The organism is Novosphingobium flavum, assembly GCF_014230315.1.
Classification (GTDB): domain Bacteria; phylum Pseudomonadota; class Alphaproteobacteria; order Sphingomonadales; family Sphingomonadaceae; genus Novosphingobium; species Novosphingobium flavum.
In genome coordinates this window covers 1-57,671 of the sequence record NZ_JACLAW010000005.1, presented here as the reverse complement: position 1 = coordinate 57,671, position 57,671 = coordinate 1, and the positions used below count along the sequence as shown (strand labels likewise).

At 65.1% G+C, this 57,671-nt stretch carries 40 protein-coding genes and 1 pseudogene (1 of these 41 running past the window's edge); 16 read left to right on the top strand and 25 right to left on the bottom strand.

The window, feature by feature from the left end:
* Both H7F51_RS07440 and H7F51_RS07435 read right to left on the bottom strand, forming a co-directional pair.
* Window positions 1-1,168 carry the 5' portion of a response regulator gene (locus H7F51_RS07440; RefSeq protein ID WP_185663801.1) on the bottom strand. 866 nt of this gene lie to the left of the window's left edge, so only the first 1,168 of its 2,034 coding nucleotides appear in the window; it begins with the start codon at window positions 1,166-1,168; the stop codon falls past the left edge of the window.
* A complete protein-coding gene (locus H7F51_RS07435) occupies window positions 1,168-6,474 on the bottom strand; it encodes a HAMP domain-containing protein (protein WP_343061243.1) in 5,307 nt (1,768 codons plus the stop codon). The genes H7F51_RS07440 and H7F51_RS07435 overlap by 1 nt, the downstream gene beginning before the upstream one ends.
* Before the next feature lie 572 nt (window positions 6,475-7,046).
* On the opposite strand from H7F51_RS07435, the gene H7F51_RS07430 reads away from it, so the two are divergent.
* Window positions 7,047-10,511 carry an autotransporter outer membrane beta-barrel domain-containing protein gene (locus tag H7F51_RS07430; protein ID WP_185663615.1) on the top strand — a complete coding sequence of 1,155 codons (3,465 nt, stop codon included), beginning with the start codon at window positions 7,047-7,049 and terminating at the stop codon, window positions 10,509-10,511.
* Window positions 10,512-10,741: 230 nt separating this feature from the next.
* Here H7F51_RS07430 and H7F51_RS07425 read toward each other — a convergent pair whose 3' ends face one another.
* On the bottom strand, window positions 10,742-13,594 hold the full coding sequence (locus H7F51_RS07425) for a TonB-dependent receptor (RefSeq protein ID WP_221774051.1): 2,853 nt from the start codon (window positions 13,592-13,594) through the stop codon (window positions 10,742-10,744).
* A 284-nt stretch (window positions 13,595-13,878) separates the two neighbouring features.
* Between H7F51_RS07425 and H7F51_RS07420 the strand changes: the two genes are divergently transcribed.
* Both H7F51_RS07420 and H7F51_RS07415 read left to right on the top strand, forming a co-directional pair.
* Window positions 13,879-15,207, top strand: a complete 1,329-nt coding sequence (locus H7F51_RS07420) for an MFS transporter (protein WP_281384427.1) — start codon at window positions 13,879-13,881, stop codon at window positions 15,205-15,207.
* The gene (locus H7F51_RS07415; RefSeq protein WP_185663614.1) at window positions 15,204-17,030 is read left to right on the top strand and encodes a DUF8034 domain-containing protein; all 1,827 of its coding nucleotides are present in this window, start codon (window positions 15,204-15,206) and stop codon (window positions 17,028-17,030) included. The genes H7F51_RS07420 and H7F51_RS07415 overlap by 4 nt, the downstream gene beginning before the upstream one ends.
* Before the next feature lie 4 nt (window positions 17,031-17,034).
* On the opposite strand, the gene H7F51_RS07410 is transcribed toward H7F51_RS07415, so the two are convergent.
* The 4 genes from H7F51_RS07410 to H7F51_RS07395 form a co-directional block, all read right to left on the bottom strand.
* Window positions 17,035-18,588, bottom strand: coding sequence for a carboxylesterase/lipase family protein (locus H7F51_RS07410; protein ID WP_343061242.1), 1,554 nt, complete (start codon window positions 18,586-18,588; stop codon window positions 17,035-17,037).
* Window positions 18,585-19,475 (bottom strand): LysR family transcriptional regulator, encoded by an 891-nt coding sequence (locus tag H7F51_RS07405; protein ID WP_185663613.1) that lies wholly within the window; start codon window positions 19,473-19,475, stop codon window positions 18,585-18,587. Before H7F51_RS07405 ends, H7F51_RS07410 begins: the two co-directional genes overlap by 4 nt.
* Window positions 19,476-19,492: 17 nt before the next feature.
* A complete protein-coding gene (gene kdgD, locus H7F51_RS07400) occupies window positions 19,493-20,422 on the bottom strand; it encodes a 5-dehydro-4-deoxyglucarate dehydratase (protein ID WP_185663612.1) in 930 nt (309 codons plus the stop codon).
* A 378-nt stretch (window positions 20,423-20,800) separates the two neighbouring features.
* Window positions 20,801-21,547 carry an SDR family NAD(P)-dependent oxidoreductase gene (locus H7F51_RS07395; protein WP_185663611.1) on the bottom strand — a complete coding sequence of 249 codons (747 nt, stop codon included), beginning with the start codon at window positions 21,545-21,547 and terminating at the stop codon, window positions 20,801-20,803.
* A gap of 122 nt (window positions 21,548-21,669) precedes the next feature.
* On the opposite strand from H7F51_RS07395, the gene H7F51_RS07390 reads away from it, so the two are divergent.
* On the top strand, window positions 21,670-22,563 hold the full coding sequence (locus H7F51_RS07390) for a LysR substrate-binding domain-containing protein (protein ID WP_185663610.1): 894 nt from the start codon (window positions 21,670-21,672) through the stop codon (window positions 22,561-22,563).
* A gap of 38 nt (window positions 22,564-22,601) precedes the next feature.
* Here H7F51_RS07390 and H7F51_RS07385 read toward each other — a convergent pair whose 3' ends face one another.
* From H7F51_RS07385 to H7F51_RS07345, 9 genes are all read right to left on the bottom strand, one after another.
* Window positions 22,602-23,114, bottom strand: coding sequence for a DUF1993 domain-containing protein (locus H7F51_RS07385; protein WP_185663609.1), 513 nt, complete (start codon window positions 23,112-23,114; stop codon window positions 22,602-22,604).
* 137 nt (window positions 23,115-23,251) lie between these two features.
* On the bottom strand, window positions 23,252-26,350 hold the full coding sequence (locus tag H7F51_RS07380) for an efflux RND transporter permease subunit (RefSeq protein WP_185663608.1): 3,099 nt from the start codon (window positions 26,348-26,350) through the stop codon (window positions 23,252-23,254).
* A gap of 3 nt (window positions 26,351-26,353) precedes the next feature.
* On the bottom strand, window positions 26,354-27,340 hold the full coding sequence (locus H7F51_RS07375; RefSeq protein ID WP_185663607.1) for an efflux RND transporter periplasmic adaptor subunit: 987 nt from the start codon (window positions 27,338-27,340) through the stop codon (window positions 26,354-26,356).
* Window positions 27,337-28,749 (bottom strand): TolC family protein, encoded by a 1,413-nt coding sequence (locus H7F51_RS07370; RefSeq protein WP_343061241.1) that lies wholly within the window; start codon window positions 28,747-28,749, stop codon window positions 27,337-27,339. The genes H7F51_RS07375 and H7F51_RS07370 overlap by 4 nt, the downstream gene beginning before the upstream one ends.
* A 76-nt stretch (window positions 28,750-28,825) precedes the next feature.
* On the bottom strand, window positions 28,826-29,557 hold the full coding sequence (locus H7F51_RS07365; RefSeq protein ID WP_185663606.1) for a COG4705 family protein: 732 nt from the start codon (window positions 29,555-29,557) through the stop codon (window positions 28,826-28,828).
* 142 nt (window positions 29,558-29,699) lie between these two features.
* Complete coding sequence (locus H7F51_RS07360) at window positions 29,700-32,105, bottom strand: TonB-dependent receptor (protein WP_185663605.1); 2,406 nt, start codon at window positions 32,103-32,105, stop codon at window positions 29,700-29,702.
* Between the two features lie 41 nt (window positions 32,106-32,146).
* Window positions 32,147-32,869 (bottom strand): phosphatase PAP2 family protein, encoded by a 723-nt coding sequence (locus tag H7F51_RS07355; protein WP_185663604.1) that lies wholly within the window; start codon window positions 32,867-32,869, stop codon window positions 32,147-32,149.
* 159 nt (window positions 32,870-33,028) lie between these two features.
* Complete coding sequence (locus tag H7F51_RS07350; RefSeq protein WP_185663603.1) at window positions 33,029-34,417, bottom strand: HAMP domain-containing sensor histidine kinase; 1,389 nt, start codon at window positions 34,415-34,417, stop codon at window positions 33,029-33,031.
* Complete coding sequence (locus H7F51_RS07345) at window positions 34,414-35,127, bottom strand: response regulator transcription factor (protein ID WP_246447981.1); 714 nt, start codon at window positions 35,125-35,127, stop codon at window positions 34,414-34,416. The genes H7F51_RS07350 and H7F51_RS07345 overlap by 4 nt, the downstream gene beginning before the upstream one ends.
* 217 nt (window positions 35,128-35,344) lie before the next feature.
* Here H7F51_RS07345 and H7F51_RS07340 point away from each other — a divergent pair, with 217 nt between their 5' ends.
* Window positions 35,345-35,587, top strand: a complete 243-nt coding sequence (locus tag H7F51_RS07340; protein WP_185663602.1) for a hypothetical protein — start codon at window positions 35,345-35,347, stop codon at window positions 35,585-35,587.
* A 59-nt stretch (window positions 35,588-35,646) separates the two neighbouring features.
* Here H7F51_RS07340 and H7F51_RS07335 read toward each other — a convergent pair whose 3' ends face one another.
* Window positions 35,647-37,251, bottom strand: coding sequence for a hypothetical protein (locus H7F51_RS07335; protein ID WP_185663601.1), 1,605 nt, complete (start codon window positions 37,249-37,251; stop codon window positions 35,647-35,649).
* A gap of 500 nt (window positions 37,252-37,751) precedes the next feature.
* On the opposite strand from H7F51_RS07335, the gene H7F51_RS07330 reads away from it, so the two are divergent.
* Together H7F51_RS07330 and H7F51_RS07325 are read left to right on the top strand one after the other, a co-directional pair.
* Window positions 37,752-37,928, top strand: a complete 177-nt coding sequence (locus H7F51_RS07330; RefSeq protein ID WP_185663600.1) for a hypothetical protein — start codon at window positions 37,752-37,754, stop codon at window positions 37,926-37,928.
* Window positions 37,929-38,098: 170 nt separating this feature from the next.
* Entirely contained in the window at window positions 38,099-38,677 is a 579-nt protein-coding gene (locus tag H7F51_RS07325; RefSeq protein WP_185663599.1) for a PilZ domain-containing protein, read from the top strand.
* A 296-nt stretch (window positions 38,678-38,973) separates the two neighbouring features.
* Here H7F51_RS07325 and bla read toward each other — a convergent pair whose 3' ends face one another.
* Genes bla through H7F51_RS07305 form a run of 4 tightly spaced genes read right to left on the bottom strand, consistent with a single transcriptional unit; the run spans window position 38,974 to window position 44,768 of the window.
* Window positions 38,974-39,849, bottom strand: coding sequence for a subclass B3 metallo-beta-lactamase (gene bla / locus H7F51_RS07320; RefSeq protein ID WP_221774050.1), 876 nt, complete (start codon window positions 39,847-39,849; stop codon window positions 38,974-38,976).
* 21 nt (window positions 39,850-39,870) lie between these two features.
* On the bottom strand, window positions 39,871-40,860 hold the full coding sequence (locus H7F51_RS07315) for a dienelactone hydrolase family protein (RefSeq protein ID WP_185663598.1): 990 nt from the start codon (window positions 40,858-40,860) through the stop codon (window positions 39,871-39,873).
* Between the two features lie 43 nt (window positions 40,861-40,903).
* Window positions 40,904-41,737 (bottom strand): SUMF1/EgtB/PvdO family nonheme iron enzyme, encoded by an 834-nt coding sequence (locus H7F51_RS07310; RefSeq protein ID WP_185663597.1) that lies wholly within the window; start codon window positions 41,735-41,737, stop codon window positions 40,904-40,906.
* A gap of 22 nt (window positions 41,738-41,759) precedes the next feature.
* Complete coding sequence (locus H7F51_RS07305; RefSeq protein WP_185663596.1) at window positions 41,760-44,768, bottom strand: TonB-dependent receptor plug domain-containing protein; 3,009 nt, start codon at window positions 44,766-44,768, stop codon at window positions 41,760-41,762.
* A gap of 670 nt (window positions 44,769-45,438) precedes the next feature.
* Between H7F51_RS07305 and H7F51_RS07300 the strand changes: the two genes are divergently transcribed.
* The 6 genes from H7F51_RS07300 to H7F51_RS07275 all read left to right on the top strand — a co-directional run bounded on the left by H7F51_RS07300 (window position 45,439) and on the right by H7F51_RS07275 (window position 52,376).
* Window positions 45,439-46,155, top strand: a complete 717-nt coding sequence (locus tag H7F51_RS07300; RefSeq protein WP_185663595.1) for a response regulator transcription factor — start codon at window positions 45,439-45,441, stop codon at window positions 46,153-46,155.
* Entirely contained in the window at window positions 46,152-47,531 is a 1,380-nt protein-coding gene (locus tag H7F51_RS07295; protein ID WP_185663594.1) for a sensor histidine kinase, read from the top strand. The genes H7F51_RS07300 and H7F51_RS07295 overlap by 4 nt, the downstream gene beginning before the upstream one ends.
* A gap of 191 nt (window positions 47,532-47,722) precedes the next feature.
* A complete protein-coding gene (locus tag H7F51_RS07290; protein ID WP_185663593.1) occupies window positions 47,723-49,027 on the top strand; it encodes a family 1 glycosylhydrolase in 1,305 nt (434 codons plus the stop codon).
* A 24-nt stretch (window positions 49,028-49,051) separates the two neighbouring features.
* The gene (locus tag H7F51_RS07285; RefSeq protein WP_185663592.1) at window positions 49,052-50,704 is read left to right on the top strand and encodes a tannase/feruloyl esterase family alpha/beta hydrolase; all 1,653 of its coding nucleotides are present in this window, start codon (window positions 49,052-49,054) and stop codon (window positions 50,702-50,704) included.
* Window positions 50,701-51,882, top strand: coding sequence for a family 43 glycosylhydrolase (locus H7F51_RS07280; RefSeq protein WP_221774048.1), 1,182 nt, complete (start codon window positions 50,701-50,703; stop codon window positions 51,880-51,882). Before H7F51_RS07285 ends, H7F51_RS07280 begins: the two co-directional genes overlap by 4 nt.
* Before the next feature lie 155 nt (window positions 51,883-52,037).
* Entirely contained in the window at window positions 52,038-52,376 is a 339-nt protein-coding gene (locus tag H7F51_RS07275) for a hypothetical protein (RefSeq protein ID WP_185663591.1), read from the top strand.
* Window positions 52,377-52,482: 106 nt separating this feature from the next.
* Here H7F51_RS07275 and H7F51_RS07270 read toward each other — a convergent pair whose 3' ends face one another.
* The gene (locus H7F51_RS07270; protein WP_246447978.1) at window positions 52,483-54,246 is read right to left on the bottom strand and encodes a chloride channel protein; all 1,764 of its coding nucleotides are present in this window, start codon (window positions 54,244-54,246) and stop codon (window positions 52,483-52,485) included.
* A 96-nt stretch (window positions 54,247-54,342) separates the two neighbouring features.
* On the opposite strand from H7F51_RS07270, the gene H7F51_RS07265 reads away from it, so the two are divergent.
* Window positions 54,343-54,753, top strand: coding sequence for a MarR family winged helix-turn-helix transcriptional regulator (locus tag H7F51_RS07265; protein ID WP_185663590.1), 411 nt, complete (start codon window positions 54,343-54,345; stop codon window positions 54,751-54,753).
* Window positions 54,754-54,941: 188 nt separating this feature from the next.
* Here the strand turns inward: H7F51_RS07265 and H7F51_RS07260 are convergent, their stop codons facing one another.
* Window positions 54,942-55,613 (bottom strand): spermidine synthase, encoded by a 672-nt coding sequence (locus H7F51_RS07260; RefSeq protein ID WP_185663792.1) that lies wholly within the window; start codon window positions 55,611-55,613, stop codon window positions 54,942-54,944.
* A 25-nt stretch (window positions 55,614-55,638) separates the two neighbouring features.
* Window positions 55,639-55,965, bottom strand: coding sequence for a DUF6481 family protein (locus H7F51_RS07255; RefSeq protein ID WP_185663589.1), 327 nt, complete (start codon window positions 55,963-55,965; stop codon window positions 55,639-55,641).
* A 346-nt stretch (window positions 55,966-56,311) separates the two neighbouring features.
* Between H7F51_RS07255 and H7F51_RS07250 the strand changes: the two genes are divergently transcribed.
* Entirely contained in the window at window positions 56,312-56,632 is a 321-nt protein-coding gene (locus tag H7F51_RS07250) for a hypothetical protein (RefSeq protein WP_185663588.1), read from the top strand.
* Window positions 56,633-56,687: 55 nt separating this feature from the next.
* Window positions 56,688-57,047, top strand: coding sequence for a hypothetical protein (locus H7F51_RS07245; protein WP_185663587.1), 360 nt, complete (start codon window positions 56,688-56,690; stop codon window positions 57,045-57,047).
* A 129-nt stretch (window positions 57,048-57,176) separates the two neighbouring features.
* Here H7F51_RS07245 and H7F51_RS18950 read toward each other — a convergent pair.
* A pseudogene (locus tag H7F51_RS18950) lies at window positions 57,177-57,352 on the bottom strand (IS6 family transposase); the annotation flags it as partial.
* Between the last annotated feature and the right edge of the window lie 319 nt (window positions 57,353-57,671).

Here is a 57,671-nt window from a genome sequence, read left to right as displayed (position 1 = left end):
GTTCGGCCGGAGAAACCCGGACCGGCACAAGGTCCTGCTTGCGGGCGAAGGCCATCATGCGCCTGACAAGGTCGGCGCCCTTTTCGGCTGCAATCCGCATTTGCGCTATGAGACGCTGCCCGTTCTCGTCGAGGCCTACCTTGCGCTCGAGTAGCCGCACACCGCCCAGCACGGCAGCGAGAACGTTGTTGAAGTCATGAGCAATGCCTCCCGTCAGCTGGCCGAGCACTTCCATCTTTCCGGCCTGGACCAACTGCGCTTCGAGCTTCTTGCGGTCGGTAATGTCGAACATCGTGCCCGCCCACCGCACGCCGCCGTCGTCCTGGCAGGCAATCGGCACGCAATGTTCGATGAAATGCCGCAAGCTGTCGTCGCTGCCAATCCAGCGGTATTCATTCGAAATGACCTCGTCGGCATAAGCCTCGGCAGCGCTGCTCAGAGCCAGCAGATCATCGACGCAAATGCGATCTTCCCAACGAAGCGTCCCGGCTTCGAGCGCCGGCGCATCAACCCCTGCCAGCCGCGCCAGGTCCCCCGCGATGAACTCGCGCACCAGCATCCCGTTTTCGCCGGGAACCGCTTCGAACAAGGCAAGCGGCAATGCGGCCACGATCGCTGCCTGCCGGGCGCGGGACGCGCTCAACTCGCTTTCGATCTGGAGCCGCTCCAGTTGGGCGCGGAAGCTCTCCTCACGCAGGGCCTGCTCCGCTCGGCTTTTCGCCTCGATGCGCTGGCGCATGTTATAAAGGTCCACGAACACGCTGACCTTCGAGGCGAGGACGACCGGGTCGACCGGCTTGAACACATAGTCCACCGCGCCCATCGCATAGCCGCGCATCATGTGCTCGGTTTCCTTGTTCACGGCCGACAGGAAGATGATGGGGATGCGGGCGGTTTGCTTGCGCTCGCGGATCAACTGCGCGACCTCATAGCCGTCCATGCCCGGCATGAACACGTCGAGCAGGACCACCGCGAATTCGCCGAGCAGGAGGTGCCGCAAGGCCTCCCGCCCCGAGGCCGCCGTCACAACCTCCGCGATGTCCTTCACCACATGCGACAGGGCGAGCAGGTTACGCTCGTCGTCATCGACCAACAGGATCCGCGCGGGAACGACCGGGAATTCGGCCGAACTCTCGGCGGAAGACCGAGCGAAATCCTTCGCTCCCATCACGCGGCCCGCTTGCCGCGGGACGAGGAGCCGGCCGTTGACGGGCTCCGGCTCCGGCCAATCCAGACCCGCAAGAGCGCAAGCAGCAGATCGATATCGACCGGCTTGGATATGTAGTCCGACGCCCCGGCATCGAGGCATTTCTGCCGGTCGCCCTTCATTGCCTTGGCCGTCACCGCTACCAGCGGAACGTCCGCGATGGCCGGTGAGCGACGGATTTGGCGCATGGTCTCGTAGCCATCCATCTCCGGCATCATGATGTCGATCAGGGCGACATCGATCCCGGACATGGTTTCCAGCAAGCGGATGCCTTCGGCGCCGCGCTCGGCGTGGACTACCTCGACATCGTGGGATTCCAGCACGCTGGTCAGCGAGTAGATGTTCCGAATGTCATCATCGACAATGAGAATACGGCTGCCGACGAGGCCGGTCTTGCCGCCAACTTTGCTCCGGCCGGACTTCTTCTGTGGCTTGCGCCGCGGCGGCGCGTTGGCCGGGTCCTTGGCGATGGATTCAAACACATTGCAAAGCTCGTCGCGCCCGGCCGGCTTTTCCAGCACGGCGGCCGCGCCCAGCGTCAGCGCGTGGGCGGCCTGCTCCGCCCCCGAAATGACATAGACCGGAATGTCGCAGGTATCAGGTTCGTGCCGCAGAAGGTCGAGCAGCACAAAGCCATCGATGTCGGATAGACCAAGATCAAGGGTAATCGCGCTGGGCCGTAGCTTGCGCACCATGGCAACGGTCCCCGAACCGGCAGACGAAATGACCCCCTTCAGGCCCGACTGATGCGCCAGTTCGAGCAGGATGCTGGCGAATGCCGGGTCATCCTCGACAATCAAGACGAACGGCGTGTCGTTCAGGTCGTCGCGATCGTCCACGGGGGCGTAACTGGCTGGCGGGTCGGCGCTGGCGGCAATGCTGCCCATGAGGCTGGCCGGTGCTATCAGCGGCTTCATCGGCACATAAAGGGTAAACACCGACCCCTCACCGGACACTGACCGGACTTGCAGTTCTCCGCCGAGCAGCCGGGCGATCTCGCGGCTGATCGAGAGGCCGAGGCCGGTCCCGCCATACTTGCGGCTGGTCGTGCCATCGGCTTGCTGGAATGCCTCGAAGATGAGCTTCTGCTTGTCTTCCGGAATGCCAATGCCGGTATCGCTGACCGAGATCTCGAGTGCCGTATCGAGATCGCCCAGCACCGGATGGGCAGCGCTCCACCCCTGCGTTGCCGGACGCATCCGGAGGGTGACGCCCCCCATCGACGTGAACTTGAAGGCATTGGACAGCAGGTTGAGGACAATCTGCTGGAGCCGCTTCTCGTCGGTCGGGATTGACTTGGGCAGCGTGTCGGCGAAGTCCACCTCGAAAGCCAGGCCCTTTTCCGAGGCAAGCTGCCTGAACGTGCGCTCCATGTGCTGCTTCATCGCCGCGAACGACATGTCGCCGATCTCGATCGACACCGTGCCGGACTCGATCTTGGAAAGGTCGAGGATGTCGTTGATCAGGTTGAGCAGGTCGGTCCCCGCACTGTGGATCGTGCGGGCGAACTCGGTCTGCTTCTCGTTGAGGTTGCCCTGCTGGTTGTCGGCCAGCAGCTTCGAGAGGATCAGCAGCGAATTGAGCGGCGTGCGCAGTTCGTGGCTCATGTTGGCCAGGAATTCCGACTTGTACTTGGAGGTCAGGGCCAGCTGCTCGGCCTTTTCCTCGATCGCCCGGCGGGCCATGTCGATCTCGAAGTTCTTGGCTTCCACCTGCCGCTTCTCGTTCTCCAGCAGTTGGGCCTTTTCCTGAAGCTGGTCATTCGTGGTGTGCAGTTCTTCCTGCTTGCGGGTCAGCTCGGTCTGCCGCGCCTGCAGTTCCTGGGTCAGCAACTGCGACTGCGCGAGCAGCCCTTCGGTGCGCATGGTGGCCGCAATCGTGTTGAGCACGATGCCAACCGTTTCCATCAGCTGGTTGAGGAAGCTGTGGTGCGTCTCGTTGAACTCTTCGAACGAGGCGAGTTCGATCACGGCCTTGACCTCGTCCTCGAACAGGGCGGGCAGGATGTTGATATTGGCCGGCGCGGCATGGCCAAGCCCAGAGCCGATGCGGATGAAGTCGCCCGGAACCTGGCTCAGCCGGATCGGGCGCTTGTCGGCCGCGGCCTGGCCGATCAGGCCCTCTCGCAGAGCGAACTGCTGCTTCAATTCCTCATGGTTGTCCGCGCCGTAGCTCGCCACCAGGTCGAGCCGGGTGTCGTCGTCCTCACGGCTGGTAACGTAAAACACGCCGTACTGCGCGTTCACCAGCGGGGCGAGTTCCGACATGATCAGGTTTGAGATGGTCGCCAGGTCGCGCTCGCCCTGCAACATGCGGCTGAAGCGGGCGAGGTTGGTCTTGAGCCAGTCCTGCTGGGCGTTCTTGAGGGTCTGATCCTTCAGGTTGAGGATCATCTCGTTGATGTTGTCCTTGAGCGCCGCCATCTCGCCCGACGCTTCCACCGCGATCGAGCGCGTAAGATCGCCCTTGGTCACCGCTGTCGACACTTCGGCGATCGAGCGCACCTGGTTGGTCAGGTTTGCCGCCATCGCGTTCACGTTGTCGGTGAGGTCGCGCCACAGCCCGGCCGCCCCCGGAACGCGGGCCTGCCCACCAAGCCGCCCTTCCACGCCCACTTCGCGGGCCATGTTGGTCACTTGGTCGCCGAAAGTGGAGAGCGTCTCGATCATGCCGTTGATCGTCTCGGCCAGCGCCGCGATTTCCCCCTTGGCGTCGAAGATCAACTTGCGCTTGAGATTGCCCTGCGCCACCGCGGTCACGACATCGGCGATGCCGCGCACCTGGTTGGTCAGGTTGGTGGCCATCAGGTTGACGTTGTCGGTCAGGTCCTTCCACGTACCGCCAACGCCCGGCACCTGCGCCTGACCGCCCAGCTTGCCCTCGGTGCCGACCTCGCGCGCCACGCGCGTCACTTCCGAGGCAAAGCCGTTAAGTTGGTCGACCATGGTGTTGATCGTGTTCTTGAGGGCAAGGATCTCGCCCTTCACGTCGACGGTGATCTTCTTCGACAGGTCTCCGCGCGCCACGGCCGTGGTCACGTCGGCAATGTTGCGGACTTGCCCGGTGAGGTTGTCGGCCATGAGGTTGACGTTGTCGGTCAGGTCCTTCCACGTGCCTGCGACCCCGCGGACATGCGCCTGGCCGCCCAGCTTGCCCTCTGTGCCCACCTCGCGCGCCACCCGGGTCACTTCCGAGGCGAAGGAATTGAGCTGGTCGACCATCGTGTTGATCGTGTTCTTCAGTTCGAGAATCTCGCCCTTCACGTCCACCGTGATCTTCTTGGACAAGTCGCCCTGGGCCACTGCCGTGGTCACCTCCGCGATGTTGCGCACCTGCCCCGTCAGGTTGGCCGCCATGGCGTTGACGTTCTCGGTGAGGTCCTTCCACGTACCGCCCACGCCCTCGACCTGGGCCTGTCCGCCGAGCCGCCCTTCGGTGCCGACCTCGCGCGCCACGCGGGTCACTTCCGAGGCGAAGGAATTGAGCTGGTCGACCATCGTGTTGATCGTGTTCTTCAGTTCGAGAATCTCGCCCTTCACATCGACCGTGATCTTTTTCGACAGGTCGCCGCGCGCCACGGCCGTGGTCACCTCGGCGATGTTGCGCACCTGCCCCGTCAGGTTGCCGGCCATGGCGTTGACGTTGTCGGTCAGGTCCTTCCACGTGCCGCCCACGCCCGGAACCTGCGCCTGCCCGCCGAGCCGCCCTTCGGTGCCGACCTCGCGCGCCACGCGGGTCACTTCCGAGGCGAAGGAATTGAGCTGGTCGACCATCACATTGATCGTGTTCTTCAGTTCGAGAATCTCGCCGCGCACCTCCACCGTGATCTTCTTGGACAGGTCGCCGCGCGCCACTGCCGTGGTCACCTCCGCGATGTTGCGCACCTGCCCCGTCAGGTTGTCGGCCATCAGGTTGACGTTGTCGGTCAGGTCCTTCCACGTCCCGGCGACGCCCGGAACCTGCGCCTGCCCGCCAAGCCGCCCTTCGGTGCCAACCTCGCGCGCCACGCGGGTCACTTCCGAGGCGAAGCCGTTGAGCTGGTCGACCATCACGTTGATGGTGTTCTTGAGCTCGAGAATCTCGCCCTTCACGTCCACCGTGATCTTCTTGGAAAGGTCGCCGGAAGCCACGGCGGTGGTCACTTCGGCAATGTTGCGGACCTGCCCGGTGAGATTGCCGGCCATGGCGTTGACGTTGTCGGTCAGGTCCTTCCACGTGCCGCCCACGCCCGGCACACGCGCCTGTCCGCCGAGCCGCCCTTCGGTGCCGACCTCGCGCGCCACGCGCGTCACTTCCGAGGCGAAGCCGTTGAGCTGGTCGACCATCACGTTGATGGTGTTCTTGAGCTCGAGAATCTCGCCCTTCACGTCCACCGTGATCTTCTTGGAAAGGTCGCCGGAAGCCACGGCAGTGGTCACTTCGGCAATGTTGCGGACCTGCCCGGTGAGGTTCGCGGCCATGAGGTTGACGTTGTCGGTCAAGTCCTTCCACGTCCCGGCGACCCCCGGAACCTGCGCCTGCCCGCCCAGCTTGCCCTCAGTGCCGACTTCGCGCGCCACGCGGGTCACTTCCGAGGCGAAGCCGTTGAGCTGGTCGACCATGGTGTTGATCGTATTCTTGAGCTCGAGAATCTCGCCCTTCACGTCAACCGTGATCTTCTTCGAAAGATTGCCCAAGGCGACCGCGGTGGTCACCTCGGCGATGTTGCGGACCTGTCCGGTGAGGTTCGCGGCCATCAGGTTGACGTTGTCGGTCAGGTCCTTCCAGGTCCCGGCGACGCCCCTGACCCGGGCCTGCCCGCCCAGCTTGCCCTCAGTGCCGACCTCGCGCGCCACGCGCGTCACTTCCGAGGCGAAGCTGGCCAACTGCTCGACCATCGTGTTCACGACTTTGCCGATCCGCAGGAACTCGCCCTTGAGTGCGCGCCCCTCGATCTCGACCACCATGCTTTGCGACAGATCGCCCTTGGCGACCGCACCGATGACGCGGGCGACCTCCGTGGTGGGCTGGACCATGTCGTCGATCAGTTCGTTGATCGCGCACAGCGTCAGGTCCCAGTCGCCGACCGCATCGCGAACGCTCGCGCGGTGGCCGATCTTGCCTTCCTTGCCTACGACGCGGGAAAGACGCTGGAACTCCTCGGTCATCCGGCGATTGAGCCCGACGACGTCATTGAAGAGGGCCGCGATCTCCTGGTCCGACCCGTCGCCACTTTCGGGCAGACTGACGGTGAAATCACCGCTGCGCAGCTTGCGCAAGGCGTTCACAAGATCTCGCCGTCCAATCTCGACAACACACGTCGCAGGCTCTTTGCTCACCCGACCCTCCCAGATGCAGCGGAGGGCAATAATCCCCCGGCCTCGCAACTGCCCGAATGGAGTTCAGTTCCGTTTGGCGGAAAATTTCTACTGCCTCGGAACGACAGCAAGTCTTCGATAAGTCGACGTAATTTTTAATTAACCAGCGCCCATTGCCCAAAACTGCGAAAGAACGGAAAAATTGGCAGAGCGCCACTTCAGACGAATGGTCGGAGATCAAGGGCAAGCAATCCTCGCGATCCCAGCCAGTCAAAAGACCAAGAATCCATCAGGTCTGCCGACCAACTCAATCAGTTGATGGTGAGCCCGCCTCTGACGCGACCAATATCGGTTCGAAACCGTCAAGTGCATGAACCTCAAGTGAATTTTTTTGGATCCGGAATGGAACCGGTCCGCCCGTCGCCGGTTGGGACGAAACGGGCGACATGGTCGACCGCACGCACGCAACCACTTCACTGCAAACAACAATTTGATGCCGGTTAACGGCAGGATGCCGCGCATCTCATGAGGGAGAAACTCTGATGAACAGCGTATTTTCCACGCGCCGTAATGGCGCTATTCTTGCTGCTGCCACCTCTATATTCGCGCTTTGCGCCCCTGCCCATGGTCAGAGCGTCTGCACGCAGGGCGGCACGGCGGTGACTTGCACCAACGGCGGCGCCACCGGCACGATCGACGCGACCGCTGCCGTCGGAACGGTGGTCGGCCAGGGCCTGCAATTGAGCGATACGGCGGACCTCAACGCGACACTCGGCGGGGCCATCACCACCAGCCTGGCGGCGCCCAGCCTGATTGCCGTGCCTGTCGGCAACCTGACCATCGCCGCGGGCAGCGGCGGCGGCCTCAACCTGGCCAACACCGGCATCGGCGCAGGGGCGCTACTGGTTGCCGGTACCGGAGCGGTCAACGCCACGCTGGGTTCGATTGCGACGGTGAACGACTATGGCCTGCTCGCCGTCGGCACCGGCGTTACGGCGACGACCGGCGCGATTACCGCGACCAACGTCACCGCCACAGATGTCGTCCTGCCGGTGAGCATCGTCTTCCCGGCTGGCGCCTCGGTCGGCGCGGGCGCGGCGGGCATCGCCACGACCGGCAATTCGACCCTCACCGTCAACGGCAATCTCGGCGTGGCCGGCACCACCAACCCGCTGGTCGGCCTGGTCGCCTATGCCCCGGCGGGCGCGGCGAGCGCCACGGTCAACGGCGGGGTCAATGTGACCACGGCCAATTCGCCGATCGGCGTGGCCGCGATCGGCTCGACCGGCGCGACCGTGCGGGTGACCGGGGCCACCGGCATCACCGGCATCAGCGGCACTGCGCTTGCGGCGATCACTGACACCGGCACGGCGAGCGTGACCTGCGGCGGCGCCGTGACCGCGACGGGCAACGATTCCTCCGGGGTCTATGCCCGCGGGCCGGTCGTCAACGTTTCCTGCGGCAACATCACCGCGACCGGAACCGGCACGACCGGGCTGGAAGCGGCGGGCGGCACTTCGCTCACCGCGACGGTCGGCGCGGTCTCGGCCAATGGCGCGGGATCGACCGCAATCCTGCTCAACGAGACCGGCGTGCTTCCGACCATCGGCACGGTCGACCTGACCGGCGGCAATGTCGCCGCCACCGGCACCGGCTCGGTCGGGGTCAATATCAACGGCTCCTCGATCATCGCGCGCCTCGGCACGGTCAACACGGCCGGTGCCGGCGTGATCCTGAATTCGCCCGGGGCCATTACCCTGACATCCGGCAACATCGCCACAACGGGCGCAACCGCACCGGGCGTGCTGGTCATCGGCGGCGCGGGTGCCGTTTCGTTGACGACCGGGACCGTAACCACCATCGGGACCACCTCCGCCGGGATCAATGCCTCGACCACCAGCGGAAACCTTACGGTCAATTCCGGTCTGATCACCTCGACCGGGCCGGGCCTGATCGCGACCACGGGCAGCGGCAACCAGCTCCTGACCGTGAACGGCGTCCAGTCCGCGGCGACGGGCATTTCCGCGGTCGCCACCGGCACCGGTGCGATCACGGTGACCGGCACGGCGCCCGTCAGCGGCACGGCCGGCTATGGCATTTTCGCGCGCGGTACCACCGGCACCCTCACGGTGAATGCGGCGGGCGCGACCGGCGCCCTGGGGGCGATCAACCTCGCCGACAGCGGCGCCGGGACGATCAACGTCACCCTGACCGGCGGCACGACGACCTCGGCCGGGGCCGACGCGGTCCATCTGGTGACGCTGGGCGCGGACACGGTGACGGTCAATTCGGGCGCGACCGTGACCGGGCAAGGCGCCAATGACGCAATCGATCTGGCCGGTACGCTGGGCAACACGGTCACCATCAACGGCACGGCGAACATGGCCACTGGCGCAACCGGCTATCTCGTCAACGCCGCCGGCGGGGCCACGACCGTTGCGATCGGCGCAACCGGCAATGCTGCGGGCGCCTTCAACCTGACCGGCAATAACGACAGCCTGACCAACGGCGGCACCCTGACCCTCGCCGGGACCAGCAATTTCGGCCTCGGCACGGATGGGTTGAACAACAACGCCGTGCTCAACCTGACCACCGGGGCAACGGTGAACGGGCTCGAGACCCTGAACAACAATGCCTCGGGCACGGTCAACGCTGTCGGCACGACGACCCTGACCGGCACCACCGTCAACAATGCCGGGCAGCTCGTCGCGGTCGGCGGGACGGCCAGCCTCGCCGGCCTTGCCGCCTTCAACAACACCGGCCTGATCACCATGGTCGACGGGGCCGCCAACGACACGCTGACCATCAACGGGCCTTTCGCGGGTTCGGGCGCCTCGCGGCTGGCGGTCGACGTCGATGGCGGGCTCAACACGGCGGACAAGCTGATAGTGAACGGCAACGTCACCGGCTCGACGGTGATCGACGTCAACCTGGTCGGCTCGCCGCTCTACAATCCGACCGGGGTGATCGTGGTCGACAGCACCGGAACGGTCAGCGCTGGGGCCTTCACGCTGGCCCCGGCCGATGCCCAGATCGGCTTCCTCAACTACGGGCTGCGGCAGGTCGGCAACGACACGTTCATCGCGTCCACCCTCGACCCCTCGTTCACCGCCTTGGCGGCCGTGGGCTCGATGGGACAGGACCTGTGGTACCAGTCATTCGACGCTTACCACGACGCGATCATGGGCCGTCATGCCGGATCTCTGGTGACCGGCAGCAATGTCGGCATCTGGGGCCAGCTCTATGAGTCCAAGGATCGCTACGGCGACGATAACCGCACCGCCGTGGTGAACGGCACCACGATCACCTATTCCGACAAGCTGCGCACCCATCGGCGCGGGGCACAGGTCGGTCTGGAATTCCGCGGCACCGGTTTCGTGATCGGGGCCACCGGCGGCTACGAATGGGCGCGCAGCGAAGAGCAACCGGTGACCGCGCGGATCAAGGCGGAGGGCTACAACTACGGCGCCTATGCCCATTTCGGCATGGCCTCGGGGCTTTACGCCGGGGTGCTGCTCAAGCGTGACGACTACCACATCGACTTCGCCAACGATGCGCGGGCTGTCGGCTTCCGCAGCGATGCGCACTCGACCGGTGTCGACGGCGAGATCGGGCTGAAGACCGGTTCCACAGGTTCGATCGCCTTCGATCTCAATGCCGGCCTGTCCTACGTCAAGACGAGCATCGATGCCTGGAACCAGTATGGCCTGAATTTCGACTGGCAGCATGACGAGTCCATGCGCGGCCGCCTCGGCGCCCGGGTGCTCTTCCCCTCGGCTTGGGGCGCGTTCCTTGGCGCCAAGGTCATGCACGAGTTCAAGGATGACGGTTACCTCCATGTCGCCAACACGGCGACCGTGGCGGACATCGACATGGCACAGCGCGGCACCTGGGTGCGGCTGGAAGGCGGCCTGATGGGCATTGCCCGGAAGGGCGTCGAGCTGACGGTCTGGGGCGACCTGGGATCGACCAAGTCGTTCGGCGGCCGGATCGGCTTCGCCTTCTGAAAGGCGGAGAAGTTGGCGGACAGGAAGGGACGGGCCGCAAGGCTCGTCCCTTCCTGGACGATCGATCTTGTCCGGCGATGGTCCACCGGGTTAGCGAATGCCCCGCCCGGCCGGATCTGACCGCACCGGCTCGTGACACCGAACAATGCCACGCTCGAACAACAGGTCCTGGGCGTTCCGCAAGCTCGGCGGAAACCGCACATGCATCATGACCACGGGCCGGATCATGTTCAGAAGGTGTACTTGGCCCCGAAATTGATCTGCCGCCCGCTGTGCGTCAGCACGTTCAGGCGGTTGGTCTCGTCCACGAACTGGTCGTTCTTCGTGTCCGTCAGGTTGATCCCTTCCAGGCTCAGCTTGAGGTGATCGTTGATGGTGTAGGAAACCTGGGCGTCGAAATTCACCGTCTTGTTGGTGCCGTTCCAGGCATTGCCTTCCGTGCCGGGCACGGCGGTCAGGTACTTCGAGCGATAGGCCATCGAGCCACGGACGGAGAACTTGCTGTCTTCGTAGTACAGCGTGGCGTTCGCGGCATACTTCGACAGGCCAACCAGCGGCGCGGTAACGAAAGTGCTGCCATTGGCAGAGGTCAGATACTGGATGTTCGAGCCCACGTAGGTGAAATTCGCCAGCATGCCAAAGTGCGACAGCACGCCGGGCAGGAAGCTGAAGGGCTGCTGGACGTTGACCTCGAAGCCCTTGAGCTTGCCCCCGCTCGAATTGACCGGCTGGCTCACGATGAAGGTATCGGTCGGCAGTACACCGGTGCCGGTCAGCAGCGATTCCGGCAGGCCGAGCGAGGAAAACGGCAAGCCCACGCTCAGGGTCTGGACGAAGGTCCCGATGTTCTTCTGGAACAGCGCCAGCGAATAGATCGCCCCCTTGGCCGGGTAGAACTCGATCGCGACATCGAAGTTGGTGGATTCGGTCGGCTTCAGGTCCGGATTGCCCGAACTGAAAGTGCGGTTTCCGCCCGAGATGCTGAGATTGCCGCCCGGCGTGAGCGAAGCGATGCCGGCACGCGCCAAGGTCTTGGCCGCCGCGAGACGGAGCATCAGCTTGTCGTTGAGGTCGATCACGAGGTTCGCCGAAGGGAGCCAGCGGGTGTATGACCGATCGGCCCCGACCAGGCTGATCGTGCTGCCCTGGCTCGCATAGCCGGTCGAGAACTGCTTGGTCTTCACATAGCGCACACCCGCGTCGCCCCGCACCGGCAGGCCCGAATCCGCAAGATTGAACTCGGCCATGCCCCAGGCCCCGACGTCCTCTTCCTTGACGGTGATGAACGAGCCGCGCGCCGTGGCGTTCTCGATACCGCCGATCGCATAGAGCGGGTTGCCCTGGACGTAGAGGCCGAGGAACTTGTCGAGATCGGGAACGATCCACGCGCTCGGCGTTCCGCCCGGCAGGTTGAGCCCGCGGCCGAAGCCCGAGAACAGCGTGGTCGCGGCCGCGATCTGGTCGGCGGTCAGGGTCTGGACAACCGTTTCAGCCTGCAGGCGGCGCTGCTCGGTGGAATCGTAGGTGAACCGGCGCCAGTCCACCCCGGCCTTGACCTTGAACTGGTCGGTCGCGGTCCACTCCAGCGCGCCCTTCGCGGTGGTGAAGGCATTGTCCACCGTCTGCGGGCGGATGCGGACTTCCGAGGTGCCGTTGGTGAACGTGAAGGTTGCCGGGTTGGAGATATCGACCCCCGGCTTGATCGTCGGGAAGCGGGTCGAGAAGTCGTAGTAGAAGTTGTTCGTATTGGCCGCGTCCAGCGTGACCGTCGTCTGGATGGGATTGCGGAAGGCGGACTTGGAATAGCCGACAAGGCCAGTGAACTTCAGGCGGTCGCCGAACTTCTGTTCGAGGTTGCCGGTCACTTCGTAGAAATCGGTGACAAGCTTGTCGAAGCGCGACTGGACGCGCAGATCAACCGCGTCGAAGGTTCCGCTGATGATGTTGTTGTTCGCATCGACCGTACCGCTGCGGATGATCGTCTGCGGCTTGCCTGCGCCCGAACGACTGAAGCTGATCGCCTGGAACTGCGCTTCCGAACGGGTGCCATCAAGGCGCGAGTAAAGGCCGTCGATGGAAATCAGCGTACTGTCGGCCGGGCGAAACTGGAGAGAGAGCGCCCCGCCGAGACGCTTCTGGTTGATATCGTAGGACACGAGACCCGGAATGCGCGGGTGGAACAGCCCGGTATTGGCGTCGGTGTTGTTGATCTGGGCGATGGTGTAGCCCGGCAGGGTCGAGGCGGCGTTGAACCCGCCCGAACTGGCGATGGGGTTGCCGGCTGTGTCCTTGGTGATTCCGAACCCGCCATAGGTCCACCGCGTGATGTTCGCGCCCTCTTCCTTGAGGCTGCGCTCCTCATAGGCAAGCGACATAAGGACGCCGAAGGTGCCGGCATCGTTCGTTGTCGTAAGCAGGCCGGACAGGCGCGGCTTCACCTTCCTTGAAAGGTCGTTGTAGCTGCCTTGCACCGAGAACGTGGCGGTCGACTTCTTGTAGTCGAACGGGCGCGCGATGGTGAGGTCGACGGTCGCGCCCAGCGAGCCTTCCTCGACGTCCGCCGTGGCGGTCTTGCGCACGGCGAGGCTGTTGAACAGGTCCGACGAGAAGATGTTGAAATCGAACCCGCGACCACGGTTCACACCGCCCGAATTGTCGGTACCGCCAGTGGTGCCGATGGCCTCCATGCCGTTGATGCGGACCCGGGTATATTCCGGGCCGAGGCCGCGAACCGAGATGTTCCGCCCCTCGCCGTTCACCCGGCTGATCGCCACGCCGGGAATGCGCTGGAGCGATTCAGCGAGGTTGAGATCGGGGAATTCCGCGATATCCTCTGCCTTGATCGCGTCGATCGAGGCGATTTCACGGCGCTTCATGCCGATCGCGCTGCTCAGGCTTTCGCGAAAGCCGGTGACGACGATGGCCGGCTCGTCCGCTTCGGACGGCACCTGGGCCGCCTCGCCCGCAGCCTGCCCATCGGCGGCCGGTGCCTGCTGTGCGCGGGCGACTGAGGCGGTCATCGCCGCTGCGGCAACGCCTGCCACCAGCGCGAACTTGAAACCGCGGAATGCGGAATTGGCCATCGGTAATCCCCTCAAGATCGGTATTGCTTCCGTGAACCGGATCGTTGACTGTCCGGACCGATCGTTTGACTAGCGCGCAAGAGCGGCCAGATGCCAACCTCAATCCGGCATGAATCATTGCGCAACTTGCACTGATCCTACCCAGGCGGCGCTCAGGACCTGTCGATCATGCCACCCCTTGGCTTGATCGTGCTGCTATTCGGCTTGGACCGCGCGATCTGCCTTCGGTACCCTGCGACATGCAAGCCGGCGCACCATCGATGACGCCGGACGAGGAGAGTAGGATGCATATGACTGCCGATCGGCACGTCGCTAGTCGCCCGACGCGGGTGCGCTACAAGATCATCGCGCTGATCTTCATCATCACCTCGCTGAACTATGCGGATCGGGCCACCTTCTCCATCGCCGGGTCCGCCGCATCAACCGAACTGGGCCTGTCGCCGATACAGACCGGCTTCATCCTCAGCGCGTTCGCCTGGGCCTATGCGCTGGCACAGATCCCCGGCGGCGCGCTGCTCGACCGGTTCGGGACCAAGCGCATCTACGCGGGGGCCATCGCGATCTGGTCGCTGTTCACCGCGGCTCAGGCTATGATCGGACTGGTCCCCGGCCTCACGGCCGTAACGACCCTGTTCACGCTGAGATTCCTTGTCGGGCTGGCGGAAGCCCCATCGTTTCCCGGCAACGCGCGGCTCGTCGCGGCATGGTTCCCCGGCCCCGAGCGCGGCACGGCCTCGGCGATCTTCAACAGCGCCCAATATTTCTCGCTGGTTGCCTTCGCCCCGCTGATGGGCTGGCTGGTCCACAGCCACGGCTGGCGCTCGGTCTTCTGGACGATGGGCGGCCTCGGCGTGATCGCCGCGCTGGTGTTCGTGCGCTTCATCCACGGACCGGATCGCCATCCGGCGATCAATGCGGCCGAACTGGACCTCATCCGCGAGGGCGGCGGCCAGATCGGCATGGAGCAGCGTGGCAATGGCTCGGCAACCTTCACCTGGCCCAACGTCCGCGTGCTGCTGACCAACCGGATGATGATCGGCATCTATCTCGGCCAATATTGTATCAATGTGCTGACCTATTTCTTTGTCACCTGGTTTCCGATCTACCTCGTCAAGGAGCGCGGGATGAACATCCTCGAGGCCGGGTTCGCCGCGGCACTCCCGGCGCTCTGCGGGTTCGCGGGCGGCCTTGCCGGTGGCATCTGTTCCGACCGCATCCTCAAGCGCACCGGCAACCTTGATCGCGCGCGCAAGGTGCCGCTGGTCGCCGGAATGCTGCTGGCGACGTTGATCCTCGCCTGCGTCTGGGTCGATACGGGCTGGCTGGTAATCGTGCTGATGAGCCTTGCCTTCTTCGGCAAGGGCATCGCCTCGCTCGGGTGGGCGGTGATGGCCGACGTTGCCCCGCGCAAGCTGGCAGGGCTTTCGGGCGGCGTGTTCAACATGTTCGGGAACATGGCCGGGATCGTGACCCCGGTGGTCGTGGGCTATATCGTCGCGGTGACCGGATCGTTCGATCTCGCGCTGGCATTCGTCGCCGCTCACTGCCTGCTCACCATCGTGGCCTACACCATGGTTGTCGGCCCGATCCGGCGGCTGGAACTGGGCGAATGAGCCTTACCCGGCGTGCAGTCCTGGTCGGCGGCGGTGCCCTTGCCGCGGCCCCTGCCCTTGCCCGCGGCAGTCCGGCTCCCTTCCTGATCGCAAGCGCGATGGCCGCGCCGCGCTGGGCCCGGTTGCAGCGCGACTTGCTTGCCGCGAATGCCGCGGCTTGCGAAGACCACTTTGCGAAGTATGTCAGCACTGACGACGAGTTGCTCTGCTTCCCCCGCTGGGGCGCGAACGACGGGCCGGACGACGCGGCGGAGTTCACCAACGATTGGGTCCTCCTTCACGCACTCGGCGGGTCGGACCGGCTGCTCACGCTGTCGCAGCGCTTCTGGGAAGGGCACCTGCGGCAATATTCCCGGGCGCGGACCAAGGACGTGCCGATTGCGCGGCAGGGCATGTATTTCCGCGAGTTCCCGGTGCAGATGGACTGGCAGCACAATGCCGAAGGGCTGACGACGTTCAACGTCATGGGCTTGTCCGCGCCGACCGATCCGCGATTGGTCATGCGGACCCGGCGCTATGCCGATTTCTACACCGGTGCCGACCCCACGGTTCGCAACTACGACCGCCGGCATCGCATTATCCGCAGCGTGCTCAACGGCAGCCGCGGGCCGTTGTTGCGCAAGCCCACCCCTCTCGACTGGGCAGGCGATCCGTTCGACGCCCGCCCGTTCCACCTGGAACACGGCGAGGAGGGATATGCGCAGTTTCTCCGGCACTACGTCGAATATACCGATGTCATCGGCGACAATCCGCTGAACCTGCAATCCACCACGCTCGGGCTCAACGCCTATGCCCTTGGCGCGGGCGAGCGGTTCCGGCGCTGGGCGGTCGATTACTTCGATGCATGGATGGACCGGGCACGGGCCAATGGCGACATCCTGCCGAGCAAGGTCGGGCTCGACGGCAAGACCGCGCCCGACTGGTGGGGCGGCACTTACGGCTGGAATTTTGCTCCCATCGTGCCGCAGACCGGAGAACGGGAGGGCCGCAACCGCGTGCCGCGCGCGATCACCGCGTTCTACAATGCGCTGCTGCTGACCGGCGACATGGAATACCTGCGCCTCTGGCGCCGCCAGACCGCGCGGATCAACAACGCGGCACGGCAGATCGACGGCAAGCTCCAGACCCCCACTCTTTTCGGCCCCGATGGCTGGCACGGTTGGCAAACCGGCCCCTATCGCACCAGCACGTTCGAGATCTGGTACGCCACCCAGCAAGCCGAGGACCGCGTTGCCGCAGGCGATCATCCGTGGATCGCGTTCCTCGAAGGGCGTAACCCGGGCTACGCCGAGAAGGCGCTGGAAGCCGATCTGGCGCATGTCGCCGCACGGGTCGAAGCGCGCAAGGCCGACACGACCACACCGGCCACCCGGCTCGCTGACTGGACGCTGGACTACAACCCCGCCAGCGCCTCCGCGCTGGTCCAGACGATGACCGGCGGCCTGCACATTGCCCGCCCGTCCTGGTCCGCGACGTCTCCGCCGCAAGGCGGCGTGCCGCTTCATTGCCGCCTGCGCTATTTTGACCCGGCAAAGCGCCGCGCCGGTGTGCCCGACGATGTCGCCGCACTGGTCCATTCGCTCGGCGACAGGCAAACGGAGGTTACCTTGATCAACCTCGGCCCGTCCTCGCGCGAGGTGATCGTGCAAGGCGGCGCCTATGCCGAGCACCGGATCGACAGCGTGCGGATCGGCAGCGAACAGCGCGCCGTGGGCGGCCGCCATTTCCCCGTGCGGCTGGAACCGGGCTGCGGGGCGCGCCTGACGCTCGCCATGACCCGCTATGCCAACCGGCCAACGCTGGCCTTCCCGTGGAATCGGTAAGCCGTCAGCCGCCCGGTTTGTTATAGGGCGCGACCGCCAGCAGCCTGCGCTCTGCGGAACGCGGATCGTTTTCCACCCGCACGTCCCGGTCGAAGATCATGGTCGCACGGGTGGAAAGGTCGAAAATCGGCCAGCGCGGCAGGTCGCCGCCGCCCGGATCTCCGGTGCGGGCGAGGCGCACGAAAGCATCGGCCATGCAATCCGCCAGCAGCCGAGCCTCAGGGCTGTTGCCGGTGCGGGCAGCGGCCAGATGCGTGTTCGCAAAGACCAGCCCGATGTCGAGCGTATGAAAGGCCCCCAGAGCGCCGCCTGCCTCCGGCGCCGCAAAATCAAGCTGGTACATCCATGTCGGCGCCCCGATCCGGGCGCGCTCCTCCGCCTGGATCAGATGCCCCGGCCATGAACGCGCGGCAGTGGACGCGGCAAGCAGGATCTGTCCCGGTGAGCGGCCGGGATAAAGATCGCGGTAACGCGCGATCAACCACACGGGATCGACGTCCTTCACGATCTCGCGCGCCAGCCGCGCGGGAAGGTTGTCCCAGGTCGTATCCCCGGCAATCAGGGTCTTCTGCAGCCAATAGCCGGTTTCGTCATGCGTGTTGCCGATGATCAGCGGAATATGCGCCGCCTCGCGCGGGGCGTCCGGGTAGAACGGGTGACGCGGGAGAACGTGATGATCGAGCGTCGAGGTAAAGCTGATTTCGCCCTTCCCCTCCAGCGGGTCGGTCATGCCCATCGCATCGACCAGGCGTTCGACCGGCAGTGACGCAAGTTCCGCGAAATTCGCCGCTCCGGCCTTGGTCATCCAGGCTTTCGCGCGCTCGGTCGCATGATTGGGACCGGCAGCGGTAACGTGCTGCCCGCTCATCGTCGCGGCGGCATGAAACAGCGGCCGCGCTTCGGGCATGGCCATCAATGTCACGACCTTCGCCCCGCCGCCGGACTGGCCGAAGATCATCACCCGGCCCGGATCGCCCCCGAACCCGGCAATATTGTCCCGCACCCAGCGCAGCGCGAGCACGATGTCGAGATTGCCGACGTTGCCCGATTCAGCCGGGCCGCCAAGGCGCGCCAGATAGGCATAGCCCAATGCGGCGAGCCGGTGATTGAGCGTCACCACGACGACGTCGCCCCGCCGCGCAAGGTTCGCGCCATCGGTCACCGGGTCGGACCCGGACCCGTGGCTGTGCGCCCCGCCATGGAGATAGACCATCACCGGACGGCGCCCGGCATCAAGGCCCGGCGTCCAGACGTTGAGGAACAGGCAATCCTCGCTGGTCGGCTCGCCCGCGCCGGTCTGCGGAGCGGCGGCGCCATGGCGCGTGGCATCGGCCACATCGCGCCACGGCATCGGGGGCGCGGCAACGGCAAATCGGTTCAGGCGGGTATCTGCGCCATAGCGGATGCCGCGAAACGCCGATATGCCGTCGCGGCGCACTCCGCGCACCGGCCCATGTCGGGAAACCGCAACCGGATCGCCGCGCAGCGCGAAGGCGGAATGCGGCATCACCAGCGGCGCCGCGAGCATTCCCACCATCAGGTCGCGCCGGGACGTCACACTACCGCCGTTTCCAGGCAGAGCTTGCGCATCGCGTCGAGCGCCGGGTTGGCATTATCGCGCTTCCACGCCAGGTAGAGCTCGACCGGCCTTTCCGGTTCTGTCGTCAACTGGCGGAATTGCACGTCGTCGGGGTGAAGGCCGGTGGCCGATTGGGGCACGATCGCCGCTGCCAGGCCCGCCCGGACGAGGCCGAGCATCGAATGGATCTGGGTGACATGCTGCACATATTGCGGCGTGACGCCGGCGTCGTCGAACAGGCGCACCAGCATGTCGTGGAAATAGCCGGCGCCCTGCCGCGAATACATGATCAGCGGCTGGTCATCGAGGTCGGCGGGCTCCAGCGCCGATTTTGCTTGGCGGTGATCGCCGGAAGGCAGCGCAACGACCAGCGGTTCGCTCAGCATCAAGACCGTCTCGAATTCCCCGCGCACGATCGGGGGGCGGACGAAACCAATGTCGATCAGGCCGGTGAGAAGGGCATCGGTCTGGTCACCGCTGACCATCTCGCGAAGTTCGAGATCGATATTCGGCAGGGCCGCCCGCGCCTGCGAGACGATCTGCGGGACCAACATATAGCCGGAGACGGCAGTGAACCCGATGGAAACCTTGCCCGCATCCCCCTTGGCCACCCGCCGCGCCGAGAGCGATGCGCTTTCCGCAAGCCGCACGATCCGCCGCGCCTCGATCAGGAATACCCGGCCCGCCGGGGTTAGCGAGACGTTGCGGCTCGTCCGCTCCAGCAAGGTGACATCCAGAATCCGCTCGAGCAGCTGTATTTGCCGGCTGAGCGGCGACTGGGTCATGTTGAGGCGCTGCGCCGCGCGGCCGAAGTGCAGTTCCTCGGCGGCGGCGACGAAGCAGCGAAGCTGGCTGAGCTCGAACATGGCTCAGCGTAACCCCATCAGGCGGCCGTTGCGAGGGCCTTGGGCGAGACCCTTTCGATCAGCCCGCGCAGTTCCTCATGCTCGGCTTGCGAGAGATCGGTCAGCGGCGAACGGACCGGGCCGGCATCGCGGCCGATCACCTTGCATCCAGCCTTCACGATCGAAACCGCATAGCCCCGCCCGCGGTTGCGCAAGGCGATATAGGGCAGGACGAAATCGTTGAGTTGCTTGACGACCTCCGCCCCGTCGCCCGCACGGACCGACTTGTAGAAGGCCAGCGCCCATTCCGGCATGAAGTTGAAGATCGCCGACGAATAGGTCGTCACGCCCATCGTCAGATAGGGCATTGCGAATGTTTCGGCGGTAGGAAGACCGCCGATGTAGGTCAGGCGATCTCCCATGCGGGCGTGAATTCGGGTCATCAATTCGATATCGCCGACCCCGTCCTTGTAGCCGACGAGGTTTGCATTGCGCTCACATAGCCGGGCCAGCGTATCGGCCTCGACGATGGCGTTGTCGCGATTGTAGACGATAACACCAAGGCTGGTCGAACGGCACACCGCTTCGATATGCGCCGCAAGGCCTTCCTGCGAAGGGTTGACCAGATACGGCGGCAAGAGGAGCACGCCATCGGCCCCCGCCTTTTCAGCATCGCGGGCGATCTGCGTGGCGATAGCCGTACCGTATCCGCATCCGGAGATCACCGGGACATCGGCCTTGCGCTCAGCCACGGCGGCGCGGAGAACCGTTCCGACTTCTTCCGGCGTTAGCGAAAAGAACTCGCCGGTGCCTCCCGCGGCAAACAGCCCGGAAAGGTCATGCTCCAGCATCCACGCGCAATGAGCACGATAGGGCGCTTCGTCGAATTGACCGTCAGCGCCGAAATGAGTGACCGGGAAGGACAGCAGTCCTTCGCCAAGCCGGCGCGCCATCGTGACGGGATCCATTGAAGCACTCCTCTCCTGCACCCGGTGACAGCCTTGCACCGGTGAGAGCTAGCTACGATCTTGCCCGCCACGGGTCCAAACCAAACCCGCGATGGATCAATGCGCAAATTGGATCGATTTTTGAGCGGCCGGCCTGTGAGCTCACTCCGTCCCCGGGTCACCTCTCAGCGGCAATCAACAGCGAGAGCCCCACGGAGTTCTGCTCTTCATGAGGCTCGAATTTGCAGATCCCCAGACATCGACGGTCCCGCCGTTCCAACATTCGGTGCCAGGCGCCGAAAGGGGTCATTGGCTCATGGGTGCTCGAGAGCAGTGCGCTGGTCAGCAAGTGCCCGCATCCTTCGCCGTGATCGAGGATGCGGGCGCCTGTTCGGTTGCTCAGATCTGCACCTGGCCGCCATCGACGAAGAGTTCGATGCCATTGATATAGCTGGCGTCGTCCGAAGCGAGGAACAGCACTGCCTTGGCGATTTCCTCGGGCTGCGCAACGCGGCCTGCGGGGATCAGGCTGGAAAGGTAATCCTTGGTCCCTTCCGCATTCTCGCCGAACAGGTGGTCGACCCCCGGCGTGTCGGTCAGCCCCGGGCTGATGGCGTTGACGCGAATGCGGCGGTCCTTGAGGTCAAGGATCCAGTTACGGGCAAAGCTGCGGACCGCGGCCTTGCTCGCCGAATAGACGCTGAAAGCCGGGTTGCCCGAAATGCTGACCGTCGATGCGGTGAGGATCACCGAGGCGCCATCGCGGAGCAGCGGAAGTGCCTTTTGCACGGTGAACAACACGCCCTTCACGTTGGTGTCGAAAGTGCTTGCATAGTGCTCCTCGCTGATCGCGCCGAGCGGGGCAAACTCACCGCCGCCCGCATTGGCAAAAAGGGCGTCGATCTGGCCGTGCTGCTGCTGGACCGCGTCGTAAAGCCGGTCGATGTCGCGCAGGTCGGCCATGTCGCCGCGCACACCGGTCACGCGCCCGCCGATGGCCTTGAGCGCGCCGTCCAGCGCTTGCTGACGGCGGCCGGTGATGAAGACCGATGCACCCGCATCGGCAAAGGCCTTGGCCGTGGCCAGGCCGATGCCCGAAGTACCGCCGGTGACCACCACCACCTTGTTGTTGAAGTCCTGTGCCATCGTTCATTCTCCTGTCGATCCGTGCCGCGCCCCAGCGGCGCCGCTGACGAGGAGATGCATCCGGAACGATCTTGGCTGTAGACGGCAAAATTGCTACTTAGCGTTCCATCAGAGGAACGATGATGCGCGCCGATCTCAATGACTATGCCTATTTCGCCGCCGTCGTGACGCATGGCGGCTTTGCCTCCGCAGGGCGCGCGCTGCGCGAACCCAAGTCGAAGTTGAGCCGCCGCATCGCGGGGCTGGAGGCGCGGCTGGGCGTGCGGCTGATCGAGCGCTCCAGCCGCCGCTTCCGCGTGACGGAGGTTGGCCAGAGCTTCTACGAACGCTGCCGCGCAATGCTGGAAGAGGTCGAACAAGCTGAGGCGGCCGTCGCGGAGACACATGCCGAACCGCACGGCCGCATACGCTTCAGTTGCCCGACGGGGCTGGTGGAGGTGATCACTCCCCTGGCCGCGTCGTTCCTTGCGCGCTATCCCAAGGTGCGGCTCCAACTGGTGGCGATTGATCGTTCGGTCGACCTGATCGAGGAACGCATTGACCTGGCCTTGCGCGTCCGCGTGGCGCTGAGCGGTGACGCCGCGCTGACCATGCGCTCACTCGGCCATTCCTCGCGCATTCTGGTGGGCTCGCCGCAGATGGCGAACCGGATCGGCGGCGACATAGCAGCGCTCGCAGGGCAACCGACCCTGGGCACCAGCGACGAGATCGGCGAGATCGACTGGCATCTGGAGCGGGAAGATGGCGCTGCTCACCACATTCGCCATGAGCCCCGCATGACGTGCAGCGATTTCGCCGCCGTACGGGCCGCCGCCATCGCCGATCTGGGCGTGGCGCTGCTGCCCGACCATGTCTGCGCGGACGCGTTAAGCCAAGGCCGGCTGGTTCAGCTGCTGCCTGAATGGCGCGCGCAAACAGGGATCGTCCATCTGGTCTTTACGACCAGGCGCGGGCTGCCACCGGCGGTGCGTGCACTGATCGATCATCTGGTCGCTCATTTCCCGAAGGGGCGCTGATGCTCCTCCGCCAACCTGACCCCCGGATGCATCGAGACTTACAGCGACTTCGGCATCCCGAGGTGCTGCAGGAAATCAGGCTTCCCGACGGTGACGCCATTGGCGCGAAGTATCGCGTAGGCGGTGGTCACATGGAAAAAGAAATTGGGGAGCGCAAAACCGGTCAGGTATGCGCTACCGGTGAATTGATATCCCATCCCGTTCGGGAACTTCAGCTCGACCGCCCTCGTCTCGGCATTCTCAAACGCGCCTGGCTGCACGCTTTCGATGAATGCGATGGTACGTGCGCATCGTTCCTTCAATTCCGCGAAACTGGCTTCCGTATCGGGCATGGCCGGTGCATCGATGCCGCAGAGCCGACCGATAGCGTTCTTGGCAGTGTCCGACGCCATCTGGAACTGGGACGACAGCGGGCGCATGTCAGGCGCAAGCCGGGCGTCGATCAAATCGCTTTCGGCCTTTTCAGCCGACGCCTTGTCAAGCCAGGCACTCATATTCCGGAGTGAGTGGATGAACACCGGCGCGGAAGCTTCGTAAATATTGAAGCCCATGAGATTCTCTTCCCGGATTACTGTGCTCTGCCAGTTATGGCGGGGTTGCCCGGGCGAGGCAACCGGATCCAGCGCGCTCTGTTCATGCTCGGCAGGCGGACTGGCTTGCGAGGGCAAAGAATGCCCCGCGTCGCCCCCTAGCCCGCATCGGTGCGCGCACCATCAACAGGCCGGCCAAACCTCCAGCCCCAGACCAGCGCCGGCAGCAGCAGAAGCGTCAGCACCAGTGAGCTCACCAGCCCGCCGAGGATGACCAGCGCCATCGGCCCCTCGATCTCGCGGCCCGACTGGCCGGACTGGATCGCAATCGGCAGCAGCGCGAAGGCCGTGACAAGTGCGGTCAGCAGGATCGGTGTAACCCGCTCGCGCACCGCATGCAGCAGCGTTGCAAGCGACCATTCGTGACCTTCCTCGAGCACGAGGTGATCGACGTGCGACACCAGCAGGATCGCGTTGCGGGCCGAAATTCCGAACAGGGTGATGAAGCCGACGAGGGCGCCGAGCGAGATAACCCCGCCGGTCAGCGCCATCGCCATCATCCCGCCGGCAAGTGCCAGCGGCAGGCCGGCAAGGATCAGCAGCGCCGGGCGCAGTCCGCCGAAGGCGAGCACCAGCAGGGCGATCATCGCCACGGCGGCGATGGCGACATGGGCCGCGAGTTCGCGCTGGGCAGCGGCCGTGCCCTCGGCCGCTCCGGCCCATGACAGGAATACGCCGGGCGGGAGCTTCACCGAGCCGGCGATCCGGGTCTGGGCGGCGGCAACCACACTGGTGACATCGGAGCCGGGCGCGACATTGGCGGTGACGACCTGGCGACGCTGGCCACCCTCGTGCTCGATCGACTGGCGCGACTGGCCGAGCGAGATTTCGGCGATGTCACCCAGCGGGACCGCGCTTCCGCCCGCACCGCGCACCAGCACCTTGCCGAGCGCTTCGGGATCGCGGTGCAGCGCCGGCGGCAGGGCGATCGCGACGTCTATGGCACGATCGGCCAGCGCCACCTGCCCGGCATCAAGCCCGGCGAACGTCGCGCGGATGGCATCGCCTGCGTCGGCGGCGGTCACCCCGTGCAGGCCCATCCGCGCCGGATCGAGGGTGATCCCGAGCATCGGAGTTCCGGGGGCCGAGCGCTCCTGCACATCGGCAGCACCGGGCGTGGCGCTCAGGGCGGCGGCAACCTGCCCGGCAACGCGGTCGAGTACGTCGAGATCGGAGCCGTGGACGCTGACGGAGATCGCTGCCGTCTCACCGGACAGGCTCTCGCTGATCCGGTCGCCAAGGAAGGTGGTGACTTCGCTTTGCAGGGCGGGAGTCCTGGCCAGAACGTCGCGGATCGCGGCAAGCGCCTGATCCTCGCCCTGCCCGTTCACGTCCTTGAGCCGCAGGTGCAGTTCGCCCTTGTTGGGCGGCCAGGTGTCTTCGCCCGCCTCCGCACGGCCCATCTGCTCTTCCACGCTCAAAACCTGCGGGATGGCCAGCAACTGGTGCGACAGGCGCGTGCCCGTCTGCTTCATCCAGTCGAGCGAGGCACCGGGCGGGCCGGAGACCTGGAGCACGTAGTGCCGCTCGCGGAAGGCTGGCAGGAGCTCGCTCCCGAACAGGGGCACAGCGGCCAGCACGGCAACGCCGATCAGGGCAACGGTGATTGCAGCCGCGCGCGGGCGGGCGCATATTCGCGCCACCAGCTGGGCATGGCGATCCTTCAATCGGACCAATCCGGCGGGCTCGGCGGCCGGCTCGCGGCCGCGCAGGAGAAGGAGGGCGAGCGCCGGGGTCACCGTCATCGCCACGACCAGCGAGGCCAGCGTCGCCAGCAGGAAGGCAAGGCCGAGCGGCGCAAAAAACGCGCCCTGCAGCCCGGTCAGCAGGATCACCGGGATCATCGTCAGGGCCAGCACGAAGGTGGCATAGACCACCGGCGCGCGCACCTCGACCGAGGCCGCGGCGATGATCTCGCGCCGGGCGGCCATGTCTGTCACCCCACGCAGGCGGCGGACGATGTTCTCGATGTCGACGATGGCATCATCGATTACCACGCCCAGAGCCACGGCAAGGCCGCCCAGCGTCATGGTGTTGATCCCCTGCCCCAGCCGGTCGAGCACGATCAGCGCGGCGAGCAGCGAGAGCGGGATCGAGACGAAGGCGATCAGCGTGACCCTGAGGTCGCGCAGGATCACGACCAGCACAATTGCGATCATCAGCGCGCCGACCAGCAGGTCGCCCGTGATCCCGGCGAGCGCATGTTCGACGAAATTGGCCGGGCGGTGCAGCGCCGGATAGACCGTGACGCCTTGCGCCCTGAGCGCCGGGGTTACCTCGGCCAGCGCCGCTTCAAGCGCGCGGGTGGCATCGAGTGTGTTCGCGCCGTACTGGCTCGACATGGTCATCAGCACGCCGGGCCGCCCCATGACGAGCGCATCACCGAAGGGCGGAGCGGCCGCGTCAGTGACTTGCGCCACGTCGCCGATCCGGGCCGAGCCGCCGCTGCCGCTGGCGAGTACGGAATTGGCGATCTCGCCCGCCGTGGTCGCGCTGGCGCCGGGATCGACCAGAATGCGCTGGTTGGGCGTATCCGCAAAACCGCCGCCATTGACGCTGATCGCCCGCTCAACCGCCGTCTTGAGGTCGGCCAGCGTCAGGCCCCGCGCCAGAAGGCTCGCGGGATCGGCCCGCACCTCGATCCGCCGCCGTTCCCCGCCGAACACGTTGGCCCGCGCGACGCCCTGCGCGGCGAGCAGGCGCGGACGAACGGTCCATTCGACGAGATCGCGCAGCTGCATCGGGCTCAACCGGTCGGAGGTAAAGCCGATCTTGAGCAGGTCCATCGTCGAGGAGACCAGCGGGGTGAGGCGCGGGGCATCCACCCCGGCCGGCAGGCGCGGCAGGGCATCGGCCAATGCCTCCGACACCTGCTGGCGCGCGCGATAGGCATCGCTGCCCTCACGGAAGGTGACATCGATCACCGACAGGCCCTGAATCGATTCCGAGCGGACGGACTCGACCCCATTGGCCCCGTTGATCACTTCCTCGAGCGGGCGGGTCACGAGCAGTTCGACCTGCTGCGGCGACAGCCCCGGCGCCTCGGTCTGCACACTGGCCTGCGGCGGGACGAAATCGGGAAAGACATCGTAAGCCGCATCGCGCAAGGTGACGAGGCCAAGCGCCAGGACCATCGCGGCGGCGAGCAGGATCAGCCATGGATAGCGCAGCGACTGGCGGACGACGGCCGAAAGCATCGCTCAGTCTTCCGCCGCAGCCGGGGCCGCGTGTTCGAGGCCGAGCAGGGTTCCGGCTCCGCTGACCACCACACTGTCGCCGGCCTTCAGCCGTCCGGCCGGGACGATCCAGCCCTGCGGCGAGGCGACCGCGCCGTCGAGCGGCACCCGTTCATACGTGTCCTTGGCGGCCGGGCGCCAAGCGAAAAGGCCTCCCTCGGTGCGCACGATCGCCTCACGCGGGACCAGCAAGCCGGCTTGCGCCGCGCCGAGCCGGCGATGCGCAGCCAGCACCCGCCCGACCCCGGCGCGCGGCGCCAGCGGACCGCGCAGCAGCGCCAGAACGCCCACGCTTTGGAGCTGGCTGTCCCCGGCGGCGGCCGGGCCAAGGACGCGGACCTGCGCCGTACCCGGAGCGAGATCGACGGTGATGCTGTCGCCGGGGCGAAGCGCCGCACCGGAGAAATCGAGCCGAAGCAGGGTCAATTCACCGCCTGCCGCCTCGCGCGCCAGTTCGCCAAGCGCCGGGCACCCAAGGCGGGCAAGCCCCGGACCGTATTCCAGCCCGGCCCGCTGGCAAGCGAGCGTCAGCCGCGCCTTGTCAGCTGCGGCCTGAGCACGGGCGGCTTCCACGTCCTTGAGCGCGGCGCCCGCGTCGGCCTTGTTGAGCGCCGCGAGCCGCGCGGCCTCGCGCGATGAAGCGTCGGCAACGGCGCTGGCGGCCTGCGCCTCGGATGCGATTGCGGCCAGCGCGGAAAGATCGAGCGCGCGGGCGAAGCCGGGCTGATCGCCGGTGACGCTGGCCCCGGTCAGCAGCGCGAGCCGGATCTGCACCTGCTGCGCGGCCTCGGGCTCAAGCCTGACCGTGCCTACCGGCGGCGGGGCTTCCGGCGCTTCGGCCTTGGCCGCGTCGTCGGCGTCAGGCGCGGCCGAGCGATGCGCGGCCTCGATGCCGATGGCACCAAGCAAGGCACCGGCCAGCACCAGTCCAGCGGCGTGAAGCCGGTTCATTGCCTGTCTCCCCGAGCAGCATTGACGATCTGCGTTTCCGGCCCGCCAATCGGGCGGCGCAAGGCATCTTCCAGCGCGATTTCCGCCAGCCGGGCGCGGGCGACGGCATCGATTTCGGCCAGGCCCGCTTCGAGCGCCGCGATCTGCGCGGCCTGCCACTCAGCCCGGCCGATTGCCCCGAGCTGCAACCGGTCATCGGCGCGGCGCGCGGCCAGTTCGGTCTGCGGCAGCTCCGCCATGCGCAGGCGTTCAAGTGCGGCAGCGGCGCCGCGCTGTTCGGCCTCGGCACTTTCAATGGCTGTCTGAACGGTTGCGACAGCGGTTTCGATGGTCGCGCCGGCAGCAGCGCGGCGGGCCTCGGCGCCGCGGATCGCGCTGCGATTGAGGTCGAACGAAGGCAATGACAGGCTGAGCGCGAAGGGCAGCTTCACCAGCCCGCGTTCCCAGGTATAGCCGGGCCCGAGGCTGATCGCGGGGGCCTGCTTGGCCAGTTCCCCGCGCAGATCGGCCTCGGCCTGATCATAGGTGACGAGCGCGCGCAGGACATCGGCGCGGCCGGCCATGGCGGCGCGGCGAGCCTCTGCGGTCAATCTCGGCGGCGCGGTGGGCCGGTCGAAATCGCTCCACTGCGGGGCAGCCTCGCCCGCCAGCGCCGCCGCCGGCACACCAAGCACACCAGCCGCGGCAGCGAGCCCGCCAATGCTGCGAGCCTGCGCATCGTCGCGGGCGCGCGCGGCCGCCGCGCGCTGCTGGCGATAGGGATAGAGGTCGAGCCCGGCGATCTCGCCGCTGCGAGCGCGGGCCTCCAGCACGGCGAGTTGCGCATCACGCAGGGCAAGGATGCGCCCTTGCCGCTCGACTTGCGCGGAGCCGGCAAAATAGTCGACCAGACCGCGCTGAAGCGCCGTACGTTCAGCCCAGATCGTCTCTGCCAAGTCATAGCGGGCAGCGACCACCGCGAGATTGGCCCGGTCGATCCGGGCCGAGCGGCGGTCTCCGAAATCGAGCGGCAGGTTCAGGGCCCCGCCGAGCGCCCAAGGCGAATCCGCGCTCGGGTCATTGGCATATTCGCTGGTCAGGGTGAGGCTTGGTGAGGCGGCCTTGCGGGCGGCAGCCGCTTCGCGCGCGGCCACGGCCACGGCGGCGCGGGCCTGTGCGATCTTCGGATCGTATTCCAGCATGGCGACGTAGAGCCCAAGCCGGTCCAGCCTGTCTGTCGTCCGGGCGCCGGGCGCGATCTCTTCCACGCGTTTCCGGACTGCGGCGAGGTCGAGGCTGGCCGCGCTCCGCACGGCGGCGCGCTGGGCCAGGTCGATCGGTGCCGGGGCGACATGCATGCACCCGCCCAGCGCCAGGGCGCCGCCCAGAGCCACCGCCGCCGCGGTTCGTGCGAAAGTCAGCCCGTTCACGCTGTCACGCTTATCCCTGCAAAGGTCTTCCCGCCAGTGACAAGCCGGCAATCTTGGCTGGCTCCACCGCAGGCCATCAGGCCGGGACGGCAGCGGCGGCCGGTCTGGGGCGCGGCCAGCCGGCGACGATCACGAAGACCATGCCGGTAATCAGCGTTGCCAGCGGCAGGCCGATATTGAGCAGGTGATTTTCCGCGAGCCAGTCGCCCATGGCCGTACCCGCCGTGCGGGCAAGACCGATCGCGGCCCAGTAGCCCATTGCCGTGGCGAAGGTACCGCGGGCGACGACGAGAACAAGCGCCAGCGCGCCGCCCAGCAGAACCGAGGCCCAGCCCTGCCCGATGGCGTGGGAGGCATCGTCCCCCAGCACCGTGCCGAGGACGCCGGCGGTGAGCATGGCAGCCCAATAGAGCGCGTGGGTATCGGGCGTGCCTGCCGAGCCGGAGACCACCGGCTTGGCCCACCGGCCGCGAGTCATCCAGCCGAGCACTGCCAGCAAAAGGACAAGCCCTGCGCCGAGCAGAACGCCCGGCACGCGCACGCGGAAGGCGAGAAAATCGGCGATATTGGTGGCACCGGTGCGGATGATGACAATCGCCAGCCAATACCAGGCAGCATGCACCCGATCGTCCCGCCGCTCGAGCAGGAAGGCGATGGCAGCGAAGGCAGCCAGCACGGCCAGTCCCTTGACGATCCCCAGCCCGCTTTCGTGTGCGTAAAGGTCGCCGAGGTTTGTGCCGAACACGCTCGCCATGGTGATGGCAAGCCAATAGCGAATGTTCATCTGCGGCAGATGGATGGTCTTCATGCGATCCCCCCGGAGCTTATGCCTCTGATGGTGGTTGATTAGGCTACCGGCGGGCCTGGGTCGTGAAACAAATTGTCGTAATTTGTCCGCGAAAGCCGGCGGCGGGCACCCCCGGAGTATCCCGCCGCCGGCCCCTCGGCGATCAGATCTTCACGCGGGCATCAACCATGAACGAGCGCGGCGGGAGGAAGCTGAACTGGTCGTCCACGCCATAGGTCTTGCCGTTGGAAATCGCCGTGATCGCCCGGCTGTTGAACAGGTTCGAGACCGTCGCGCCGATGCGGAAGCGCTCGCTGATCTCCTGGCTGATCGCGAACTCGCCCGTGCTGTAGGGGCGGATCCGGTAGGAACGCGGACCGCTGCCCGCATATTCCGTGGCATATTGCGGACCGGTGTACTTCTGGCTGAAAGAGATGCGCAGGCCATCCCGGTTGTAGAAGAACCCAGCTGCCGCCGTGCTGAACGGCGCCTTGGCGGTCTGCGCATCGACGGACGCGCTACGGGTATGGGCATAGTTGTACGACGCGTTGCCAAACAGGGTCAGGCCCCGCACCGGCATGTAGGACACCTGCCCCTCGGCGCCCTTGTATTTGACGCGGCCGATGTTCACGAGCGCATTGGCCGGGGCGCCAACCGACGTATCGCTGGCGATCTTGTTGTTGACGTCGATCATGTAGGCATCGACGTCGACCGAGACCTTGCTGCCGTGCCAGACGGTGCCGACCTGATAGTTGGTCGAGGTCTGCGGCTGGAGCAGCGAGAGGTTCTGGGTCTGGACGGCCTGGTCGGTCGCCGTGCCCGAAGCGGTGTAGAAGCTCGACAGGTCCGGCACATACATGCCCTGCGCATATTGCGCGTAGAACGACCAGTTGCTGACCGGTTGCCAGTTGATCGTGGCAAAGGGCAAGGTCTTGGCCCAGGTCCCGCGCGTGTCGATCGGGGTCCGCGACTTCTGGTTGACCGGGCCGTCGATCGTGCGGGTGAAGTGGACATATTTCACGCCCGGCGTGATCGAGAGGTTGTCCACCGGGCGGAACTCGAACTCGCCGAAGAGCTGGTACTGGTTCCAGGTCGAGTGCTGGAGGTAGGCGATGTTGGCCAGCGAAATGTCCGGCAGGGTTGCCGTGGCGGTGACCGGCGCGAACTTCTCGATGTAGGCGGGGGCCCGGCCCGTGGTCCAGTCGAAGTCGATCAGGTGGCGGTCGGTGTCGGCCTTTTCGTACCAGCCGCCGAGCCGCACCTTGCCCATGCTAAACTCGTAGTTGAGCTGGCCGATATAGCCGAGCACCCGGTACTTGTTGAGCTTGTGATAGCCCAGCACGTCGCTCACCGGTCCCTTGGTGGCGACATAGGGCGAGGCCGAGGTGCCCGATCCGCTGAAGCCTGTCACGGTCTGGCCGGTGTTACCCGACAGGGTGTTGTTGGTGTAGCCATACATGTAGGCACGGTTGTCCATCGACAGGCCCGAACCCAGTTCGCTCTGGAGACGGACGTAGGAGAAGTCGGTGGTCTTGTCGGTGCGGTTGTAAAGCCAGTAGTCCTGCTTGGTCGGATCGTTGCCGAGGCCGTAGTTCCCGCCATACATGCCAATGTTGGATGCGGCCGTGCAGGCATCGGCGGAAAGCTGGGTGCCGGCCGCCAGCGCAGTGCCGCCGGTGCCGCAGGTCGCGCCCTTGTTGACGTCGGACTGGTAGTAGAAATTGCGGTTCCACGTGCTCATTACCGTCAGGGTGTTGGCCGTGCCGATCGGCACCACCAGCTTCGCATAGAGGTTCTTGGAGTTGACCGGCGAATTGGTGAGTGCGCCATCGGAACGCAGGAATTGCCCGGTCACCACCAGCTTCGCATCGCCCAGGCTGGCGATCTTGCCGCTCTGCAGCTCGAACCGGCCGATGAAGGTGTTCCAGTTGCCGAGCAGGGCCTCGACCTGGCCGCCCCGTTCATCCTTCGCCGCGCGCGAATACATGTTGATGTTGCCGCCATAGGTCGCCTGGCCGAGCTGGCTGGCATTGCCCGGACCGCGGTCGACCACGACAGTCTCGATCGTGGTCGAGGGGAAAAAGGCGGTCGAGTGGTGCGTCGGATTGTTGGTGTCGGCAAACGGAATGGAATCGTAGGTGACGTTATAGTCGCCGTCCTGGAAGCCACGGATCGTCGCCTTGGTCTCGCCGAAGCCCGCCCCGTTCGCCGTGCCCGAAATAGATACGCTGGGGGTAATCGCGATCAGTTCGTTGAAGTCTGAGGCGGCATTGGCATTGTCGATGAACTCGCGGCTCACCGCGGCCTGCGGCTGGGTGGTCGTAAGCGACGCGGTGACCGGCGCCACCTCGGCGGTGTGCGAGCCGGTGACGATGATGTCGGACGAGGTCAGCGACTGCTTGTCGTTGGCCTGCCCGGCCTGGTTGGCCGTGGTCGACTGGTCATCCGAGGCGGCGGCATCGGCGCTGGTGGCAGTATCGGCGGCGGTCTCGGCCGCATGGACCGGAATGGCAACGGTCAGCAGGCTGGACGCGGCCAGCAAGGCCGCGCGGAAGTGAAGCTTGGTCATGGTTTCCCTCATGTTCTGAACGTGTTGAAAGCGCGTCGGGATCAATGGCCCGCCAGTTCGGCGCGAGCCGCCGCGACCTGAGGCGCAAGCCGCGGGTCGATCAGCAGTTGCTCGACGGCAGCGATTGCCGCCGCGTGGCTCGCCTCGATGTCGCTGGCGAAGTGGACGCCGCACAGTTCGCGGCTGAGCGCGAAGTCCTGAGCGCGGGCAAGGATCTGCGGCGCGCGCTCCGGGACGAGCCGGGCCAGGGTCCAGCCAACCGACCAGCCATAGCCGGCATGGCCGCTGGGATAGCTCGAAGGCGCGGCGGAGCCCTTGCCGCAATGAGGCAGCGTCGGGTCGGCCTGATAGGGACGCGGGCGCTTGAACCAGGCCTTGGCGGCATGGACCATGCGATCGACCTCAGCGGAGATCGTGGCGAGCAGGGCCGAGGTGGCGGGAAGCTTCGTGAAGTCTCGCCCGGCCGCTTCGTTGTAGATGACCGGCTCCTCATGATCGCCATCCCAGGCGGCCCGGGCCAGGCGTTCCGGGCCTGCCGCGCGGATCAGCTCGCGCAGACGGGCGAATTCGACCCGCTCGATCTCCGAATTGCGAGCCGGCGGCGGAGCAAAGGCATGGGTCGGCGCGAAGATCACGGGGTCAAGCCAGCGCAGGCGGATGTCCTCCCCCACGCCGCCGACGGCAGGCGCAGCCTCTTGGGCGTGAGCGCAAGGCGCAAGCAGACAGGCCGCAAAAGCGGCGGAAACAAGCCGGAGGCGCTGCATAGATATGGTTCCCTGGGCGCAGACATGTTCCTGCGCGGTGGGGTCCGGCTAGGCAGCGCAGATGACGGTTCCGTGACTCCTGCTGCGCTTGCGAAGGCAGTTTCGCCAACCTTGCAAATTTAGAATTTTCCGGGGTCGCCTGCGCCCTCGGAATCCCGCTCAGGCTGCCCGGAGCAGGCTTCGCTCAGGCCCGCCCGCTGCAAGAGGCAAGCGAATGGTCACGACAAGCCCCGGCGAATTCTCGCCCAGTTCCAGTCCGCCGCCGTGAAATTCCACGATGGCACGCGCGATCGCCAATCCCAACCCGCTGCCGTTCGCCCGAGCCGCCATGCCCCGCTCGAACGGCCGGAGCACGCGCTGGCGATCGCCCGGTGCCAACCCCGGGCCATCGTCGGCAATCGTCAGGACTGCGCGGTCGCCGTCCCCGGCCAGACTGACCGTGGCCCGGGTGCCTGCCGGGGTGTGCGTCACGACGTTTTCGAGCAGGTTGATCAGGAGTTGGGTGATCAGCGCCTCATCGCCGAAGATCGGCAGTTCCGAATCCGGCACCGCGCAGCGCAGGATCGAGCCGGCATCGGCCACCACCGGCTCCATGGTCTCGACCGCATCGCGCACGAGTTCGTCGAGCGCATGGACCTGCAGGGCATTCGCGTGGCGGCCCGCCTCGATTTCCGACAAGCGCAGCAGGGCCTCGAATATGGCGATGATCGCGGCGCATTCGCGCTCGGCCTGCTCGACGGTCCTGCCGGCATCGCCTCCGGAACTGGCAGAAACCGAACGGGCCCGCGCCAGCATGCCCTTGAGCCGGGTCAGCGGCGTACGCAGATCGTGCGCGAGGGCGCTGGCGAACTGGCGCTGGGTGTTGACGACCAGTTCCATCCGGTCGAGCATCGCGTTCAGGGTGCGGGCCTGTGCGGCGAACATCCCGTCGAGTGTGTCGGCCGCGATCCGCTTGCTCAGGTCGCCTGCCGCAATCGCCGCGGCCGTGGACTGCGTCGCATGAAGCCGCCGGGCGGTGAGCCGTGCGAAAAGGAACGTGGCAACAAGGCCGGCAAGGAGCGCGCAACCCAGCACGGCTGCGATCAGCGGAAACAGAATGGATCGAAGGCTTTCGGCCGCCTCGCTCTGCTGGACGACGACAAACAGCCCCCCGTCCGTCAGGCGCCGCGTGAGCGCCCGGCCCTTCTGCCAGCTGCGCCCCCCCCCCTTGTAGAGCACGTCGGAATAACCTTCGCGCAGCGGCGGAAGGCCAAGCCGGCCAGCCACGCGCATGCCCTTCGCGTCGAACAGCAGGTAGGTCCGCTCGCTCATGACCTTGCGGCGCTGCCAATCCGCGATCCGCCCAGCGACCAGCGCGGTAGGGCGCAGGACTTCGTCGGTGTCCGCGACGAACTTGTGGCTGTGATAAGCCAGCGCCGCGTCGATCCGGCTGGCGATCCGAAGCTCGGCGACCGCAAACACCACCACGCCGACGAGAGCCATGCTGAGCGCGAAAGCCAGGCCGAATTGCATGGCAAGCCGGCCGACAGGCGCCAGTCGGTGCTTCATGTGCAGCGATCCGCGCGAAGAATGTAGCCCTGGCCACGCAAGGTCTCGATCGGATCGCAGGCGATGGCCTGCAGGCCGGAGCGAAGGCGGCTGAGGTTCGCGTCGACAATGTTGGCGGTCGGCGCGAAGGTATAGCCCCACACGTGCTCGAGCAGCATGTCGCGCGTCACCAGCCGATCGGCATGGCGCATCAGGTGGGCCAGCAGCGAGAAGAGCTTGCGGTTCAGCCTGGCCTCGGCTTCGCCGAACCGGGCGGAATGACTGCTTGGATCGAGACGCAGCCGACCCACGACGAGTTCCGCTCCGGCCACGGGTTGCAATGCGGCGCGCCTGACAATGGCATGAAGCCGGGCGGCCAGTTCGCCCGTGTCGAACGGCTTGGCAAGGTAATCGTCTGCCCCTGCCTCAAGCCCCTCGATGCGATCCTTGACCGAGCCGAGTGCGCTCAACATCAACACCGGGGGCGACACCCCGCCCGCCGCCGCGCGCATTCTCCCGATGAGATCGATGCCGCCGACATCCGGCAACATGCGGTCGAGCACCACCGCCTCATAGCCACCAGCGGCGAGCGCGGCCATTGCGCGCTGCCCCGTGGCCGCATGGTCCACGTCGAAATTGAGGGCTCGCAGCCCGCTCGCGAGGTAATCCGCGATCACCTCATCATCCTCGACAACCAGTAGCCGCAAGTTCGCCTCCTCGGGCCTGATCATGCCACCGCCGCATGACAAACATGCGACGACAGGATGTCATGGGTTTTCCCTTCGGCATGAGAATGCGCCATTTGTCCAAGGCGGAGTTGCCCATAAGCGACAACCTGTTTGGCTACCCCGAAACTCCCCGGGATTGCCTAAGCCCCTGACTCCTGAAAGGAAGCGCCTGAGATGAACAGGCGCCGCAAAATCGCCTGCAGAAACGGAGCGAAACATTATGACAGCCCCATTTGCAATGGATGATCCGCGAGACCACTTTGCCCATTGCGTCCAGGTGTTTGGCGGTATCACGGCTGCCTCGCGGCGCCTTGCCATTGATGAACGCGCCATTCGCCGCTTCATCAATGGCGAACGGCCTGTCAGCCAGGGCCTCCTCGAAGATACCGCGAAAGCGCTGCGCGTTCTGATCGCGGAGGCCGCAACGGCGGAAGAACACATCACCGCGGTTCTTGGCTCGTAGCCTCGACATAGTTGCCAGTCTTCATCCTCTCCGATGCCGAAGCCTCATTGGCTGTTCTGCTAGGCGCCCTTGCCGAGCACGGGGGCCAGCCATTGTTCCAGCCGCCGTTTGACTTCTGGCGCAATTGGCATTCGCGAGAAGAATCTGTCCGGCATTATCCGGAGAATGGGTTGGATCGCCTTGGCGCGATCCCACTGCGCACGAGCCTCGTCCAGATGGCCGGTGCGGGCTTGGTAGGCGGCCGACAGGATCGGAAGGATAGGCAGGGAATGCTGCAGTTCCCGGAGCCGGACCAGTGATCGCCCCGCGCTCGCGGGGTCGTCGCGCATCATCGCGGAGACGAACGTGCCCACGAAATACCACGGCGGCGAATTGAAATGTTCCGCTACGGCCTTGTTCAGCAGCACGTCGCCCTGCGGGTCATTCTGGAGGGACAGCATCACGCCGACCACGCCCTGAATATCGAGACTGTCTGGATTGAGTTTGAGCGCCCGGTCTGCAGCCGCACGCATGGCCGCGCCGTCACCGGAAAAGGCGTAGGCACGCATGGCAGCGACCTGCAGCAAGGGCGAATTGGGATTCATGGACCTCGCGCTCTCCAGCACGCTGACGGCGTCCTGGAGCGCCGCCCGACGGCCACCATCCGTGAACGCGGAGATTGACCTGTCAGTCAACGCCCAGCCGTAAAGAGCGGCGGCGAGGGGGTGGTTGGGAGCTGCTGAATGCCAATCCCCAGCGCATTCCGACAACGTCTTGTCGCCGATGGTCTGGTTATTCTGGACCATGGCGGAAAAATACAGCCAACATCCGTAGGGACTATCGACGGAAAAATTACGCCTTCTCTCGTTGGCGTGAATTATTCCCGATGGATGCGTTATGTAGAAAACTAAATTTCTTAAAAACTCGTCGCTAGACAACTCGCTGTCAGATAAATTGAATGTCATATTTCCACTCTCTGAAGAAATTATGCGATTCAATTTTCTATCAATCACACTCACGTTTTCGACGTACCATTCTCCATGCCTTCGAAGCATGACGTCGATGGAATACTCCGCGCCGGGAGAGGGATTGTAGGCCGTTCTGACCCCTTCATAATTGTCGAGATTCATGATTATGGATTGCCGCATCCGGCGGGCCAGCTCCGCTCCCTCGCCATTACCGGATTCGGCATGCACGGTCACATCTACGAACGGGAAATTGCTGACCCTCCATCTTTGCGTCGCCGCTAGCGAATCCGCACGCCACTGCATGATCAGCGCCGCCGCCAGGATCAGAAGCACGATGCACCCTGCGGCGATCAGCCTGCGGCCCGGCAAACCGATCCTGATGCGGGCTGGGGTCTGAGATGCCTGACCATGGGCAACGAGGTGGACTTCGTATGAGCCGCCTTCAATCAACAGGCGCTGATTGTGTTCAGCACCGGCGGTTGCATAGAAGGCGTCAAGGGCCTTGCGCAGGCGGGCCACGAGCACCCGCGCATAGGTATCGGCCTGGGAATCGAAATCAGGACTCTTGCCCAGGCCGTCCACGGCCACCGAATAGGACTTCAGGGTCTTGCCCCGACCGCAGATTGTGGCTTCGACAAGGTATTCCAGAAGGCGCGCAAGCGAAGGCGATCTGACAAAGACCGGGTCTGCCAGAACCAAGGCAAGCGCCGCTTTCATTTTCGCAGCCTCAGCCACGTTTCTTGTCTCACCTCGGTGTTCGGTCTGGATCAATGGAGCGGTCACGCTGGCGCACACAGCGCGTCTGCGCGACATATTTGCCAATCGTTATAATAACTTAATGAAGTGTTAGCGCCGTCTGATCCTCGGCAAGAATGTCCCGGCGCGGGGAGTGGTCCGGTACGGCCGGCTCGATGCAGCAGCCGGATATGCTCTCGCCGGGAGGCAGGCAATTCCGCACTCCAGCCGATAGGCCGCTGACGAGGCTGAGATGATGCCGATTGAGTACGCCCCCCAAGGCTCTCCCCGTGGTTTTCCGGGCGTATCACGCTGCCGTGATACGGTTTCAAACTTAGCAGGCGCGCACCGGCGGGCGAAATGAGTGTGCAAACAAAGAGTTGCGCTGCTTCCCTGGAACATCGCTTCCCCCAACGCCCCACCTCCCAGCGCCCCACCTAAGGATCAGGATCATGTTTGAAAGCCCAGGGATGCCAAGGAAGATGCTGAACGATATGGCCAAGGCCGACCGTTCCGCGGACTGGGGGTCATTGAAAAAATCGCCCTATGCGCGGCCCAGGTTGGTCAAGCTTGAACCGGGCACGGCCAAGTACGAGCGCGCGAAGGCCGCGTTCGATTTGCTCCGGGCCGGCAAGGACGCGCACGGCGATCCGGAGTGATCGCATGGATGCTGCAGGCGGCGCGTCGGGGCATCGCCCTTACGCCTCGCCGGAGCCGAACACTGGATTGAAAGTAGGCGCATGGAACCGCGATTGCTCATCGGATACGGGCTGCTCCTTGCCTTCGTCCTGACGGTGGGGATCGGGAGTTTTCTCGCCTGGCGGCGGGCATGCGACGATTTCCATCGGCGCTGGGGCAAGCAGAACCGTGGCATCAGGCCGAAGTGGCTATGGTGACACGAGACGACCGAGAACCCCGAAAGCGGACCTTCATAGAAGCCGAAATCCGCCATCAGGGCGGCTGGGCCGAGGTTCTGATCTGCAACATTTCGCAGCACGGCATGATGCTTCGTGGCGACTGTCTACCGGAGAAAGGCAGCCAGGTTGAGATTCGCAGTTCGGCCGCCGTGACAAGCGGCCAGATCCGATGGCGCAGCGGCGATCGCTGCGGCCTGCGCCTTGGCAAAGCGATGGACATCAGAATGATGACCGGTGAGATCGGTGCTCCGGGCGGCGCCCCGTTCATCGCCGGCAAGGTAGCCCCGCAGACGGCGCGAACGAAAAGAATAACACGTCTGCCGCCCGTTTTGACGAATGCGAGGCGGACGAATGCCGGGCGGTTGATCGAACTTGCCCTGGTCATGCTCGCCTGCGCCGCGCTGGGCGCAGTGGCCATCAACTCCGTCGCCTCGATCCTGGACCACCCCCTCCGGCGCGTCTCGTCTCAAATCGAATCCGTGCGCGACTGATCCCACTATGCCGAATTGCTGAAAAGCAGCGGTCCACGGCACCTGCAATTGTACCGCTGCCTGTGGCGGAGACGCTCCAGCCGGTGGTATCAGCCTGATGCAATCAAGATTGGTCGGAGACAGCCCTCCCCCCGACGCCGTCTCATCGCTACCCGGCGCAATCCTCCTGACATTACCCCTCGCACATGTGACGGAAAGGTGCCGCATACCATCGCGCCGCTCACTTGACGCATATCTCGCCGAGGCGCCCGCATCCCATACCCGAACCGACGTACTTGGCCGACTGCCCCCTGCGCTTATTTCGGGGCGCCCTCCTTCGCCAACTCCACGTTGTATTGCTTCGCAAAGGCCGCCTCGGCCTTGTCCATGAAGCGGGTACATCCTTGCGGATCGACGAAAGCGGCAGTGTCGCCCGCCGTGACGCGCTTGTACTTGTCTTGCAGGTCGAAGTACCAGTCGTGCGCCCCCAGCGGAACGTCGCAGGGCAAGCTGCGAACCACTGCGAAGCCCTTGCGGTAATCCTCTGCGATTTGAGGATATTTTGCGTTTCCGACCAGCGGTGCATTCTTGTTGAGGGTCGATCCGCCGATCACCACGACATGCAGCAGCTTCCCGCCACTGCGCCCGTCGAAGGTCCAGGTGGTCGTGCCCTTGGTGTGCCCGGCGGTCAGGTGCGCGGTCAGCGTCACGCCGCCCAGTTCCACCTTGTCCCCGTCATGGATAACCCGGTCTACATGGGCGGCGGGATAGGTCTGCCCGCCCTCGCCACCATAATTGGGATCGGCCTTCCCGCCTGATTCCACCACGTCCACGTCCCCGTCCATCACCATGTAGCGGGCGCCGGTTTCCTTGACGATCTGCGCGCTGCCGCCGGCATGGTCGATGTGCGAATGGGAAATCAGCAGGATCTTGATGTCCTCCCACTTGAACCCGAGCTTTTCCACGCTCTGGCGGATCAGCGGCGGCGAATCCGGATAATTGCTGTTGATCAGGATCAGCCCCTTGGGCGTCTTCACCAGAAACGCCCCGTGCAGGCTACCCACGTAGTAGAGATCCCCCGCGATGCGGAACGGGGCAAGCTGCGGATCGGTCTGCGTGGTGGCGGCTTGCAGGCCCGGTGCGGACAGCACAAGCAATCCAGCAAGAGCCTTGAGCATCCTTCTGCTATTCATATCCAATCTCCAATCGCGCACTCACCGGAAGGTCTTGGCCAGCACGGACTTGATCCGCGCCAGCGCCGCCTTGTCGGCCGCCGCATTGCCGGGATTCGTATCCTTCGGATCCTCGCCCACCCGCAGGAAGGCATGTTCGGCCCGGGGATAGATCACCGGTTCGTAGAAATTGCCCGCCGCCTTCATCAATCGCTCGCTGTCGGCGACGCTGAGCAAGACCGGCGTCACCGTGGTAATGTCATACTCGCCGTAAAAACCGTAGACGGGCACATTGGTCTTGCGCACCGGCCAGTCGTTGATGACTTTCTGATTGTGGATCGGCCCCTGGTTATAGACCGGCGGCCCCGCCGCACAGAAGATCAGGACCGCCTTGAGGTCCTGCCGCGGCTGGCCCACGGCATAGCGGAAGGCCACGCCCCCGCCCCAGGTCAGACCGACGATGGCATTGGTGCCGGTCGACTGCGGCAGATGATTGGCATAGTCCATCCAGGCTTCCAGCTCGGGATAGACTTCCGCATCTTCGCGCATTCCCAGCTTGGTCCCGGCGGATTCGTCGAGAAAGGAATCGGTCCCTCCGCCATTCGGCCCCACCCCGGAGAGGAAGTCCGGGGTGATCGCGATATAGCCCATCGCGGCGATCGCGTCGGCGGTGTTGCGAGTGGAATCGGTCAGCCCGAACACCTCGTGCATGACCAGCACGACCGGCACCTTGCGGCCCGTGACCTGCGGATAGACCGCCCAGCCCTTCAGCGTCTTGCCGTGGAACTGGAACGAGACCCACTCGCTGCGGCGCGGTGAACGCTTGAGCTTGTCGGTGGCGAAGCTCTGCGCGTTCTGCTGGCGGGCATAGCCGACGAGCGGCTTGCCATCCTTACCTCGCGCGGGCCCGCCGCCCTCGTCCTGCGCCCCGGCCGGAACCGGCAGGGTCAGCACGGCGCACGCCAAGGCCGCGCCGATCAACGGCAACCGCCGCGAGGCCGTGCGGCCCGGAATCTTCTTTTCCTGTGACATGGATCATTCCTTGTCCATCGAGCCTGGCCCCTCGGGCCGACCCTCAGTTGCTCTCGGCCAGACGGAAACCCATCGACTGGAAACGGCGGCGCGGCAGGTCTTCCCACAAGCGCAGCGAGACGCGCAGGCCGCGCGGGTCCTGAACCCACGAACCACCGCGAATATTGCGCCACATGCAGTCGCCCGTGGTCCAGGCGCTGCCGTCGGTCGGGGCCCCCTCGTAGTCGAGGTGATTGCAGTCTGCGACCCACTGCCAGACATTGCCAACCATGTCGTAGAGCCCGAAGGCATTGGGCGGGAACGAACCGACCGGACTTGCCGCGCCCCACTTGTCGCCCGGCGCGACGACGGACGAATTGGCCTTGCTCGGGTCGAACTCATCGCCCCACGGATAGACCGTGGTCGATCCGGCGCGGGCGGCATATTCCCATTCGGCCTCACTCGGCAGGCGGTAAGTCCGCCCGCTCACCTTGTTCAGCCAGTCGACGAAGGCCTTGGCATCGACCCAGTTGACGTTGACCACGGGGTAGGAACCCCGGTCCAGACCCGGCCGCTGCTCGGGCAGGGCCCGCCCGGTCGCGCGGGCGAAAACGTCATACTGGGCGAAGGTGACATCATGGCGGGCCAGCCGGAAGGCCGGTACGCTCACCTTGTGGGCCGGATGCTCGAAATTGAAGCCCTTGCCGGTTGTATCGCCCATCACGAAAGTCCCGGCCGGGATTGCCGTCATGTCCTCGGCCGCGGCGCGGATTACCCCGTCGATGGCACCGGACTGCTCACCAGCCGGAGCCGGTGCAGCGGCGGGGGACTGCGCCCCCGCCGTGCCGGAAAGCATCGCGGCAACCAGGGCCGCCGTCAGTTTCAGATGTCCTTTCACAGGCATTCTCCCCGACAGACGATCACATCTTCACCCGCGCGCCGATCACGAAACGGCGCCCCAGGAAGTCGTCACCCGGCAGGATTGCCGCGTTCGGAATGGTGCCGCCCTGGTAACCCGGGGGGTCCTTGTCGAAGAGGTTCTGGATGTTGAAGAACATCTCGAACCGGTCATCCTGCGGCAGCCGTGCGGTGAAGACAACGTCAGTCCAGGCCGCGGCGGGAACGCGCTGGGCGAAGTAATCGCTGTCCACCGGGTCATAGCGCAGGCTGCTGCGCCACCGCTCGCGGATGTCGATGCCCAGCCACTTGGTCGGTTCGACGTGGATGCTGGCATTGATCCGCAGCTTGGCCGCGATCGCGTTAACCGTGCCGTTGGCATTGGCAGCCCCGGCCGCGTCGAACGAGACCGGCGTACCGGTCGCGCCGGGTTGCTGGCCATAGATGAAGTGCGGCTGGTAGGTCGCCAGCACGCGCAGCCGGAGAGGATTGCCGAACAGGCTCGTCGCATAGCCCGCATCGACATCGACGCCGTTCGTCTTGATCTCGGCGAAGTTGAGCACCTGGGTCAGCCACATCGTCGGCGCGTTGCCGAGCGAGGTATCGGTGATCGGGCCCGGCCGCGGGATCAGGGCGCAGAACGGCGAGGTTCCGCCGCTGGAGATACAGGCCTGCTGGATCGCCGGAGAGAAGCCGCTGACCGACTGGATCGCGTTCTCGAGGCGGATGTTATAGTAGTCCACCGCGAGGCTGAAGCCCGGTGCGAACGACGGTTTCCACACCGCGCCCAGCGTCCAGGTATGGCCGACTTCCGGCTTGAGGTTCGGGTTGCCTTGGGTTTGCGCCTTGATGAAGGTCGCGCCGGTCAGGAGATCCTGGTTGGCGGCGATCGTCACCGTCGGGGCCTGGTAGAGGTCGTTCAGCGTCGGCGCGCGGAAATCACGCGAGATCGTACCGCGAATGCGCAGGTCGTTGACCACCTGCCAGTTGACCCCGGCCTTCCACACCCAGGTGCTGCCCGTGGTATTGTAGTCCGCATAGCGCACCGCACCGGTGACGTCGAACTGGCGCGCGACCGCCGAGTCCTTGAGCACCGGCACCAGCACTTCGAGCGCCGCTTCCTTGACCTTCTGCGTCACCTTGTTGAGCGGCGAGAAGGCGTTGACGAACAGCGAGGTCGCGGTCAGCGGCTGGGTCGTGCCGTTAGAGTTCTTCTGGACCGCGCCCGATGGGATGCAGTTGCTGGCATAGGTCAGCTGGGTCGCGGTATTGATCGGGTTGATGACCAGGCCCGAACAGTTGGCGAGGTCGGACGAGCTGACATCCACCGTCTGGGTCAGCGAATTGGTGCGATACTGGCCCGAGAGGGCGAAGCGCGCGTCGCCTGCACCGAACAGGTCGAACAGAGCCCCGCCGACATGGGCGTTGATGTCGAAGCTCTGGCTGAGCGACGACATGTTGGTCGTGCCGAACACGTAGTTGTAGGCCGCCTGGCTCGCCGCGGTCGGGCCGAACATGTTGATCGGCACGCAGCCCGGATCATTGTTGGTGGCGATGTTGTCCACGTTGATCCGGCACACGATGTTGCCGTTGGGGGTGCCGGTCTGGAGGCCAGTCGCCGGGTTAAAGGCGCCTGCGTCAACCGCGTCGGCCGCTGCCGCCATGTGCTGGTTGTTCATGTTGCCGCTGATCGTGTTGCGCAGCGTGGCACGGCCCCAGTTGAGATCGAGCCCCCAGTCAAACTGGCCGAATTTCCCGTCCAGCCCGCCGTTGACGTAGAACTGCTCGGTATGGGCATCGTCGCGCAGCCGCGGCGCGTTCTGGAACACCTTGGCGAAGGTGAAAGTGGACTGGTTCGCCGCGGCGAGCGCGGTGCGCACATCCTGCGGCAGGTAGGGATTGTCGGCCCGGATGGTGAAGCCGCTCACCTGCCCGTAGCTCGAATAGCCGCCGTTGTCCTTGAGCGAGACAATCCCCTGGGCGTGGAAGTTCACATTGTCGCCCAGCTCGTAATCGAGCCGCGCGAAGCCCTGGTTGTTGTCCTGGCTCGAACCGATAGTGCCGTTGTTGTAGGTCCCGTCGCCGCCGATGGACAGCGCCGATGGCGTCGCGCTGGTCGTGTAGGTGGGCGTGCCCGCATTGAACGTGGTCAGCACGCCATCGGTATTGAAGGTCTTGTTGTTGTAGAGTCCGGAGGTGATGCGCCCGCCGAAGCTCGCCGTGCTGGTGCGCGTGCCCGAGATCAGCACATAGGGATTGTTCACCGTGCCGGCCGCGCCGATCCCGTTCGCCGCATTGGGAGCGAGCAGGCCCGAATAGGCATAGTCATAACCGAAGGGCCGATCGACCCGGAAGATCGGCTCGGCCGAGAAGTGCTGGAAGCTGGCCTCGATGTGGCCCCGGTCTCCCAGCTTGGTGCCGACCGCTACGCTGGCCTTCCAGTTGGGCGCATCGCCGCGCTGGGTGATCCCGTAATCCGCTTCGGCCTTGAAACCGTTGAAGCGGTGATTGGTGACGAAGTTGACCACGCCCGAAATGGCATCGGAGCCATAGACCGAGGACACGCCGCCAGTGACCACGTCGACCCGCTCCATCAGCATGTCTGGCACGATGTCGACGTCGACCACGCCGTTATAGAGCGCGGTCGGCAGGCGCTGACCGTCCAGCAGGATGAGGTTGCGGTTGGAGCCGAGCCCGCGCAAGTTGAGCTGGTTGGCCGCGCCGTTGCCGCCGCTGCCGTTGCCGGTCGTCTGCACTGTCGTCGTCGAAGGGCCGCGCGAGCCGGTGAACACCGGCAGAGCATTGAGCCCGTCGGCCAACGTCGTCGGCTGGGCCTTGAGCAGTTCGTCGGTGCGCATCGCGGTTACCGGGGTCGGTGCCTCGTCGCCGTTACGCACCACCCGCGATCCGGTCACGACGATGTCGGCAGCCGCCGCGTCATCCACCGGCGCTGGGCCAGCCTGGGCCAATGCCGGCGCCGCCGCGACGAAGCTGGCGCCGCCCAAGAGAACGAAAGCCAAAGTCCTGTTCATCTGCATCTCTCCAAGCGCGGGCACAAACGCCCCGCCGCCTGGATCAGACGAAAAGCGACTGGCCTATTATACGTAAAATCAATGATTTATTTAAGAATTGTCACGTAGTGGCCCGGCGTCATTCACGCGCCCGGGCGACGCGCCGCTTGGCAGGCATGGCCGTCATGGCACGCGCCACCCCAGCCCGGCGGAACGCGTCATCGACATAAAACGGCGTAAATCCCTCACCACTCGCCGAACATGTCGTCCAGCAAGTCTGCGCAATCGAACACAAGAATTGCGTCATCCGCCTCGCAGAAGTTGCGATGCATTCGGCAGTGGCGGAAAATTATCCGCCACCTTTTACCTCATCCCTTTCCGAGTCACTTGAGATTGACCGACTTATATTATTGCGTCCCGATGTGATCGAGCACATGACAGACCTATCACTGTTCGCTTCGGGGAAAAGCGATAATTTTTTGTGGTCACATCAAAATATTTTTGAGAGTCGAGGCCATACTTCCGACGCCGCCTCATCGCCGTCCGGTGCAATCCTCCAGACATTGCCGGGTTGGGGGTTAATCCCGCCGGCAGCTCCCTCGCCCCCTTTCGCGCAAGCCCCCTCGCTAAAATGTATCGGATTGCATCGCCGCGCCCGCTCGGCCGAAATGCGGCTATAAGTGATCGTGTGATGACGCCTCCTGACCAGTCCAACCAACTCGTCCTCATCGTTGACGACGACGACGACATCCGGGACCTGCTCTCTGCCCAATTGGGTCGCGCGGGGTTTGCCACGATCGGGGCCGCGAGCTTGGACGAGGCGCGTTCGGCGCTCGATTGCCACCCCGTCCGCGTGATGCTGCTGGATCTGAGCCTGGCCGATGGCGACGGCATGGCGTTTTGCCGTGACCTGCGGGCGGAAGGCTATAGCGTCACCATCATGATGCTGACCGCGCGGGACCGCGCGGCCGACCGGGTTGAGGGTCTGGAAGGGGGCGCGGACGACTATCTCACCAAACCGTTCGAGCCTCGGGAATTGATTGCCCGCATTCGCAACCTGCTGCGCCGGGGCCAGCACCGCGACGAGTTGACCGGGCGTTTCGCCAGCTTCGGGCCCTGGCGGCTGGATCTGGCGCGGCGGCGGCTCAGCGGCCCGGATGAACGCGTGGTCATCCTCTCAACTACCGAATTCGCTATACTCCGCCGCCTGCTGGAATCGCCACGGCTCGAACTGGGACGAGAGGAACTCCTGCCGGAGCGCAAGGAGACCGTGTGGTTTGATCGCTCGCTCGACAATCGGATCGCCCGCCTGCGCGCAAAGCTGGCCAGGGCCGAAGGGGGCGACGGCCTTATCGTCACCGTGCGCAACAAGGGCTTCCTGCTCGCTTGCGACGTGACCTACGTATGAAACTCCGGTCTTTCTGGGCGCGGTTCGATAGTCTTGCCACGCGCATGACCCTGTTTCTCGCGCTCGGCGCCACGCTGGCAGCCATCACCTCCCTGACCTTGGCCGAACGATATCGCCAGAATCAGATGCGGCTCTACCGTGCCGAGCGGATCACCCAGAGCGCCAGGGGGCTTGTTGGCCTCCTCACCGTTGCACCTCAGCGCACGCGGGCGGAATTGGCCGGCAATCGCGTGCAGGGCGCGCACCTTCTCGAAAATTCTCGCGCGCCGGTGCGGGAATCCGATCCCGCGGTCAGCGCCGCGCTGTCGCGTGCTTTCGCACCAGATGTCCGCGCCGGTGCATTCAGCACCGATCCGCAGGTATGCCTTGCCCGCCCGGTTACGACATTTGCCCGGCGTGCGGCCGGGTATCTTGGCGCCGATACCGAATGCTGGATCGTCACCCTGACCTTCGCGCGGCCGGTCGGCGGCGAATCCGAACTGGTTCTTGCCCTTGATCTGGCCGCCTTGCCGCGGCCGGCGACCCTCGGCCTGTCCCCCGGGTTCATCCTGATCGTGGCTGCCGCGTCCTTGGTTCTCTCGTTCCTCGTGGCGCAGGTGACCCTTGGCTTCATGCGCCGCCTGACGAAAGCGGCACAGGCCTTTGCCAACGACATCGAGGCCCCGCCGGTAGCCGAGACCGGCCCCCGCGACGTGCGGACAACCTTTGCCGCCTTCAACCACATGCAGCAGCGGATTCGTGACGCGGTCCGCGACCGCACGCAGATACTGGCGGCCATCACGCACGACCTCCAGACCCCACTGACCCGGCTGCGCCTGCGCCTCGAACTCGTGCCCGAAGAAGGCTTGCGCAATCGCCTGGTGGCCGACATTGCGGCGATGCAACGGCTGGTCACGGAAGGACTGGTGCTGGCGCGCTCCGGCGAGGCCTCCGATGACTGGGCGCTTGTCGATGTGGAATCCCTGCTCGCCAGCGTTGTCGAGGACGCGGCCGATGCCGGCCAGCCTTCCATCACGCTTGGCCGGGTCGAACCCTTGGAAATCCGGGTCAAGCCCGAAGCGCTGCAACGCTGCCTGCAGAACCTGGTCGATAATGCCTTGCGCTATGGCGGCTCTGCGAGGCTGGACTGCACGACAACGGCCGATGAGGTGCAAATCGCGGTGAGCGATAATGGCCCCGGCATTCCAGAACACCTGCTAGGCGACGTATTCAAGCCTTTCGTCCGCGCTGAAGGGAGCCGGTCGCGGCAGACCGGAGGCACCGGCATAGGCCTGACCATCGCGCGGGCCCAGGCCGAAACCTTCGGCGGACGGGTGCAACTCGCCAACAGGCCGGATGGCGGCCTTGTCGCCACGATCGCGGTGCCGCGCCGGTAGGGCGAAACACGGCAGGCGCCGCGTGCGCGGCCGATTTGTATCCGCTTTACTCAGTTTCGCGCGGTCGCCTTCATACCGGGCGGATTGGCGCCTATCAGTGCGGACCTTCGCTGCCGCTTGCGGACCACGCAAATGGCGCGATGGGCGCAAAACGTCCTCCGGGGACGATGGCTGGACGAGAGGACCTATCCGTGATCGATCGACGGTTCTTCGTGGCCGGCACCGCCGCAAGCCTGGCCGCACCAGCTTTTGGCCGGGCGGCCGCCGGGAAAGCCAGTCCCGCCTTTCCGGCGGGCTTCCTGTGGGGCGCCGCCACGGCCGGTCACCAGATTGAGGGCAACGATACCAACAGCGACTATTGGGTATTGGAAAACGTCAGGCCGACGCTGTTTACCGAGCCTTCGGGCGATGCCAACAACAGTTTCGAGCTGTGGTCGGCCGATCTGGACCTTGCCCGGGCCATCGGCCTCAACGCCTATCGCTTCTCGATCGAATGGTCCCGGATCGAGCCCGAGCCCGGCCTGTTCTCGCAGGCGATGCTCGACCATTACAAGGCCATCATCGCGGGCTGCCACGCGCGCGGCCTCGCCCCGGTAGTCACCTTCAGCCATTGGGCGGTGCCGCGCTGGTTCGCCATGCGCGGGGGCTGGACCGCGCCAGACAGCGCTTCCCTCTTCGCCCGCTATTGCGACCGCGCCGCGCGGCATCTGGCTGACGGGATGGCCTATGCCGTGACCCTCAACGAAGCCAATGGCACTTTGCTGGGCTATCACATGGCCCCGCCGCAGGCCCATGGCGCCGAGCGCGCCATGCTGGCCGCCGCTGCCCGCGCCACCGGAAGGGAGCATTTCGTCGGTGGCGCGCCGATCAGTCTCGCCATGGAGATGCAGCCCAACCTGATCGCCGCGCACCGGCAAGGCCGGGCAGCGATCAAGGCGGCGCGGCCAGGCCTGCCGGTGGGCGCCTCGCTCGCGCTGGTCGACCTCCAGGGAGTTGGCCCGAACAACCTGCGCGATGCGCGCCGCCGCGACTTCTACGCGGCTTGGCTGACCGCCCTTCGCGGCGACGACTTCGTCGGCGTGCAGAACTACAGCCGGATCGTCTGGGACGCCAAGGGCATCGTGCCCGTGCCCGCCGGCGCGCGCACGGGCGGCGAAGGTTGGGAAATCTACCCGTCCTCGCTCGCCAACGCAGTGGACTATGTCCACGCCGAGACCGGATGTCCGATCCTGGTCACCGAACACGGGCTCAACACCGACAACGACGCCTGGCGATCAGACCTGATCACCGCGGCCCTGGCCGAACTCAAGCGGCGGATAGATGCCGGGACGCCGGTGCTTGGCTATCTGCACTGGTCGCTGGTCGACAACTTCGAATGGACCTTCGGCTACAAGCCGCACTACGGCCTTGCCGCCATCGATCGGGAAACCTTCGTTCGCAAGCCAAGGCCAAGCGCCGCCGTGCTCGGCGCGATCGCCCGGCGCAACAGTCTATAATCGCTAAACATCGGGAGTGGTTCGATGATCCTCATGGCAATGGCCGCCAACGCCGCCGCGGCAGCCACCGCAGCCCCAACTTTCGCCGAAGCCTGCACGGTCCTGCGCAATGCGGACGAAGGCACGGTGGCGATTACCGATGCGCGCGACGTGCCCGAAGGCCCTGCCCCGCGCGGCCCGGCCGGGCCGAACGGCGAGTCGACCGACCCCCAGCCCATCCTCCCGGAACACTGCCAGATCACCGCGCGGATCGACCAGCGCACCGGCGCTGGCGGCGAGCCTTATCATATCGGCATGGAGCTGCGCATTCCCGCGCAGTGGAACGGCCGGCTGTTCTATCAGGGTGGCGGCGGGATGGACGGCATGATCGTCCCCGCTCTCGGCAAGCCAATCACCAATGGCGCCACCGCGCCGCTGGCGCTTGTCCAGGGCTTTGCCGTGGTTTCGACCGATAGCGGGCACCAGGGCCGCAACTTCGACGACACCGGCTTTGCCGCCGACCAGCAGGCGAAGCTGGACTATGGCTATGCCGCCATCGGCAAGGTCACGCAGGCGGCCAAGCAGTTGATCGCCAAGGTCAAGGGCCGCGCGCCCGACCACAGCTATTTCGTCGGTTGCTCCAACGGTGGGCGCGAGGCGATGATCGCGGCCCAGCGTTTTCCGGCCGAGTTCGACGGCGTGCTCGCCGGCAACCCGGCATTCCACCTCAACGCGGCGGCCGTGCTCGCCAACTTTTCCGGCTGGGCCTATGCCGATGCCGCCGCCAAGCTGGGGACCAATTCCTCGCTGCTGTTTTCGCCTGCCGATGCCGGGCTGATCCAGTCCGCTCTGCTCAAGGCCTGCGACGGCCTCGACGGAGCAGCCGACGGCATGATCTTCGATCACCAGTCATGCCGGTTCGACGTTCGCGCCCTCGCCTGCGCCAAGGGCGCGAAAACGGGCTGTCTCGATCCGGTCAAGGTCGCCGCGATCGTTCGGGCTTATCGCGGCCCGGTCAACGCCGCCGGCGAACCGATCGCCGGCTCGTGGACCTTCGATGCCGCCAACTTCATGCCGGACTGGCTTATCTGGCAGACCGGAATTCCCACGCCGCAGGGACCGATGATGGTCCTGCCCAACCTCGTGCGCAAATCGCTGACGGACTATTTCGCCTACCCGCAGTACAAGGCCCCGCTGGCCGGCGGCGATGCCGAAGCGGCCCGTCTGCTCGCGGCGAGCGCCGAAACCGCGGCCTACACCAACGCGACATCGACCCAGTACAGCACCTTTGCCGCGCGCGGCGGCAAACTGATGATCGTGACCGGGTGGTCCGATCCGATCTTCTCCGCCAGCGATCTCATCGCCTACCAGGAGCGGCTGACGGCCGACACCAAGGCGCAGGGCGGCGAGGCCGGCCTGTTCGAACGGCTGTTCCTCGTGCCCGGCATGGCGCATTGCGGCGGCGGCCGCTCGCTCGACAATTTCGATGCACTGACCTCGCTGGTCAGGTGGGTGGAAAACGGCGATGCACCCAACGCGATCACGGCGAAAGGCAAGGCCTTCCCCGGCGTCGAACGCCCGATTTGCGCCTATCCCCAAGTGGCCCGGTATATCGGCAAAGGGCCGCTAGACCAGGCTGGAAGCTTTGCCTGTGCCACGCCAGCGCCAGCCGCGGCCAGCAAGGGCAAGACCTCGTGAGAGAAAGCAGCCTAGCCCGCCGCGCCGTACTTGCCGGCGGCAGTGCCGCCGCCGCGACCTTGCTCGGCCCATCGCCGTTGCTGGCGGGCGGACGTCCGCGCACCATTCACCCCGGCCAAGTTTGGCGGGATACGGCGGGAAAGCCGATCCAGGCCCACGGAGCCTCGATCATCCAGGTCGGAGACGTCTTCTACTGGTACGGAGAAAACAAGGAGCGCACCCTTCCGGGCTCCGGAATCTGGCACTGGGGCGTCCGGGCCTATGCATCGCGCGATCTGGTCAACTGGACCGATCAGGGACTGATCATTCCCCCGGTCACCGACGACCCCAAGTCACCCTTGCACCCTTCGCGGCAACTGGATCGGCCCCACATCCTGTACAATCCGGTCACCCGCAAGTTCGTATGCTGGGTCAAGATCATGGAAGCCGATGGACGCCAGACCCGTACCGTTCTGACCGCCGACCGCATGACCGGCCCTTACACGATCATTCGCCAGGACATGTTGCCGCTTGGCATGAGCGCTGGGGATTTCGACCTTGTTGTTTCACCGGCCGACGGCAAGGCCGTCATCTATTTCGAACGGGTTCACAGCGAAGTGATCTGTGCCGACCTCACGCCCGACTACACGGACGTGACCGGCAGCTACACCGCCCATTTCCCCCATCCAGCGCCCCCGCAGGTGCGCGAGGGGCCGGCCTATTTCGAGCGCGGCGGCAAACATTACCTGATTACCTCGGGCACGACGGGGTATCATCCCAATCCGTCGGAAGTGGCGATGGCTAACGCGCTTCACGGGCCATGGACCGTGCTCGGCGACCTCCATCCGGGCGATCGCTCCCGCACCTCGTTCAACTCGCAGGTCAGCGCGGTCTTCAAGCATCCGGGCAAGAAAGACCTGTATATTGCGCTGGCGGACCGGTGGATCCCGGACCTGCCCCGGATCGAAGGCAGCGACTTCGCCAGCGGCGATGCCTACCGGCGCTTCGAGGCAATGTTCAGCAAGATGTTCGCTCAGTCAGGTGCGCCACTTACAAAGCAGGAGGACGCACTGCTCAAGGACCAGGCCAGCAAGATCAACACCTCGCGCGGCACATACGTTTGGCTACCGATCCGCTTCACCGGCGATCGCCCGTACATCGAATGGCGCAGCAAATGGAGCCTCGACGAGTTCCATTGATTTAGGCCACGAATTGGCTGCATCGGGACTGCCGCTGGCGGCAGAACGGCCAATGACTTGGCTAACTGCCCGATTGGACAAGCCGGTATGGTAATGCTGTCCGCACCCACTATTAGGCTCGGGGAGCGCAAAGTTTAGACAATTCAGGCAGACACATGGCCCGCAAACATTCGAAGCACGACCCCTATGGCGACTTGCACCGCGAGGAGGAGGCACCGGCACCGGCGGTCCCTTGCTGGCTGTGCGGCAGACCTACTGGCGAGACTATTGTCTGGCACCATCCCGTCCCCAAGAGCCGCGGCGGGCGCGATGTTGTACCCATGCACCCCATTTGCCAGCAGACGCTGATCGCCAATTTCACCAATTCCGAACTGCAACGCCACGGGATGGAGGTGGAGGGCCTGCTGGCCAACCCCACCGTCCGCAAATTTGTCGATTGGGTGGCAAACAAGGACCCCGATTTCACGGCAACCACGGCAAAGAAGAAACGCTGATCAGGCCGGGCGGCGGCATCCCTCGACGAAGCCGCCATAACCGCGCGCGAAGGAGCTCGCCGTAAGTTGCCGTTCGTTTATTCGGATCCAGACTGAGAAAGCAGGCCTATCTCGCCGACGCGAGGAGCCCGCTTCGTTCCATTTCCGCGCTCCGCCGGGCATGACGCACCTTTAACAAGTCGTGGCGGCTCAGCATGCCGACGACCCGCTTTGAAGCAGGCTCGACTATCGGAATGCGACCTTGGCCCGTCTCGATCATCAGGTCCGCCACCCGGCTCAGCGGATCACCCGGAAAACGGAAGGGCGTCGAAGCGTCGCTGACCGCCTCGGACAGCGTAGCCTCCGGAGGCGGCCCCATCGTGTTCCAACGGAGCACGTCCGAACGGGAAACCATCCCCTCAAGCCTGCCTTGGCTATCGATTACCGGATAGGTCCGGTGCCGCGCCTCGGAACTGAAAAAGGCGGTGACCGCGGCAATCGACATCGTTCCCTTGAGGCAAACCGGCCGGGGAGTCATCACGTGCTCCGCCTGGAGGAAATCGAACGGGTCCACGGTATATTCCTGCAGAATATGGCGTCCGCGCCGGGCAATTTTCTCGGTCAGTATAGAACGGCGCATGATCAATACGCTGATCGCGTAGCCACCGGCAGAAGCGGCCAGGGTCAAAGGCAGCAAGCCGTAGTTGCCCGTCAGCTCGACGGTAAACAGCGCGGCCATCAGCGGCGCACGCATGGCCCCGCTTAGCACTCCGCCCATGCCGATCAGGGCCCACAGCCCGTTTCCGCCGGGCAGGACCATACCCGCGAGATAGCCGAGCGCCCCGCCGACCAGCAGCAGAGGTGCCAAAACGCCGCCGGAAGTACCGGATCCGAGCGCCACCAGCCAGACCGCCGCCTTGACAACGAGCAGCGCCAGGGCTGCCCGCAAGGTCAGCGACCCGTCGAGCAGACTCTGGATGCTGGCGTAGCCCGCGCCCAGCACGTGGGCGTCGATCAGTCCCCCAATGCCCACCGCACATCCACCCACGGCGGGCCACCACATCCAATGGAACGGAAGGCGGTGGAACAGATCCTCGATCCGGTAGAGCAAACCCGACAGCAGCGTCGCCTGAAGCCCCGAGACAACCCCCATCAGCATGGCCAGCCCCAACAGGGCCGGCGTGACCCCGACGGCATGCATCATCGGGAACATCGGCCCCGCCTCGAACAGCACAGGCCGCCACGCCGCAGCGACCAAAGCCGCGACTGCAACCGGCACGAAGCTGCGCGGCTTCCATTCGAAAAGCAGGACTTCGACAGCGAGCAGGATGGCCGCCACAGGAGTGCCGAAGATCGCCGTCATGCCCGCCGCCGCACCCGCGACAAGCAACGTCTTGCGTTCCGCCGCGCTCAGATGGAACAGCTGCGCAAACAGTGACCCGATCGCGCCGCCTGTCATGATAATCGGGCCCTCGGCGCCGAACGGCCCGCCGCTGCCGATGGAGATGGCGGAAGACAGAGGCTTGAGCACCGCGACCTTCAGCGACAACCGGCTCTCGCCGTAAAGAATGGCTTCGATCGCCTCCGGAATGCCGTGGCCCCGGATCTTGTCCGACCCAAACCGTGCCATAATCCCGATGATGAGACTGCCCAGCACCGGCACCAGCACGATGCCGAGACCCAGCGTGTTGTCGATGATCTCGGCGGGGGCATCGGAAAGCCGTCCAAACCAGAACAGGTTGGTGGAAATCGCTATGGCCTTCAGCAGCACCCAAGCGCCGAGCGCCCCGCCACTGCCTACCATCAGGGCGGCCAAGGCCAGCATCACCATGCGCAAATCGGCACTGTGATCGGACAGCGGACGACCGGGGAACAATTCGGAAGAGGACATCGGCAGGACTCGCGGCGACACGGGAGGTAGCCACTTATATCGCATTGCGATATAGTTCAAGGTTGACGCGAATGACCGTGAAGGGAAACTGGAGCGATGCCCGCCGAACCGACCGATGCCGATTACGCAGCCCTTGCCGAATTCCGTTTCGCACTGCGCAACTTCCAGGCATTCAGTGAAAAACGCGCAGCCGAGTGCGGCCTGACCCCGCAGCAACATCAAGCCCTGCTGGTCATCCGCGCCGCCAGGGACGAACCCACGGTGGGTTACGTCGCTGAACGGCTGATCCTGAAGCCCCACAGCGCGACAGGGCTCATCGATCGTCTTGTCGCCCTCGGCCTGATCGAACGGCAGGCCTCTTCAAAGGACAAGCGCCAGGCAATCCTCGCCCTCACCGGGGAGGCGCGCACGGTTCTGCGGCAGCTCAGCGTCACTCATCGCGAGGAGGTCCGGCGGCTGCGCCCCTTGCTGGACGCTTTACTTAAGCGGCTGGATGACAAGGATTAGTCAGAACCCGGAAGAGCATCGCTCCAAATGGCGGCGGCGGCCGACAGGCACCGGCCCCACTCCGCGGGATAGCCCACCGCGTGCTGCCCGCGGGCTCCTGCATGTCGGGATATCATGCGCAAGCGCCTGAGCTTTCCGCGCAAGTATTCGCCCCGAACCCCGTCGCCATTCAACTCCTGCCCAGACCTTCAGGGCTTTTTCGCAAACCAGATGACGTGCCGGTTCCCCTGATCATCCGGGCCTTCGCTCACATCCACCTCGTCGACCAGAAAGCCAACATCGCGCAGCCGGTTCACGAAATGGCGGTCAGGATGTGCTGACCAGATCGCCAGGATGCCGCCCGGCCGCAGCGCCGCCCTCGCAGCGACAAGTCCATCACGACCATAAAGGTCATCGTTGACACGCCGCGTCAGTCCGTCGGGCCCATTGTCCACATCGAGCAGGATTGCATCATAGGCCTCCGAAGCGGCATCGATAAGCATGGCGACATCGTCCTTCACCACCACAACCCGAGGGTCGTCGAGGCAGCCGGCGGTAAGCCGTTCCATCGGGCCGCGCGCCCATTCGATGATTTCGGGAACTATCTCGGCGACAGTCAGGGTCGCGTCCGCCCTGACAACAGCAAGGGCGGCCCGGAGGGTGAAACCCAGGCCATAGCCGCCGATCAACCATTCCTGCCCGGTGGCCATGCCAAGACGATCCCGCGTCATGGTGGCAAGTGCTTCCTCCGATGCACTGACGTGCGTGCTCATGAGGTCGTCGCGTTCGAGCAATATCATGAAGTCATCGCCGCGCTGCATCAGGCGCATTTCGACTCCATCGGGCACGTGGGCCGTCCCGATCCAGTCATAACCGGCCAGAAAATCAGGATCGTTGATGCTGGCGCTACTTCTTGCGGGCCTTGCGCGCGGCATACCGTGCATCACGGGCTGCCTTGCGCTCTTCCTCGGTAAGCTGCGCCTGGGGCTGGGCTGCCTCGGCGGCGTCCTGCTTCCTTTTCAGCTCGGCCGCCTTTTTGGCATCACGCTCGGCACGCGCGGCTTCCCGCTTTTGCGCCTGCAAGGCCTCGCGCTCCGCCGCCTTTTGAGCACGAGCGGCCTGCTCTTCCGGGCTCGGAGCCGCCTTCGCCTTCAGTTTGGCCAAGGACGCATTCCGCGCTGCGTTTGCCGCAGCTGCCCTTTCCGCAAAACTCGGAGCCTTATATCCTGCCATCAAATTCGCCTGAATCCTGAGAGGGCGGACCGAATCCGCCATTGTAAAACAAGGTATGGGCGCCAAAAACGGACAAAATTACCTGAGCCCAGCGCACACCAGCCAGCGCGCCCTTTGCACGAGATTCTCCCTGCCCGTCAATGAAGTCCGGTTGGCAGCACAGCCAAGGATGCCCGGCAGCGACAGAATGCCTCGCCCAGAAGCGCCCAGGAAGCACGAGTTCGATCCCCTCGACATACCCGTCATTGAGCACTGATTTCGCAAGGCCGGAAGCGGACTGTCGCTCAGATGTCTGCCAGACCGCTGCCGACGGGTGTGCGGTGATGGATCTGCTAGGCGGGTCAGCATGACCAACCTCCACAGGCTTGCCGGTATTGTCGACGTCGACGGGCTTCAATATGAATGGGAACTGCGGAGCGAGCCGCAATGGGGCGAGTCCGAAGGCTGGAAAGGCATGACCATCGCGTTGCTGCGGAAACACACCCAGCGCGGCGCCCTGCTGGAATTCCCTCCGCCGAAACGTTTGCTGAAAGGAATGCAACGGGGCCGTCTCCAGATCAGCGACGCGACGGTATCCCGGGGAATTCGGGCGGCGTTGCAGGCCGGGTGGGAGCCTGAATCGCGCGGCAAGCCCATGGTGTTCATAGTCGATGCCGACGGCAACTAGGCACAGGCCGCCCCACCGGATCAGGAGAGCATCCCCACCGGATCAGGAGAGCATGATGAGCGTTGCGACAAAACCATGGGACGGCGAACAGATCCGCAAATGGCTGGAATGCCGCATTGCCGCCGCGGGCCTCGATCAGGCAGCGGCGGACAAGCGGGGGTATGAAGCGCAGGACGACTACGACAAGGCCGCCGCCGAAGAAGGGGTCTGCAGAGGCCTGAGAACTGTTGCAGACAAGGACGATCAGGCCGCTTTCGCGGATCGCCTCAAGCAATTGCTTGGCCAGGATGAGTATCGGGTCACGGGCATCTACGACGATCGGCGTTTCGAACGATATGTTCGTGCCAACCTGAGAAAACTCACCAAGATGACCAAGGCCAATGAGGGGTTCGAGAACACATTGCGCTATCAATGAGCGCGCGACCACGTTGAAGCATGGCAGTGCGCGAACGTGTAGGGGGAGGTGTCAGTCGGATGCGAACTCGTTTCCGTTGGTCAGACCTTCCCTTCTCCGCACGGGCAAATGTCTGCTCTCACAGCAGTTGTTCGCCCACCTCCCACGCTCCTCGTGGCAGATATCGACGCCGCGCTCGAACAACAGGTCCTCGACGTTTCGTCGCGACAGCGGAAACGGACATACATCAAGACCGCAGGGCGGATCACCTCCGGTGACGAGTTGAAGTATTTGAACGGGCTGGAGGGCTTGCGAGGACGGGGCATGACAACGGCCCTTCACTTCAGCGCCCTTCGCCGCCAAGCGGTGCACTTGGTCTGTCAAAGCCCTCGCGTCAGCTGGCAAATGTTCGAATACCTCGCCGAGCGGATCGAATTGTACTGACACGAGCGATCACGCTCTTGTGGCACCGGCCGCGAAGCAGACCGGAAGCCGGGGATATCGCCGTGAACTGTCGTCCTGCCGCCGCAATTCGTGGCGGCTAAGACGAAGTGGCGCTCATCCCGCGACATTCCGGCGCCAAGCCCCGGCCAAGCCGAGCGCGTCCCGGCGGACGCGCCCCCGCCGAAGTTGCTGAAAGAGCCC

Excerpts from the sequence above, each read along its gene's own strand:
- H7F51_RS07430 (WP_185663615.1), top strand. The coding sequence starts at position 7,047 with ATGAACAGCGTATTTTCCACGCGCCGTAATGGCGCTATTCTTGCTGCT.
- H7F51_RS07425 (WP_221774051.1), bottom strand. The coding sequence starts at position 13,594 with ATGGCCAATTCCGCATTCCGCGGTTTCAAGTTCGCGCTGGTGGCAGGC.
- H7F51_RS07420 (WP_281384427.1), top strand. The coding sequence starts at position 13,879 with ATGCATATGACTGCCGATCGGCACGTCGCTAGTCGCCCGACGCGGGTG.
- H7F51_RS07415 (WP_185663614.1), top strand. The coding sequence starts at position 15,204 with ATGAGCCTTACCCGGCGTGCAGTCCTGGTCGGCGGCGGTGCCCTTGCC.
- H7F51_RS07405 (WP_185663613.1), bottom strand. The coding sequence starts at position 19,475 with ATGTTCGAGCTCAGCCAGCTTCGCTGCTTCGTCGCCGCCGCCGAGGAA.
- kdgD (WP_185663612.1), bottom strand. The coding sequence starts at position 20,422 with ATGGATCCCGTCACGATGGCGCGCCGGCTTGGCGAAGGACTGCTGTCC.
- H7F51_RS07395 (WP_185663611.1), bottom strand. The coding sequence starts at position 21,547 with ATGGCACAGGACTTCAACAACAAGGTGGTGGTGGTCACCGGCGGTACT.
- H7F51_RS07390 (WP_185663610.1), top strand. The coding sequence starts at position 21,670 with ATGCGCGCCGATCTCAATGACTATGCCTATTTCGCCGCCGTCGTGACG.
- H7F51_RS07385 (WP_185663609.1), bottom strand. The coding sequence starts at position 23,114 with ATGGGCTTCAATATTTACGAAGCTTCCGCGCCGGTGTTCATCCACTCA.
- H7F51_RS07380 (WP_185663608.1), bottom strand. The coding sequence starts at position 26,350 with ATGCTTTCGGCCGTCGTCCGCCAGTCGCTGCGCTATCCATGGCTGATC.
- H7F51_RS07375 (WP_185663607.1), bottom strand. The coding sequence starts at position 27,340 with ATGAACCGGCTTCACGCCGCTGGACTGGTGCTGGCCGGTGCCTTGCTT.
- H7F51_RS07365 (WP_185663606.1), bottom strand. The coding sequence starts at position 29,557 with ATGAAGACCATCCATCTGCCGCAGATGAACATTCGCTATTGGCTTGCC.
- H7F51_RS07360 (WP_185663605.1), bottom strand. The coding sequence starts at position 32,105 with ATGACCAAGCTTCACTTCCGCGCGGCCTTGCTGGCCGCGTCCAGCCTG.
- H7F51_RS07355 (WP_185663604.1), bottom strand. The coding sequence starts at position 32,869 with ATGCAGCGCCTCCGGCTTGTTTCCGCCGCTTTTGCGGCCTGTCTGCTT.
- H7F51_RS07350 (WP_185663603.1), bottom strand. The coding sequence starts at position 34,417 with ATGAAGCACCGACTGGCGCCTGTCGGCCGGCTTGCCATGCAATTCGGC.
- H7F51_RS07345 (WP_246447981.1), bottom strand. The coding sequence starts at position 35,127 with ATGATCAGGCCCGAGGAGGCGAACTTGCGGCTACTGGTTGTCGAGGAT.
- H7F51_RS07340 (WP_185663602.1), top strand. The coding sequence starts at position 35,345 with ATGACAGCCCCATTTGCAATGGATGATCCGCGAGACCACTTTGCCCAT.
- H7F51_RS07335 (WP_185663601.1), bottom strand. The coding sequence starts at position 37,251 with ATGAAAGCGGCGCTTGCCTTGGTTCTGGCAGACCCGGTCTTTGTCAGA.
- H7F51_RS07330 (WP_185663600.1), top strand. The coding sequence starts at position 37,752 with ATGCTGAACGATATGGCCAAGGCCGACCGTTCCGCGGACTGGGGGTCA.
- H7F51_RS07325 (WP_185663599.1), top strand. The coding sequence starts at position 38,099 with ATGCGACGATTTCCATCGGCGCTGGGGCAAGCAGAACCGTGGCATCAG.
- bla (WP_221774050.1), bottom strand. The coding sequence starts at position 39,849 with ATGAATAGCAGAAGGATGCTCAAGGCTCTTGCTGGATTGCTTGTGCTG.
- H7F51_RS07315 (WP_185663598.1), bottom strand. The coding sequence starts at position 40,860 with ATGTCACAGGAAAAGAAGATTCCGGGCCGCACGGCCTCGCGGCGGTTG.
- H7F51_RS07305 (WP_185663596.1), bottom strand. The coding sequence starts at position 44,768 with ATGAACAGGACTTTGGCTTTCGTTCTCTTGGGCGGCGCCAGCTTCGTC.
- H7F51_RS07300 (WP_185663595.1), top strand. The coding sequence starts at position 45,439 with ATGACGCCTCCTGACCAGTCCAACCAACTCGTCCTCATCGTTGACGAC.
- H7F51_RS07295 (WP_185663594.1), top strand. The coding sequence starts at position 46,152 with ATGAAACTCCGGTCTTTCTGGGCGCGGTTCGATAGTCTTGCCACGCGC.
- H7F51_RS07285 (WP_185663592.1), top strand. The coding sequence starts at position 49,052 with ATGATCCTCATGGCAATGGCCGCCAACGCCGCCGCGGCAGCCACCGCA.
- H7F51_RS07275 (WP_185663591.1), top strand. The coding sequence starts at position 52,038 with ATGGCCCGCAAACATTCGAAGCACGACCCCTATGGCGACTTGCACCGC.
- H7F51_RS07270 (WP_246447978.1), bottom strand. The coding sequence starts at position 54,246 with ATGTCCTCTTCCGAATTGTTCCCCGGTCGTCCGCTGTCCGATCACAGT.
- H7F51_RS07265 (WP_185663590.1), top strand. The coding sequence starts at position 54,343 with ATGCCCGCCGAACCGACCGATGCCGATTACGCAGCCCTTGCCGAATTC.
- H7F51_RS07255 (WP_185663589.1), bottom strand. The coding sequence starts at position 55,965 with ATGGCAGGATATAAGGCTCCGAGTTTTGCGGAAAGGGCAGCTGCGGCA.
- H7F51_RS07250 (WP_185663588.1), top strand. The coding sequence starts at position 56,312 with ATGACCAACCTCCACAGGCTTGCCGGTATTGTCGACGTCGACGGGCTT.
- H7F51_RS07245 (WP_185663587.1), top strand. The coding sequence starts at position 56,688 with ATGAGCGTTGCGACAAAACCATGGGACGGCGAACAGATCCGCAAATGG.